Source organism: Streptomyces sp. B6B3 (assembly GCF_039871525.1).
Lineage (GTDB): Bacteria > Actinomycetota > Actinomycetes > Streptomycetales > Streptomycetaceae > Streptomyces.
The window spans coordinates 57,672-114,447 of record NZ_JBDPLU010000014.1; the positions used below are offsets into that span (position 1 = coordinate 57,672).

Here is a 56,776-nt window from a genome sequence, read left to right on the forward strand (position 1 = left end):
GGCGGTCATCGGCGAGCTCACCGATCTGGTGCGCGCGCACCCGTTCCGGGAGCAGCTGCACGGTCTGCTGATGACCGCGCTCCACCGGGCCGGCCGGCGGGCCGACGCGCTGGCGGCCTACCGCACCGCGCGGAAGGCCCTCGTCACGGAGCTGGGTCTCGAACCGGGTCCCGAACTGCGTGCGTTGGAGCAGCGCATCCTCACCGGCGAACCGGCGCGACCGGATGACACCGGAGCCGCGCAGGTGCCCCCGCCCGCCCAACTGCCCGTGAACGTACGAGGGTTCGTCGGCAGGGAGGCCGAGCTCGCGGAACTCGACCGGCTGCTGTCCGTGGCGGCACCGGCGGTGGTCTCGGCGGTGGCCGGAACGGCCGGGGTGGGCAAGACGGCCCTCGCGGTGCGGTGGGCCCACCGGGTGCGGGAGCGGTTCCCGGACGGCCAGCTGTACGTCGACCTGCGGGGTTACGGCCCCGACCAGCCGGTGTCGCCGGAGGACGCGCTGGCGGGATTCCTGCGCGCGCTGGGCGTGGACGGCGCGGCGGTGCCACCGGACCCCGCCGAACGCGCCGCGCGGTTCCGCACCCTGGTCGACCGGCGCCGGGTGCTGATCGTGCTGGACAACGCCCGGACGGTCGAGCAGGTGCGCCCCCTGCTGCCCGGCAGCTCGTCGTGCTTCGTGCTGGTGACCAGCCGGGACTCGCTGGCCGGGCTCGTCGCTCGGGAGGGCGCGCACCGCATCGGCCTCGACCTGCTGACGGTCCGGGACGCCCGCGGCCTGCTGCACGAGCTGCTCGGGGACCGAGTGGCCGCCGAACCCGAGGCGGCCGACCTGCTGATCGAGCGCTGCGCCCGGTTGCCCCTCGCGTTGCGCATCGCCGCCGAGCTGATCCGGTCGCAGCCCGCGCGCGCCATCGCCGAGTTGGCGGACGAACTCGCGCACCAGCGGGACGCGCTCGACCTGCTGGACATCGACAGCGACCCGCAGACGGCCGTGCGGTCGGTGTTCTCGTGGTCGTACCGGCGGCTCGACCCGGCCGTGGCCCGGATGTTCCGGCTCATCGGCGTGCACCCCGGGCACGACATGGACGCGTACACGGTGGCGGCCCTGGCCGGGAGCGGGCTGCGGGAGACCCGCCGGGCGCTGGACACCCTGCTGCGCGCGCACCTGATCGACCAGATCTCCGGCGGGCGGTACCAACCGCACGACCTGCTGCGCGCCTACGCCGCCGAACTCGCCTCGGACATCGACGGCGCGGGGGAGCGGGAGGCCGCGCTGGCCCGGCTGCTCCGCCACTACCTGTGCACCGCCTCGGCCGCGATGGACGCCGTCGCCCCGGACGACTACGTGCCCAGGCCGAGGGCACCGGAGTCGGGGTGCCCGACACCCGCCTTCCCGGCCTACGGCGACGCCTTCCGCTGGCTCGACGCCGAGCGGGCCAATCTGCTGGAGGTCACGCGGTACGGCGACGGGATGTTCGTGACCGACATGTCGCAGACGATATGGCGATATCTCGACGTCGGCGGGTACCACGACGAGGCGGCACTCCTGCACACCCGGGCGCTGGACGTCGCGCGAGAGCGGGCGGACACGCTCGCGGAGGCGCACGCACGGCGCGCTCTCGGCCTCGCGATGAACCGCATGGGCCGCAACGACGAGGTGATCGCTCATCTCACCTGGGCCCTGGCGGTCTACCAGCGGGCCGGTCAGGAACTGCTCCACGCCGCCACCCTGAGCGTCCTCGGGAACGTCTACTCGAAACGAGGAGACCTGCACGAGGCGGAACGGCACTTCGAACGCGCCCTGGCCCTGACCAGCCGGAGCGGAAACTGGCAGCTGACCGCCGTGTCCTCGACCAACCTCGCCCGTAACCTGCTGAGCCTGGGCCGCCACGAGGAGGCGCTGCGCCGCCTCGACGACGCCGTGACCCTCTCCCGGAGCAACGGCAGCAAGCCCCTCGAATGCAACGCGCTGTGCGTCCTCGCCGAGGTGTGCGCGCATCTGGGACGCGACGAGGAGGCGTTCGACCACGCGCGCCGGAGCCTGGCCCTCGCCCGCGAGACGCGCTACCGCGCGTCCGAAGGCGACGCGCTGCGCGTTCTCGGCCTGCTCCACCGGCAGCGGGGCGACGACGAACAGGCGATACGCCACCTCGACGAGGCGCTGGCGATCCTGCGGAACGTCAACGTCACGCTGTCGAGCGCGAAGTCGCTGAACGCGCTGGGCGCCGCCCACGCCTCCGCCGGCCGCCCGGCCGAGGCGATCCGCTGTTACGGCGACGCCCTGGCCATGGCGGCCAAGGCCGACCACCGCGTACAACTGGCCCACGCGCACGCGGGCATCGCCGAGACCCACGCGGCCCTCGGGGAGCACGAGCCGGCGCGAAGCCACTGGCAACAGGCGCTCCGGTCCTACGACGCACTCGACCTACCCGATCCGGCGGCCCGGGTACGGGCCCGACTGGCGGGCCTGCCGGCCGAACCGGAGAACCCGGACGCCGCTGCCCGCGGTTGAGTCCCGAGGCACCGCCGTTCGCCAGGCACGTGCGTGCCGGGCAATTGGTCTTGTGAATGAGGACAACTCGGACGCGTCACACGAGACTACGATCGGATCGCTGCCGTCGGGGGAGGGCGAGCGGGAGGGGTCCCAGGGAAGCCGCCCTAGCCTCGGACATCGGAGACGGCCGACACGGTCGGACGGGGAGGGCACATGCCTGACAACGGCGTCAGGGACCACAAGCCGCATTTTCCGGAGACGGACGGGGGACGGGAGTTCGTCGCCGCGTTGCGCGAGGCGGTGGTGCCGGGGGAGCGGAGGGCCGTGAGGCGCCGTGGTCGGGCGGTGCTACCGCCCGTCGCGTTGCTCACGGAGGGAGAGCAGTCGCGGGCCAGAGCGCGGCGGGTGCTGCGCTGGCTCGACGTGTGCCTGCATGCCGAGGCGGGGCCGCGGGCCGCGAAGCTGGTCCCGCACGCTCTGCTCACCGCCGACGAGCTGGCCGGGGACCGGTTGGTCACCGACCAGCTGGTGGCGCGGCTGGTGGAGGGCGTTCCGCCGCGGACCGGGCGCCTGCCCTTTCCGAACTACCTGCTGATGCGCGACGTCGCCGCGTGGTTACGCCGGCCGGACGGAGCGGATGCCGCGGGCGACAGGGCCCTGCGCGACCACTGCTACGCCCGGCTTCTCGAGCGTGACGGCCTCCGATCCGCCCTGTGGTGGGCCGGTGGCCGGGACGAGGCCGGTGGGGGCGGCGGCCTGGCGACCCTCTGGCATGTGGTCGGGCATCCGCTGTGCCAGGTTCTTCCCCGGTGGTGGTGGGCGCGGCGCCGCACCCGGCGGGTGGTGTGGTCCCGACGGCGCGGCTGGTACGCGCGGGCGCAGGGGCTGCCGCACGGCCGGACGTCCGTCGAGTTCTTCTCGAACGCCGTGACGCTGCGGGCCGATGACCTGGACAGGCTGCTGCTGCACGCGCTGTTCGACGATCTGACCCGGGCGACCCGGCCCACCCGGGTCTCGCCCTGGCGACGCCGGCGGGCCACCCGCTACACCCTGCTGCTCGAACTGCCGCCGGACGAGGGCCCCGACGGTCCTGTCCTGCGGTTCCTCGACGCCTACCGGGAGGCCGTCGGGGAGACGTCCTGCACGGCGACGCTGCTGCTCGCCGTCGGCCCGGCGGGAAGCGCGCCGCCCGGGGAGACCGTCAGCCCGCGGGAGGCGGCGCACCGGTTGGCCACGGACCACCATCACGCGCGCTCCGACGACGCGTCCCACCGGCCGTTACGGGTCCCGCTGCCGGCGAACGACGAGGCGTGGCCGGTGGACGGGTGGCGGCCCAGGGCCGTCGTGCCCCGACGATGGCGGACCGGGCCGAGCACCTCGGCGGTCGCCCAGGCCACGGTGGTCGCCGCCGCGCTGGTCGCCGGTGGACTCGTGGGCGTACCGCGGCTTCCCGTCAACGAGGACGATGCCTGCCTCGGCAGCTCTTCCGAGGCCGACGGGGTTCACTCGACCGTCCCCGAGGCCGCGTCCGTCAACCTGCCGGAGCAGTATGACGCCGCCGAGGCGGTGATCGAGGAGCAGAACGCGCGGGCAGCGGAGGCCGAGGGGCGCGGGGATCCGGTGCGCACGATCGTCTACGTCGGGGCCGCGGTGACCGCGGACGAGCCCGAGGACGAGCAGCGCTCCGACGGCGCCGTGCCCGAACTGCGCGGCATCGCCCTGGCCCAGCGCGAGGTCAACGACGGAGCGCGCGACGACGACGACAAGGTCTGGCTGCGGGTGGAGATCCTGGATGCCGGCAAGCGGTACGAGAACGCCGTCGGCGTCGCCAGGGGGATCGTCGCGGCGGCCAAGGACGATCCGGACATCGTGGGCGTCGTCGGCTTCCGGCAGAGTCGGACGGAAACCAAGGACGCGGTCGAGGTGCTCGGCGGGGCCGGCATCCCGGTGGTCGCCACCACCGCGACCGCGGACGAGATGGCGACCACCGACTACTACCACCAGCTCGCACCCTCCAGCAGCCGCGAGGCCGAGGTGGTCAGCGAGTTCGTGGGGTCGGGCGCCATCGTGGAGAACGGTGCCGGCGGATGCGTCCCGGCGGACGTCGCCATCGTGGTGCACGATCCGGAGGACCTGTACAGCAGGTCTCTGGCGGACCGATTCGTCGGCTACATCGAGGAGTCCGGCGGCACGCCCCACCGGCTCGGGCACACCCCGGACTCGGGTGACGACGAGGTGCCGGCACCGGCCGACCCGGACGTCACGATGGCGGACGACATCCTGGACCTGACCGAGTCGGTGTGCGAGCTGATCCAGGAGGAGCCGGGGAGCAACCCGGTCGTGTACTGGACGTCCCGGTCGCGGGAGTTCCAGGCATTCCTCGACGACTTCGGCGACAAGACGACCTGCGAGGGCACGCGCCTGACGGTGGTGGGCGGGAACGAGCTCACCAACGCCGCGATGTCGGGACAGTTCACCCTCCCGCCGTGGCTGCGCTTCTACTACACGGCCCGGTCGCTGCCGGTCGGGGACGACCGCAACAGCGACACGACCGCGGAGTTCCACGCGGCCTACGCCGAGGAGTTCGAGGAGGACGACGTCTGGCGCGACGACGGACACCAGGGGCTGGCGTACGACGCCGTGCAGGTGATGGCGATGGCCGTCAACGAGGCGAACCGTTCGACGGACGGAACCAACGTCAACCGGACCATGGTGCAGTCGAGCCTTTACTACGGCGTCGAGATCGAGGGGGCGAGCGGCCACCTCTCCTTTCCCGAGGGCGAGGCGTTCTCCGTCGACAAACCGTTGGCCGTCGTGCATCTCACCCAGGACGGCGCCGAGCCGGTCCTGGCCTGCGGGTGGACCGCGCGCAACACCGGCCGGCTCGTGGAGTGGGGCCCCGACGGCGAGTTCGACTGTCCGACGGACGGCTGACCGCCGGACCCGCCGCGTCGGCGTCGTCCGTGGGAGGGGTCCCAGCCGGCGGGCCTAGTGTCGGCGGGCACGGAGTCCATCGGGACATGGGGAGGGCACGTGCCTGACAACGGAGTCGGGGAGCACAGGCCGCGTTTTCCGGAGACGGACGGGGGGCGGGACTTCGTCGCCGCGTTCCGGGAGGCGGTGGTGCCGGGGGAGCGGAGGGCCGTGAAGCGCGGGGGTCGGGCGGTGTTACCGCTCGTCGCCTTGTTCACGGAGGGGGAGGAGCGGCGGGCGCGGGCGCGGCGGGTGTTGTGGTGGCTGGACGGGTGCCTGCATGTCGAGGCGGGGCCGCGGGCCGCGAAGCTGGTCCCGCACGCCGTGCTCACCGCCGACGAGCTGGCCGGGGACCGGCTGGTCACCGACCGGTTGGTGGCCCGGCTGGTGGAGGGCGTTCCGGCACGGACCGGGCGCCTGCGGGTGCCGAACTACCTGCTGATGCGCGACATCGCCGAGTGGCTGCGCCGGCCGGACGCCGGAGCCGGCCCGGCCGAGGACGCCACCGCGTTGCGCGACGCCTGCCACGAGGCCCTCCGCCGACGCGACCGGCTGCGCGGAGGGCTGTGGTGGCTGGGTGGGAGGGACGACGGCAGCCTCGGGGGCCTCTGGTACCTGGTCGCCCACCCGCTGTGCCAGGTCCTGCCGCGGTGGTGGTGGGCGCGGCGCTGCACCCGGCGCCTGGTGTGGTCCCGGCGGCGCGGTTGGTTCGCGCGGGCGCAGGGGCTGCCGCACGGCCGGATCGCCGTGGAGTTCTTCTCCAGCGTCGCGACGATGGGCGTGCACGATCTGGAGCGGTTGCTGCTGCACGCGTTGTTCGAGGATCTGCGGCGGGCGACCCGGCCGACGCGGGTCTCGCCCTGGCGACGCCGGCGGGCCACCCGCTACACGTTCCTGCTCGAACTGCCGGCGAACGACGGTCCCGACGGTCCGGTGCGGCGGTTCCTCGACGCCTACGGGGAGGCCGTCGAGCAGGCATCGTGCACCGCGACGCTGCTGGTCGCCGTCGGCCCGGCCGAATGCGTGCCCAAGGGCGTGCCCGGCAGCCTCCGGTCGGCGGCGCACCGGCTGGCCGCGGGCGCGGACCGTGGCGGCTCGGACGACGACACGTCCGGTCGGCCGCTGGTGGTGCCGCTGCCGGCGGACGCGGCGGCGTGGGCGGAGGAGGGCCGACGGGTGCGGCCCGTCGTCCCGAGGCGGTGGCGGACGGGCCCGGCCACCTCGGCGGCGGCGCAGCTCACCGGAGGCGCCGCGGCCCTGGGCCTGACCCTGGCGATCCTGGGCCCGCCCGTCTTCGAGGAGCACGACGCCTGCCTCGGCGGTTCGGCCACCGAACGGGCCGCCTCGGCCGTGGATCCGCCGGAGGCCCTGCCGCTGCTGGCGCAGTACCAGGAGGCGGTGGCCATGATCGAGGAGCAGAACGCGCGGGCCGACCAGGCGGCACGCGACGGCGAGACGGTGCGGACCGTCGCCTACGTGGGGACGCCCGTCAGTGACAGCTGGGACGTCGAACAGCAGCGCTCCGACGGGGCGGTGCCCGAACTGCGCGGCGTCGCGCTGGCCCAGCAGGAGCTGAACGACGAGGCGCGCAGCGACGACCAGAAGGTCTGGCTGCGCGTCGAGCTGTACGACGCGGGGGAACGCTACGAGCGGGCCGCCGAGGCGGCGGGGGAGATCGTGGCCGCCGCCGAGGCGCACCCCGAGGAACTCATCGGCGTGGTCGGCATCGCCCAGAGCCGTGACGTCACGCGGGAGGCTGTGGAGATACTGGACGCGGCGCAGATCCCGACCATCGTCACCAATGCCACGGCCGACGCGATGCAGGTGGGCCCGTACCTCCGGCAGATCGCGCCGCCCAGCAGCCGTGAGGCGGAGGTCGCCAGCCATTTCGTCAGCGAGGGGAACGTCGTCGAGGACGGGGCGGGCGGCTGTGCCCCGGCCGACACGGTGATCGTGATCCAGGATCCGACGGACCTGTACAGCGCGTCCGTCGGGAACGACTTCGCCGACGCGTTCGACGACGGAGGGGTCGCGCGCGGCGTCTGGTACACGCCGGAGCCGGCGGGCGGCGCGACGCCGACGCCGGACGAGGGCGTCACGGTGGAGAGCAGCATCCACGGCGTCGCCGAGTCGGTGTGCGCGCGGCTCCGGGAGGATCCGGAGGCCAGCACCGTCGTGTACTGGGCCGCCAGATCGCGGGAGTTCCAGGCGTTCCTCAACGACTTCGGGGACTCGACGGACTGCTCCGGCGAGACGCTGACGGTCGTCGGCGGCAACGAGCTGACGAACGCGGCGCTCTCGGGCCTGTACGAGCATCCCTCCTGGCTGCGGCTCTACCACGCGGCGCACGTGCTGCCCGTCGGCGAGTCGCTGAGCCACGTCGCGGAGGAGTTCAACGCGCACTACGCCGCCGTCTTCGGGACGGACGACGTGTGGCGCGACGACGGCCACCCCGCCCTGGCGTACGACACGATGCAGGTGATGGCCGAGGCCGCCAACCGGGCGTACGAGAGCTCGGGCGGGAAGAGCGTCAACCGGGCGAGCGTCCAGACCAGCCTGTTCGGCGGCATCGAGAAGGCCGGGGTCAGCGGCGACATCGAGTTCCTCTCCGGCGAACCGGTCTCGCTGGACAAGCCGATGGTCATCGTGCTGCACGGCGCGGACGGGCCGGAACCCGTCCTGGCCTGCGGCGCCTTCGCGCCGAACGCCGACAGCGTCGCGGAGTGGGGCCCCGACGAGGAGTTCGACTGCCCGGCGGACACGCCCTAACCGCGGCGCTCGCGGTAGGCGCCGGGCGGGAGGCCGTAGCGTTCGCGGAAGAGGCGGCTGAAATGGAAGGGGCTGACGAAGCCCGACGCCGCGGCGACGCGTTCCACCGGGAGGGCGGTCGCCTCCAGCAGCCGCGCGGCGTGCCGCAGCCGGGCGTCGCGCAGCACCCGCATCGGGGTGTGGCCGAGCTGCTCCGCGAACAGGTGGGCCAGCCGGGACGGGGACAACGCCACCTCGGCCGCGAGCGAGGCGACGGTGTGCGGCGCGCCCGGGTCGGCCGCGATGAGCGCGGCGACCCGGCGCACCCGGGGATCGACGCCGCCGCCCGAGGCCGCGGCGCCGGCGGTCGCCAGCAGCAGCACCTCCTCCACCCGGCCCAGCGTCAGCTCCCTGGCGGCCCAGCCGTGGGCCACCGCGACCCGGCCGGGCTCCGGGTCCCGATCCGGTTCGGGCGGCGCCCCGTCGCCGGTCCACCGCGCGTCGGCGTGCATCCGGCGGAACGCCGCCTCGACCCGGGCCCGCAGCGCCGGCGGCACCGGGGCGATCGCGTACAGCCCGTCACCCGCGCGGTGCGGCCGCAACCAGCCGCCCCAGTCCTGGCGCGCCTGGCAGTGCACCCACCAGAACGCCCAACGGGTCGCGCCCGCCGCCACCGCGTAGCGGTGCGGCACGCCGGGACCGAGCGCCACCAGGTCGCCGGCACCGGCCGACGTCTCGGTCTGTCCCTGCCCCACCTCGCCGCGCCCGGCCGTCGTCCAGGTGAAGAGCCAGCTGTCCGCCCCGCGCGGCCGGCGCACCGCGTAGCCGGGGCGCTCGTCGAAGAAGCCGACGGTGACGAGGCCGCCGGGTGGCGCCGGCACAGCAGTTTCCGGCAGGTCCTCAGCATCCACGGGCATCCTCACCACGCTCGCTCGGTCCTAGCGTCGAACCCATGACAGCCACGACGACGCAGATCCTGCCAGACGAGGACTATCGACGCTTCCAGGACGAGGGCTTCACCGTGGTCAGGGGCCTGTTCTCCCCGGCCGAGATCGACGAGATCCGCGCCGAGTTCGCGGCGCTCCGGGAGGCCGGCCCGATCCCCGGACACTTCGAGCCCCGCGCGACCGAGCACACCGGGACCGCGGATCCGTTGCACAGCTACCCGCGCGTCATGCACCCGCACGAGGTGAACGACCTGGCGCGCCGCTACCTGCTCGACGCGCGGCTGGCCGCGGTGCTGGAGCGGCTGCTGGGCGAGGAGGCGCTGGCGGCGCAGAGCATGTTCTACTTCAAGCCGCCGGGCGCCCGCGGCCAGGCGCTCCACCAGGACAACTTCTACCTGCGGGTGGAGCCGGGCACCTGCGTGGCCGCCTGGGTCGCCTGCGACGTGATCGACCGGGAGAACGGCGGGCTGGAGGTCGTGCCCGGCACGCACGCGATGGACCTCTTCTGTCCGGAGGAGGCGGACGAGGCGACGTCCTTCGCCCGCGAGTACGTGCCGCCGCCGCCGGGACTGGCCCCGGTGCCCGTCGACATGCGGCCGGGCGACGTGCTGTTCTTCAACGGCGAGCTGGTGCACGGCTCGGAGCCGAACCGCAGCGCCGACCGGTTCCGCCGCTCGTTCATCTGCCACTACGTGGGCCGGTCCACGGAGCGGATCGGCCACTGGTACCGCACGCTGGCGATGAACGGCGCCCGGGTCCACCTGCCGGAGAGCGAGGGCGCAGGCCCCTGCGGCACGGAGTTCGACACCGTCGGTCCGCACTAGGCCCTTGCCGGGTCGGGTCGGGCCGGGCCGCGAGTCGACCGCCGGACCGGCACCGGTCCGGCGGTCGACGTGCTGGCCGGTGCCGGAGTCACCCGGGAGGGCGCCCCGCTCAGTGGTTGCCCGGGCCGGCGCCCGCCGTGACCGCCGCCGGTGTTCCCGTCGATCCGTCCCTCGTCAGGGACGGGGACTACGGCACCGCGGCGGGCCTGAGGTGCGGGCGGGAACTGCTGCGGCTGCCGGATCCGCCGACCGCCGTCTTCACCTGCAACGACGGGCAGGCGCTGGGCGTGTACCGGGCGGCGGCCGAGGCGGGTCTGAACATTCCCCGGGACCTCAGCGTCGTGGGCTTCGACGACCTGCCGCCGACCCAGTGGACCGTCCCGCCGCTGACCACGGTCCACCAGCCGCTCACGGAGATGGCCGCGACCGCCGCGACCATGGTCATCTCGCTGGCCAAGGGGGAGTCACTCGCGCAGACCCGGGTGGAACTCGCCACCGAGCTCGTCATCCGCGACAGCACGGCGCCCCCTCGTTCCGGGGACGCGCTCAGGCGCCGCGGCGAACCATGACGGGCGGGCGCCGCCCGTCGTCGCGCCCACGGCCGGACGCACGCCGGGGCACGCGTCACCCGGCACGCGTCACCCGGTGAGCAGGACCGGAAGCTTGCGCATGTCGTCGAAGACCACCGTGTTCTCGCCGGCCAGCCATGCGGCCGGGGTCAGGCCGCCGGCGTAGCCGAACGAGCGCATGCCGGCGGCGCGCGCCGCCCGGACGCCGTACTGACTGTCCTCGACCACCACGCACCGCGCGGGCGCCACCCCCATCCGCTCCGCCGCGTGCAGGAAGAGGTCGGGCGCCGGCTTCCCGTGCGCCACCTCGCTGGCGCTGTAGATGCGTCCCTCGAACCGCTCGTACAGCCCGGTGCGGCCGAGGGTGCGCCGCATCTTGTCGTGCAGACCGCTGGAGGCGACGCAGGCCGGGATGGTGATGGCGTCCAGCGCCTCGGCGATCCCGTCGATCGCGATCAGCTCCGTGTCGATGGCCACGGCCAGCCGGGACCGGTACAGCTCGCCCCAACGGTCCGCGGCCGCCTCGCCGAGCTGCTCGGCGACCTGGGCGCGCACCGCGCGCTCCGACCGGCCGAGGAACCGGTCGACGATCTCGCCCTCGGTGAGCGGCCAGCCCAGCTCGGCGCCCAGGTCCAGACAGACCCGCAGCGCCAGCGGCTCGGTGTCCACCAGCACGCCGTCGCAGTCGAAGATCACCAAATCGATGGAATCAGCCACCCTGGCAGCCTAACCTGCCGGGATGACCGCATCGGGAACGGAACGTCCGCAGGCCGGTGGGCCCGGGGGATCCGGTGGACCCGGGGGACAGGTGCTCGTGCTCAGCGGTCCGCCGGGCGCGGGGAAGACCACGGTGGCCCGGCTGCTGGCCGACGAGTTGCTCCCGTCGCCCACCGTCCACCTGCACACCGACGACTTCTGGGCCGTCATCCGGCAGGGCGTGATCGCGCCGTTCCTGCCGGAGTCCAGGCGGCAGAACGAGACGGTCGTCGGCGTGCTCGCCCACGCCGCGGCCGCATACGCGGCGGGCGGCTACCGCGTGGTGGTGGACGGGGTGGTCGGCCCGTGGTTCGTCGACCCGTACCGCGCGGCGGCCCGCGCGGCCGGGGTGGCGCTGCACTACGCCGTGCTGCGCCCCGACGAGTCCACGACGCTCAGCCGGGGCACCACCCGGGCCGACCATCCGCTCACGGAGCCGGAGCCGATCAGGTTGATGTACGCGCAGTTCCGCGAGCTCGGAGCGTACGAGGGCCACGCCCTGGACACGTCGGCGCTCGCGCCGGCGGCCACCGCGGACCTCGTGCTGGCGACCCTGGCGGCGGGACGCCTCCGGCTGGACCCGCCGGCTCGGCCGCCCGCTCAGCCGCCGGAAGTCTGACCCGCGGTGAACCGCTCGACCCAGTACCTGGTGCGGTCCAGGTACGCCGTCTCGGAGGCGGCCCCGGTCGTGCCGTAGGCGCCGTCGAAGGTCCGGTAGCCGTGCCCGGCCGGCGGGTTCGCGGAGGCGGGTTCGATCATCGTGCCCTCGTGCCACTCGTTGAACGAGGTGATCGACACCCAGTCGGGCGGGCCGCCGTTCTCCGGCGCCAGCGCGCCCGACCACAGCCGGTCGTACGTCGCGCCGTCGTCGTGTTCCAGCTCCGGCGTGGTGTTCCCGGGGACCGCGCGGTCGTCGAGGTAGCTGGGGCTCACCGAGGGCGCCCAGACGCGGCCGTTGGCGCGGCACCAGTCGGCGATGCCCTTCCAGCCCGTCAGGTCGCCGAAGTTGGTGTAGTTGTACAGGCCGCCGAAGTGGGTGGCCTTCGACACGTCGGTGGTCTGGGTGAGCACCAGGTTGTCGGCGTTGACCGCGGCCAGCGGCGACCAGTCGGCGATCTGCAGGCTGTTGAAGACGTAGAACGCGGGGCGGTCGCCGCGTTCGGGATCGCGGAAGAAGCCCGGATGGGATCCGTACCGGTCGTTGAGGTACCGGATGTCGTCGACCGTGGAGGCGGCGGTGCGTCCGGAGTACGGCTCCAGGTGCCAGGCGACCCGGACGCCGTGCTGGGCGGCGACGTCCAGGAGCAGCGGCACCCGCTGGTCCTCGTAGCCGCCCTGGCCCCACCAGGTGGTGGCGATCACGCCGACGCCCGCCTGCCGGATCCAGACCATGTGCTGGGCGACCACGGCCTCGTCGCCCGCGTCGTATGGTCCGAGCGCGGGGTAGAAGTCGGCGCCGATGTCGTCGGGCGGCTGGTGCTCGCCCTGCTGCCAGTGCCGCCAGCTGCCGTGCACCGACGGACTGCCGTACCAGGGGTAGTAGAAGAAGTGCACGTTGGTGGAGGCGGGCGGCGGCTCCGCGGCGGTGGCGGTCCGGGTCGTCTGGAGCGCGGTGCCGCCGAGTCCGGCGGCGGTGGCGGCGCCCGCGCCGAGGGCGAGCAGACGGCGCCTGCTGAGGTCGGCGGCGTGCTGGGGGGACGGAAACGGGGTCACGAGGTCGCGTCCTTCCGCGTGGTGGGCGAGGTGGGGTCTCGTCCGGCGCCCAGAGAGTAGGGGCGGGTCGGCGTCTCGTCCAGAGGGGGCGCGCAACGATTCGACAGAAGAATGGAAATCTCTTATCTACTGCCGAAGAAAGCAGCGACGGGTGAGGGAAGAAGTCGCTAACCACCGTGCCGGTCGTTCGGTGGCGACCCGCGGGGAGATCGTTTTCGGCCAGGGGAATCCGGCCGGGCCCGGCGATGACCTGCCGGTCTATCCTAATCGCACGAGTGTTCGATGGCTGGTTTATGGTGGACCGGAACGACGGAAACCAGGGGGGCGGGCGTGACGGGAGGTGCGGGATGGCGGGCGCTGCTCCTGGTTTCGCGCACCTGCACGTGGCGTCCGGGTTCTCCGCCAGGTACGGGGCCTCGCACCCCGAGACGCTGGCCGAGCGCGCCGGCGAGCGGGGCATGGCGGCACTGGCGTTGACCGACCGGGACACCCTGGCCGGCGCCGTCCGGTTCAGCAGGGCGTGCGGGCGGGCCGGGGTGCGCCCGGTGTACGGGGTGGAGCTGGCCGTGGCGGAGCCGCCGACCGACACGGGCGCGGGGAGCGCTCCCGGCGGCGGGCGTCCCCGGCGGCGCCGGACACCGGTCAAGGGAGGCATCTTTGTCGACGAATCGGCATCTCGGGTGGTCTTCCTGGCCAGGGACGGCGCCGTCGGCTGGGCGGGACTGTGCCGGCTGGTCACCGCGGCCCACGCGGACGCCGAGCAGCCCCTGCTGCCGTGGGCCGAGGCCCGGGCACACGGCGAGGGACTGATCGTGCTGCTCGGCCCGGACGCGGAGGTCGGCCGGGCGCTCGCCGCCGGGCGTCCGGACCGCGCCGCCCGGCTGCTCGCCCCCTGGCGGGAGGCCTTCGGCGACGCACTGCGCCTGGAGGTCAGCGCCAGCGGCCCGACCCGCACCGCGGCGCGCACCCTCGGGCTCGCCGCCGAACTGGGCGTCCGGCCGGTGCTGAGCAACGCGGTGCGCTACGCCGATCCGGGACAGGGCCCGGTCGCCGACGTGCTGGACGCCGCCCGCCGGCTGGCCCCCATCGATCCGCGCCGCGGCCTGGACAACGGCGAGCGCTGGCTGAAGGGGCCCGACGCCATGGCCCAGGCGGCCCTGCGGATCGCCGAGGCGGCCGGCTACGGGCGGACCGTCGCCCACCGGCTGCTGACCCTCACCGAGGAGACGGCCGACGCCTGCCGGGTCGACCCCGAGGACGACCTGGGCATCGGGCGCGTGCACTTCCCGGAACCGCACCTGGTCGGCGCGGGCGCGCGCACCGCGGACCGGGTGCTGCGGTCCCGCTGCGCGGCGGGCATGATCGCCCGCCGCCTGGAACGGGACGAGACGCGCTGGCGGCGCCTGGAGGAGGAGCTGCGGGTCATCGAGCGGCTCGGCTTCGCCTCGTACTTCCTGACCGTCGCCCAGGTCGTCGAGGACCTGCGCGGGCTCGGCATCCGGGTCGCCGCCCGCGGCTCGGGCGCCGGTTCGTTCGTGAACCACCTGCTCGGCATCGCCCACGCCGACCCCGTCGAGCACGGTCTGCTGATGGAACGCTTCCTGTCCCCGCGCCGCGCGGTGCTGCCCGACATCGACATCGACGTGGAGTCGGCCCGCCGCCTGGAGGGGTACCGGGCCATCTTCGAGCGCTTCGGCGAACGGCGGGTGGCGACGGTCGCCATGCCCGAGACCTACCGGGTGCGGCACGCCGTCCGCGACGTCGGCCTCGCACTGGGCCTCGACCCGGCCGAGACCGGCCGGCTGGCCAAGGCGTTCCCGCACATCAGGGCGCGCGACGCCCGCGCGGCACTGGCCGAGCTGCCCGAACTCCGCGCGATCGACACCGAGGCGCACGGGCCGCGGATGTGGGACCTGGTGGAGGCGCTGGACGCGCTGCCGCGCGGGGTCGCCATGCACCCGTGCGGGGTGCTGCTCTCCGACGCCTCGCTCCGCGCCCGCACGCCCGTGGTGCCGACCAGCGGTGAGGGCTTCGCGATGTCGCAGTTCGACAAGGACGACGTGGAGGACCTCGGCCTGCTCAAACTCGACGTGCTGGGTGTCCGGATGCAGTCGGCGATGGCCCACGCCGTGGCGGAGATCGAACGCGCCACGGGCGAACACGTCGACCTCGACGCGTTTCCCTTGCCGGGGTCTTCGCAGGGTCCCCCGTCGGCCCCCGCCCCCGCCGGCAGGGGCCCGGACCGTGAGCCGAGGGCCGCCAGCTCCGCTGTCCCCCCGCGGGGAGGGCCCTCGGGCCCTGCGCCGGTTGTGCCCGGTGGGACGCTCGCCGGGCCCGGCGGTGAGCCGGTGGCGTCTCCGAGCGCGTCCGGTGGGGCGACCGCCGGCGCGGCTCGGGGCGGGACGTCGAGGGCGGCCGCGGGGGGCGGTTCTCCGCACACGCCGCGCCCGGTCGCTCCGACCGTGGCCGGCAAGGCATTTGTCGATGAGGAGACGTATCGGTTGATCCGGTCGTCCGAGACGCTCGGGTGCTTCCAGATCGAGTCGCCGGGGCAGCGGGATCTGATCGCCCGGCTCCAGCCGCGTGACTTCCACGATCTGGTCGTGGACATCAGCCTGTTCCGGCCGGGGCCGGTCGGTGCCGACATGGTGCGGCCCTTCATCGACGCCAGGAACGGCCGCCGGCAGCCCCGCTACCCGCACCCCGACCTGGTGCCGGCGCTGCGCGAGACGTACGGCGTGGTCATCTTCCACGAGCAGGTCATCCGGATCCTGGCCACCATGACGGGACAGGACCGGGCGCTGGCCGACGAGGCCAGGCGCGCGCTCTCGGACCGCGAGCGGCAGGGACGGGTGCGCGCCTGGTTCGCCGCGGAGGCGGAGAAGCGCGGCTACGCCCCCGAGGTGATCGGCCGGACCTGGGAGATCATCGAGGCCTTCGGCAGCTTCGGCTTCTGCAAGGCGCACGCCGTCGCCTTCGCCGTGCCGACCTACCAGTCGGCCTGGCTCAAGACCCACCATCCGGCCGCCTTCTACGCCGGGCTGCTCACCCACGACCCGGGGATGTACCCCAAGCGGCTGTTGCTGGCCGACGCCAGAAGGCGCGGGGTGCCGATCCTGCCGCTGGACGTGAACCGCTCCGACACGGTCTACAGAATCGAACTGGAGTCTGAATTCGGGGCGTGGGGCGTCCGGTTGGCGCTCGGCGAGGTGCACGGGGTCTCCGAGGCCGAGGCGGAACGGATCGCGGCGGGACGGCCGTACGCCTCCCTGCCCGACCTGCTCGACCGGGCCGCCCCCTCCCTGCCGATCGCCGAACGGCTGGCCAGGGTCGGCGCGCTGGACTCCTTCGGCGACAACCGCCGCGACCTGCTGCTGCACCTCGCGGAGCTGCACCGGCAGCGGCGGGGCAGCGGCGCGGGCGGCCGGCAGTTGCCCTTCGGCGCACCGGGAGACGCAGCGGGAGACGCGCCGGACGACGCGTCGGAGGAGGAGACCGGCCAGGCCGGGCAGCCGGGCCGGCTGCCGCCCGCCGGGCTGCCCGACCTGGACGCGGACGAGCGGCTCGGCGCCGAACTCGGCGTGCTGGGCATGGACGCCTCCCGCCACCTCATGGCCGACCACCGCGCGTTCCTCGACGAGCTGGGCGTGGTCTCGGCCCGCCGGCTGCGGGAGGCGGAACACGGCCAGACGGTCCTGGTGGCCGGGGCCAAGGCGGCCACCCAGACCCCGCCGATCAGGTCGGGTCGGCGCGTCATCTTCGCCACCCTGGACGACACCACGGGCCTGGTCGACCTGGCGTTCTTCGACGACAGCCACGCCGCCTGCGCGCACACCGTCTTCCACTCCTGGCTGCTGCTGGTGCGCGGCACCGTGCAGCGGCGCGGCCCGCGCGCGTTGAGCGTGGTCGGGCAGGCCGCCTGGGATCTCGCCGAACTCGCCGGGCTGCGCGAGACCGGCGGCCTCGACGCGGTCGCCGCCCGGCTCGCCGAACGCCCCGAGGGCGACCCCGACGCGGGCGAGAACGGCGGGGACGAGGGCGACGCGGACGAGAACGGCGCGGACGAGGGCGGCAGCGGAACGGAGAAGTCGACTGACCGTCATATCGAGATGTCCACCGGCTACACGCTCCACCCCTGGGCCGACCTCAGGCCCGCGGGCGACTCGCCCAAGAGCGTGGCCGAGGGCGTGCGCAAGCTGTGGCACGCGAGCCCGGGGAGCGCGGGATGACCGGCCGGGTGCCGCACCGGGTGCTCTACGTGCGCTTCCTCGGCCTCGCCGAACGGGCCGCCGGCGGGGCCGAGGAGGCCGAGGCCGTGGAGGCGGAGTACCGGGAACTGCTGCGGCTGCTGCACGACATCACCCCCGTGGTGCAGCCGTTGCCGCCCGACGCGGCGCTCGCCGACCTGCGCGGCACGCGGCGCTACTTCGGCCTGGACCCGGCGCCGCTGGCCCGGCTGTTCAGGGTCAGGGCGCTGGCCCTGCGCGGCGTCGACTGCGCCATCGGCGTCGCCGCCAACCCCCTGTTGGCCCGGATGGCCGCCGTGCGGCACGACGGCGGTCCCGGGGTCTCCGCGGGGCCCGGCGACCCGGACGACCTCGCCGGCATCGCGGACTTCCTGGGGACGCAGCCGCCCGAGGCGTTGCCGGGGGTGGGGCCTGCGACCGCCCGCGCCCTGCGCGCGTACGGCCTGGACACCGTCGCGCGGGTCGTCGCCACGCCGCCCGTCACGCTCCAGCGGATCCTCGGCGCGACCCGGGCCCGCCAGGTCCACGACCTGGCCAGGGGCATCGACCCGACGCCCGTGGTGTCCGGCGCGCCGCCCCGCTCGGCCAGCGCCGAGCACCGTTTCGACCGCGACGAGCTCGACGCCGACAGCCGGCGGCGGGTCCTGCTCACCCTCGCCGACGACCTCGGCTACCGGCTGCGCGGCGCGGGCCAGGCCCCCCGGGCGCTCACCCTCACCGTCCGCTACGCCGACCGGACCGCCACCACCCGCACCCGCGCGCTGGGCGAACCCACCGCCCACACGCCGGCGCTGGTGAGCACGGCCTACGCCCTGCACGACGCGCTCGGCCTGCAACGCGCCCGGGTCCGCGGGATCGCGCTGCGGGCCGAGGAGCTGACTGAGGCGGCCCGCGCTCCGCGGCAGCTCTCCCTGGAACCCGGGGACGACCGCCGCCGCCGCGCCGAGGCGGCCGCCGACCGGGCCCGGCGCCGCTTCGGTCACCGCGCGGCCGGACCCGCCGCGCAGCTGGGACCGCGCTGACGCGAAAGGCCCGGCCGGGCCCTCGGGTGGCGGGGGCGGTGGCCGGGCCGTTGGCGCCGCGGGCTGGCTGTGCGCCAGCCGCGGCCTAGTTGCGGATCAGCAGGACGACGATCGCGCTCACCAGGGAGAGGGCGACGGCGCCCAGTCCGTACTCCAGCCGGTGCGCGCGCAGCGGCGCCACGGGCAGCAGCCGGTCGGCGGCGTACCGGCCCGGTCCGGTCAGCGCGAGGGACGCGGCGCCGAGCCCGATCAGCATCGGGTACTCGAAGCCCTCGGGGGCGAAGAAGCCGCTGTCCCAGTGGACGGCGAAGACGGCGTTGATCATGGTGCCCAGGACCGCGGCCGCGGCCAGCGGGGTGAGCAGGCCGAGCATCAGGCCGAGGCCGCCGAACGTCTCGCACAGTCCGGCGATGAGGGCCATGGCCTCGCCCGAGGGATAGCCGAGGGCCTCGAAGCCCTGCCCTGTGGCGGTCAGGCCGGGACCGTCGAACCAGCCGAAGAGTTTCTGGCTGCCGTGCACGGCGATCGTCGCTCCGACGGCGATCCGGAGGAGGAGCAGGCCGAGGTCGTAGCCGTGCGCGGTGGGGGCGACGGCGGCGGGGGCCTGGGGGGCCAGGGTGGTGGTGGAAGGCATGCGGAACTCTCCTGTAAGGGGGTGTCCTGCGTGTCAGGGGGATGCGGCGGGGACCGTACGGACGTGGTGCGGACCGTACGTGACGGGCTGTTCGCGGTGTCGCGCGCATGGGCTGTGCGCGTGTCGTGCGGGTGGTGCGCGGTTCCTGATCGAACGTGAATCCCTCGCCGAGACGACCCTAGCGAAGGGTTCGAATTCGAACAACTGCGTACTATGAGGGAATGGCGAGGGTTCGGTGGCTGGACAAACAGGAGATGGCGGCATGGTTGGCGTTTCTGGAGGCGAGCCACCGGGTCCTGCGCTCGGTGGAACGGCAGTTGCGTGACGACTCGGGACTCTCGCACCAGCAGTACGAGATCCTCGTCAAGCTCGCCGATGTCGGCCCCGAGGGGATGCGGATGACCGAGCTGGCGGAGTCCCTCATCACCTCCAAGAGCGGCCTGACCTACCAGATCGGGCAGTTGGAGAAGCGCGGGCTGGTGACCAGGGACTCCTGCCCCACGGACGTCAGGGGCGTGACCGCGCGGCTGACCGAGGACGGCAGGAGCACGCTGGTCGGGGCGGCGCCCGGACATGTCGAGCGGGTGCGCGAGGCGATGATCGACGTCCTGGACCGGGACCAGCTGACCGCGCTCACCGACGCGCTGAGCAACGTCTCCACGCGGCTCCGCGGTCACTGAGTGCGCGTTCTCGGGCGGGGATGGCCGGCGCACGCCGGTCGCCCGCGGTTTTCGGCCACGGAGGCCCGGCGCTGCGGCAGAATCAGGTGGGTGAGGCTGACCATCGATCCCCGCTCGTCGACCGCGCCGTACGAGCAGTTGCGCGCCCAGATCGCCGGGCAGGCGCGTGCGGGGAAGCTCCCCGTCGGCTACCGGCTGCCGACCGTGCGGGCGCTCGCCGGCGAGCTGGGGCTCGCCGCGAACACCGTGGCCAAGGCGTACCGCGTGCTGGAGGCCGACGGGGTGGTGGAGACGCGGGGACGCAACGGCACGTTCGTCGCCGCCGCCGGGGACGCCGCCGCGCGGGAGGCAGCGGCGGCGGCACAGGCGTACGCCCAGCGCGTCCACCGGCTCGGCCTGGACCGCGCCGCGGCCCTGGCCGCCGTCGAGGACGCGCTTCGGGCGGTGTACCCGGAGTCGTGACGGCCGTCACCGGCGGGACGGCCGTCGTCGTCCGGACGGTCAGGCGCGCGCGCCCCCGCCCCACAGCCAGACGGTGGTGTCGCTGGGCAGCCGGCCCCCGTCCAGCCGATCACTGGCCAGCAGCACGCCCCAGTTCCTGGGCAGGCTGAACGGCTCCGCCGAAAGGTTCACGGCGCACCGCAGGTCGGGCCCGCGCTCGAACGCCAGCACGCCCTCGGGCGCGTCCAGCCAGCGCAGCGAGTCGCCGCGGAACGACGGCTGTTCCCGGCGCAGCCGCAGCGCCGCCCGGTACAGCTCCAGCGTGGAGCCCGGGGTGCCCGACTGCTGCTGCGCGGTCAGCTGCCGCCATTCGGCCGGCTGCGGCAGCCACGGCTTGCTGCCCCGCGGCCCGAAGCCGAACGGGGCCTCGACCCCCGACCAGGGGATCGGCACCCGGCAGCCGTCCCGGCCGCGCACCGTGTGGTTGGACCGCTCCCACGTCGGGTCCCGAAGGAGCTCCTGCGGGATGTCCTCCACCTCCCACAGGCCGAGCTCCTCGCCCTGGTAGAGGTACGCGCTGCCGGGCAGCGCGAGCATCAGCAACGCCGCCGCCCGGGCCCGGCGGGTGCCCAGCTCCCGGTCGCACGGTCCGCCGTCGAGATCGCGCTCCTGGGTGCGCGTCTCGCCGCGGCCGTACCGGGTGACGTGCCGGGGCACGTCGTGGTTGGACAGCACCCAGGTGGCGGGGGCGCCGACCGGGGCCAGCGCGGTGACGCTGCCGTCGATCACCTCGCGCAGCGCGCCCGGCTCCCAGGACGACTTCAGGAAGGCGAAGTTGAAGGCTGTGTGCAGCTCGTCGGGCCGCAGGTAGTTGGGCAGCCGGTCGGGCCGGACGTGTGCCTCGGCCACGAACACCCGGTCGTCCGCGTACGAGTCGGCGATCTTCCGCCAGGTCTGGTAGATCTCGTGCACCGCGTCCTGGTCCCAGTGCGGGTGGTCGTCGCGGTGCCGATCGGTGTCGAAGAGCAGGTCGTCGGCTATGCCGAGGTCGGGCAGGGCGGGATCCTTGGCGAGACCGTGGGCGACGTCGATACGGAAGCCGTCCACGCCACGGTCGAACCAGAAGCGCAGCACCGACTCGAACTCGGCCCGCACCTCCCGGCTGCTCCAGTTGAGATCGGGCTGTTCGGCGGCGAACAGGTGCAGGTACCACTGGCCCGGGTTGCCGTCGGGACCCGTGGTGCGCGTCCAGGCCCGGCCGCCGAACCGGCTGCGCCAGTCGTTCGGCGGCAGCATGCCGCCGGGCCCCTTGCCGTCGCGGAACACGAACCGCTCGCGCTCGGGGGAGCCGGGCGGCGCCGCCAACGCCTCGAGGAACCAGGGATGCTCGTTCGAGGTGTGGTTCGGCACGATGTCGAGGATGACCCGCATGTCGAGGGCGTGCGCCTCGGCGATCATCTCCTCGGCGTCGGACAGCGAACCGAAGGAGGGATCGATGCCGCGGTAGTCGGCCACGTCGTAGCCGCCGTCCGCCATCGGCGACGGGTACCACGGATTGATCCAGACGGCGTCGATGCCCAGTTCCTTGAGGTAGGGCAGGCGGGCCCGCAGTCCGGCGATGTCGCCGATGCCGTCGCCGTTGCCGTCGGCGAAGCTGCGGATGTAGACCTGGTAGATGACGGCGCTGCGCCACCAGGGCACGGTCGGGTTCTGGTCGGTGCGGGTGCGGGGCACGAATCTTCCACTCCTCTTGCGAGTTGACCCTGCGAGAAGATGCGCGGTCTCACGACGGATCACCGCGCACGTGTGCGGCGGCTCCCGTGCTGGTCACGGTGCTTCCGGGTCCCGGTTCCTTCGGGGTCGGGCCGTCCGGACCGAGCCGGTGGTTCCCCGGACCACGAGTCGGGTGGGCACCACCACGCGGGTCGGCTCCTCGCTCGTCCCGGACAGCGCGTCCAGGATCTGTTGGGCGAGCAGCTCCCCCTGATGCGTCACGGGTTGCGCGATGGTCGTGAGATCGAGCAGCTCGGCCGTCTCGTGGTCGTCAAACCCGATGACCGAGACATCGTCGGGGGCCCGCAGGCCCATGCGATGGAGCGTCCGCAGAGCACCGAACGCCATCTGGTCCGATTCCGCGAAGACCGCGGTCGGAGGGTCGGGCAGGCTCAGCAGCTTGGCCATGGCCGAGGCGCCCTCGTCGATGCCGAAGTTGCCCGGCGCCTCCAGGTCGGGCTCGTAGGAGATGCCGGCCTGCGCCAGCACCGAGCGGTACGCGTGCTGGCGGACGATCGGGGTGGTGAAACCGCGGGGGTCGCCGAGGGCCCCGGTGATCATGCCGATCCGCCGGTGCCCGAGGTTGATCAGATGGCGCACGGCGGTGCTGGCGCCCTCGGCGTTGTCGATGGAGACGTGCCAACAGCCGGGGATGCGGGTGCCGAGCACGGCGATCGGCACCTCCATCGAGACCAGGGCCTCCGCCTCGGGCTTGGACAGCGGGAGGTTGAGCACGATCAGCGCGTCCACCCGGCGGCGCAGCGGCATCCGGTCGAAGAAGCGCTCGTGCACCCGGGCGTCGCCGAGGTTGTAGAGCAGCAGGTCCAGATCGTTGGCCCGTAACACCGAGTCGATGCCGGCCACCACCTGGCTGTAGAACCACCGGTTGACGAACGGGAGGACCACGCCGACGGTGCCGGTGCGCCCCGAGGCCAGGTTCGAGGCGTGCGGTGAGATCGAGTACGACAGCTCCTCGGCGGCGCGTAACACGCGTTCGCGCGTCGCCTCCGAGACGTTCGGCAGTCCACGTAACGCGCGCGAGACGGTGGCGGTGGACACCTCCGCCAACCGCGCCACGTCGATGATGCTGACGGCCATGGCCCCCTCCGATCAACGTCCCGTTGACGGCTGTGCGCAGAACGTACTGCCGAGAGCGCGCCGGATGCAATCGTTTACATGAAAAGATCTTGACCATTCGTCAGATTGGTGCGCAGAGAGACCAGGATGACGAGAGAGTCGCAGGTGAACCGCTTGGCGTCGTGATGTAAACGTATGCATCGAATGATGACGGGAAGCGTTCGGTGGCCGACCGAGGGCGCCCGGTTCCGCGCCCGTTGCATTCGCGCCTCAGCAAACGGGTGACGCGCCCGGCGCGGGGCGGCCGGCCGGGTGGGCGGCGGCGCGGTGAACCGAATGGGTGATTCCTCCTTGGGGGTGGGGTTCTGATGGCACATGTCGGGCCTGGCCGGATGCGGAAGCACGGCGCGTACCGGGGTTTTTCGCGTGGAACGTGAATCCGCCGCGTTCGTCAACCCCGTTGCCGGGAAAGGTGAATCGTGGGGCCGGGATACCCACGGGTGCTCGTGTGGCGTTAGGGTTACCCTGCCCGGACCGGGTGCCCTCGTACGGGTGGGAGAGTCATGAAGCAGATAACAGCGCGCAGCAGGCCGCGGGTGCCGGCCGTCGACTGCGGAAGCAGCGCCAGCGGCGCGCGGCTGGAGCGCCATCTGAGCGTGCTCTCCGGCCCCGTCGTTCCGCACGAGGAGGCCGAGGAGGCGACCTCGCTCATGCGCGAGCTGACCGCGCGAGACGAGGCACGCACCCGGCGCAACCGTGGCGCGCGCGTCCACCTGCTGGCACCCCTGCGCCGCCTGCGCCGCTCGCTCTTCGGCGGACGCGGCTGACCGGGCCCGTCCGGAGCCCCGAAGGCCGTCCCCGCCCGTGGACACGGCGCGCCCACGAGGCGTGATCAATATCACTGATGCCTGACGTTTCGTCAGTCCTGACCGGTCGCCGAGCCGCACCCGGACGGCTCGGCGACCGCATGTGACGCATCCTCCGCTCCCGCCGCGCACCCCCACCCTCCCCGCCACCCGGTCCCGTCCCCGCGGCCCCGCCCAGGCCGCCTGCGCCCCACGTCACAGGCGTCTTCGGCGTGAGGGAGCCGGTTTCCGGCTCGAACGGCCTCGGCCGTCCGGGTGTTTCGGCACTCCGGCGTTCCCGTCGCGCTCCCGTCCCGCCTCGCTGGGTGCCGCGACCGGTCAGCGCCCGAGGGCCGACCGGGCCAGCAGCTCCGCCACCCGTTTGCGGTTGCGATGAGGACGGAGGGCCTGGCGCATGTCCCTGAGGGCGCGTTCCGCGTCACCCGAGCGCAGCCGCTCCCGCGCCACCAGGAAGCTCTCCCAGGCCGCGCACGCCTCGTCGAGGCGCCCGGTGCGCAGCAGCAGCTGACCGCACCTGGCCTGGGTCAGCGCGTGTCCGCGCACGTCGGAGGAGGCCCGCTCGGCCGCCGCCCGGCGCAGCGTGCCCAGCGCCCCGGCCAGGTCGCCGAGCGCGTCCAGCGCCGTCGAGGTCTGGAAGAGCAGCGCGGCCCGCGGATACCGGTCGAACGGCGCCGAGCCGCCGTCCGCGCGCTCCGCCGCCCGCTCCGCGCGGTTCAGCGCCGTGAGCGCCCCGCGCCGGTCGCCGCTCACCGCGAGCACCACCGCCAGCTGGGCCTGCACGTACGACTGGTGCGCGGCGGGCGCGCCGCGCACGCCGCAGGCCGCGGCGTCGGCCAGCTGGAGTGCCGACGGCAGGTGCCCCAGGCGCTGCGCCTGGGCGCTCATCGCGCGCAGCACCACGCTCCAGGACGTCCGGTCGCCGGACTCGCCGGCCAGCCAGTGGGCGTGCGTGTAGTAGCGCTGCGCCACGCCGTGCCGCTGGCCGTCCTCGTACATCCGGGCCAGCAGGAACGCCAGGCGGGACGCGGCCACCAGCAGCTCCCGGCGCAGCCGGGCCGGCTGGTGCGCCGACAGCAGGGGGGCGACGTCGTCGGCGAGATACGCGGCGAGCGCGCTGCGCGCGTGCCGGCCGCCGTGCGTGTCGATGGAGGCGGCGAAGAAGGCGACCGCGTCGTGCAGCGCCGTCGTGGCCGAGGTGCGGGAGCCGAGCGGCTCCTCCGGCTGGGGGAGGCGCGGCGCCCGCGGCACCACCGCCTCCGCCACCTGGTACGGGCGCTGCTGGAGCGGGGCCCGGCGGGTGGCGTCCGCGTCGGAGCGGCACAGCGCGACGAAGCGGCCCACCGGATCGACGGAGGCCGGCTCGTCGGGGCCGGCGGGGAAGCCCGCCGCCTCGGTGGTGATGGTCCGGCCGAGCCGCCGGGTCAGCGCCTCCGCGGCGAGCTGCGGGACGGGATGCCGGGGTCGGGTGCCGGCCAGCCAGTGCGCCACGGCGGTGCGGTCGTAGCGCAGGTCCGCGCCGATCTCGCCGCCCAGCGTGTTCACCGCCCTGGCCAGCGCCCCCTGGGTCCAGTCAGCCTCGTCCAGCAGCACCCGCAGTCGGTGGTTGGGGGCGCGCCGTTGTGTCATGGGTCCTTGTTCTCACGCCGGCGGACGGGTCGGCAGGGCGCACGGTGGCACGGCCTCCGGCCGGTGCGAGACGCCTTGCGTCCGGGCCACACGATCGGGTTGCTTTTCCGGCATTTGGTCACGCCCCGGAGGCAACGGCCGGGCGATGGATTGACCGTGACGACATGAACGATCCGTGCCTCTACGCCGCTGCCCGCCCGGCCGCTAAGCGCCTGCTCACCGCACTGGTGTACGGTGATGGATCGCGCCGGACCACCGGTCGCACCAGCCCGACGAGAGGGTCAAGCGCGCATGGCAGGCCGGACCGGGACCGAGACCGTGCCCGGCGCTGAGACGCCGTCGACGCCGTCGGGCGCCCCCCAACGTCTGCTCAGCGCGGCCGTCGAGGCGTTCGCGGAGCACGGCTTCCACGCCACCACGACGCGCGACATAGCGGGCCGCGCCGGCATGAGCCCGGCCGCGCTCTACATCCACTACCGCACGAAGGAAGAGCTGCTCTACCACATCAGCCGGCTCGGGCACGAGCGCTCCGTGCGGATCCTCACCGAGGCGTCCGCGCGCCCCGGCGGCGCGGCGGAGCGGCTGTCCGCGGCGATCGGCGCGTTCGTCCGGTGGCACGCCGACCGGCGCGCCACCGCCCGGGTGGTGCAGTACGAACTGGGGGCGCTCGCCGACGAGCACGCGACCGAGATCCGCGGGCTCCGGCGACGCTCCAGCGAGATCCTGCGGGCCATCCTGGCCGGCGGGGTGGCGGCGGGGGAGTTCCGGATCGACGACGTGCGCACCACGGCGCGCGCCATGCTCTCGCTGTGCGTGGACGTCGCCCGGTGGTTCGACCCGGCGGGGCCGGAGAGCTCCGAGCGCCTGGCCGCCCGCTATGCGGACCTCGCCCTCCGGATGGCCGGCGCGTCGCGCTGACGCGCCGGCCATCCGGAGGGCGAGGCGGGCGCCGCGGCCCGGCCGGCGCCCCGGACAGCTAGCCACGCACGGCCGGTGAACCGGTGACGACCCGCAGTTCGGGCCGTCCGGCGTGGCTCTCCGGGGCCGGCTGGTCCGGGCCCGTGGGCGCGCCGACGGGAGCCGTGGCCGACGAGGCCCCGGCGCTCGGCGTCCGGCCGTGCCGGATCGCGTGGCCCGCGTCGATTCCGTAGCCGAACGCGCGCAGGGCACCGGGCAGCGAACCGAGTATCCGCATCATGGCAGCCTCCTCCGAAGCTTCACCTATACTGATCTGTGAACCTGTCTACGAGACTACTACACAGATCTGTGAATGCAAGGGGGTGTGCGCGATGGCCGCCGCCAGGTCGCCCCGCACCGACGACCAGCTGACCCCGGGTGCCCGGCGCATCCTGGAGGTCGCCTCCGAGCTCTTCTACCAACGCGGCATCCACGCGGTGGGCGTCGACACCATCGCCGCCGAGTCCGGCGTGACCAAACGGACGCTCTACGACCGCTTCGGCTCCAAGGACGGCCTGCTGCTCGCCTATCTGGAGAGCAGGGACCGCCGATGGCGCGACCTGGTCGGCGCCCGCCTGGACGCGGTGCCTCCGGAGGACCGGGTCCGACGGGTCCTGGTGCCCTTCGAGGTGCTGCCCGAGTGGCTGGCGGCGTCCGAGCGGGGCTGCAGCTTCATCAACGCCTTCGCCGAGCTGCCCGAGCCCGACCATCCGGGGCGTCAGGTGGTGGTGGCCGAGAAGAAGTGGCTGCGGACGCTGTTCCACGAGCTGCTCGTCGAGGCCGGCGCCGCCCGCCCCGACGAGCTCGCCGTGCAACTGCTGACGCTGCACGAGGGAGCCATAGTCAGCAACGCCATCGCCGAGGAGCCGAGCGCCGCGCAGCTCGCCCACGCCGCCGCCCGAACCCTGGTGACCGCGGCGCTCGGCGACCCCCCGGGATAGCCAGCGGGCCGGCGGCGACGCCGTGTTGGGGAGGCGCGGTCACGGTGAGGTCCGGCCGGACCGGAGCGCGGCCCGCGCGGCCTCACCCCCGGCCGGGCGTCCTCACGCCGTGGCGACCAGCAGCAGCGCACCCAGCAGCGCGCTGAGCGCGATCAGCCCGGCCGCTCTCCGCACCGTGGACTCCTCCGCGGCGGGCGGCCGGCGGTCGTCCGCCAACGCCCGGATGCGCCGGTGCGCCAGTATCAGGAAGCCGACCCACAGCAGCGCCTGCAGCGCCACCGCGACCACCGCGGCCGACGGGACGCCGTCCTCCGAGACCACGAGCTTGCGCGCGGCCAGCACCACCACCAGCGTGAAGGTCAGCGTGGTGCGTCGCCACGCGAGCCGGGTGCGCTCCGGCTGGGCCCCGGGGTCCCGCGCGACGTTCATCCCCGGTCCCGGCGGTCCCGGCGTTCCCGGTGCGCCGGACGGTCCCGGCGCACCGGGCCCATCAGCCGGCACCGCCGAGCAGCACCGCGAGGATCACTATCACCGACGCCATCACCGTGCACACCGCGAGGGCCGCGGGGAAGCGGCTCTGCGGCAGGTCCTCGCCGCGCCGCATGGCCCGCTCCGAGAGCACCCAGTGGTTCACGGCGCGGATCGCGCACAGCGCGCCCGCCACCAGAAGCACGAGCGAGATGGTCGTGCGGGCACCCCAGCGCAGGTCCGTCAGGAACTGGTCCACCGCGATGCCGCCGGCCACCAGCGCCAGCGCGGTGCGCAGCCAGGCGAGGAAGGTGCGCTCGTTGGCCAGCGAGAAGCGGTAGTCGGGGGTGGCGCCCTCGGCGCGCACGCGACGCGGCGAGAACCACAGCCGCACCGCGTCCAACGCCTCTCGCATCATGCTGTCGAGCCTACGTCCCGCTCGACCGTTCGGCAGATTCAGGCCAGCTGACGTGCGTACGCCTCCGACAACTCGCCCAGCGAATCCCGCAGGTAGGAGGCCAGCAGGGTCTCCGCTCGCCGGGCGTCGCCCGCCCGCAAAGTGGCCAAAATCTCGTCGTTGCGCACCAGGTACGGCTCGTGGAAACCGCGGGTGTCCGGCATCACCTGGAAGACCAGGCGGAGCTCGGCGAGCACGCCGCGCATCAGCTCGTCGGTCCGCGGGCTGCCGGCCAACGCCACCAGCTCCCGGTGGAAGCGGATGTTCGCGGTCCCCAGCTCCCGCCACGCCTCCGACCGCCGCGCCCGGCGGCCCGCCGCGACGGCCGCCGCCAGGCCGTCCAGCGGATACGGCGGCGCGCCCAGCTCCCGCAGCACCGCGCATTCCACCAACCGGCGCACCCGGTAGAGGTCGACCAGGTCCTCGACGGTGACCACGCGCACGAAGACCCCGCGGTTCAGCTCGTGCACGAGCAGCCGCTCGTGGGTGAGCAGCCGGAACGCCTCGCGCAGCGTGTTCCGCGAGACGCCGAGCCCGCCGCCGATGGCCTCCTCGGACAGCCGGCTGCCGGGCGCGAAGAGGCCCTCGGCGATGCGGGTCCGCAGGATGTCCGCGACCCGCTCGGCGGTGCTGGTCCGCGCCAGCAGCACGCGGTCGCTCGCCAGCGTCGCCTCCGCGCCGCCCGGGCTTTCGGTGCCGCTCTCGGTGCTCCCCACGACCCGACAGTCAACCCCGGCCAACACCACCGGTCAACACGAGGATTGCCGAATCGTTCAACAATCCCTAGGGTGGGGTCGGACGTGAACCATGGTCCACCGCGTGGAATCTCTGGAGGGGGCACGCCATGACACTCGCCACGATCCCGCTCGACACCGCGGACCCCGGGCACCCGTCCGTCACCGGCGTGCGCGACGAGGAGCATCTGCGGCCATGACCTCAGCTGGGCCCGAGCGTCAGCTCATCGACCTCAACGCCGACCTCGGCGAGGGCTTCGGCCGCTGGCGGCTGACCGACGACGACGGTCTGCTGTCCGTCGTCACCAGCGCCAACGTGGCCTGCGGCTTCCACGCCGGCGATCCCGCGACGATGCGCCGGGTCTGCGAGCTCGCCGTCGAACGCGGCGTGACCATCGGCGCGCACGTCGGCTACCGGGACCTCGCCGGCTTCGGCCGCCGCGGCATGGACGTCCCGCCGGACGAGCTCGCCGCCGAGACCGCCTACCAGATCGGCGCGTTGACGGCCTTCGCCCGCGCCGCCGGGGGGCGGGTGGCGTACGTCAAACCGCACGGCGCGCTGTACAACCGCGCCGTGCGGGACGGCGAGCAGGCCCGCGCCGTGGTCGACGGGGTGCTCCTGGCCGGCGGCCGGCTGCCGGTGCTCGCGCTGCCCGACTCGCACGTGCTGGCGGCCGCCGCCGACGCCGGGCTGCCCACGGTGACGGAGGCGTTCGCCGACCGGGCCTACGCGGCGGACGGCACGCTGGTGCCGCGCCGGGAGGAGGGCGCGGTGCTCGTCGAGGCGGAGGCCGTGATGGCCCGGTCCGTGCGGATAGCGACGAACGGGGAGGTGGTCGCCCGGGACGGCACCACGATCCCGGTCCGCGTGCGCTCCCTGTGCCTGCACGGGGACACCCCGGGGGCCCTCGCGCTGGCCGGCCGGGTGCGCGCCGCGCTGGAGGTGGCCGGCGTCGGCCTGGCGGCGTTCGCGTGACCGGCCCCGGGGCGCGGGACCGGCGGACCGTGCGATGGCCGGGCCCCGCCGGCCGGGGCGTCGTGCGGCTCGTGGGGGAGCACGCGTTGCTGGTCGAGTTCGGCTCGGGCGAGGACGCGCTGGCCCTGCACGCCGAGCTGGGCCGCCGCCGGGCGGCCGGCGCGTTCGCCGCGCGGGACATCGTGCCCGCGGCCCGCACCGTGCTGCTCGACGGCGTGCCCGACCCCGAACGGCTGGCCGCCGAGCTCGCCGACTGGCCGCTGCCCCCGCTCACCGCCGGCGCCGGCCCTCTGGTCGAGATCCCGGTGCGCTACGACGGCCCCGATCTGGCGGACGTCGCCGCGCTCTGGGGCGTCACGCCGGAGCGGGCCGCGCGGATCCACGCCGAGCCCGAGTACCGGGTGGCGTTCTGCGGGTTCAGCCCCGGCTTCGGCTATCTCACCGGCCTCGCCGACCGCTACGCCGTGCCGCGCAGGGCCACGCCGCGCACCCGGGTGCCCGCCGGCTCGGTCGCGCTGGCCGGCCCGTACGCCGGCGTCTATCCGAGCGCCTCGCCGGGCGGCTGGCAGCTGATCGGCAGCACCGACGCCCGGTTCTGGGATCCGGCCAGGGACCCCGCCGCGCTGCTCGCGCCCGGCACCCGGGTCCGTTTCCTACCGGATCCCCGGGCCGACCCCGGCCCGGCCCCGGAGCCCGTCGGATGACCGACCGGGCCGTCGCCGTGACCCGGTGCGGCGCGCTGACCACCGTGCAGGACCTCGGCCGCGCCGGGCTCGCCCACCTCGGCGTGCCGCGTTCCGGGGCCCTCGACCTGCCCGCCCACCGGTTGGCGAACCGGCTGGTCGGCAACCCGCCGGGGGCCGCCACCCTGGAGACCACGCTGACCGGCTGCGCGCTGCGCCCCCGCTGCCCGGTGACGGTCGCGGTGACCGGCGCGCCGAGCCCGGTGACCGTGGACGGCCGCCCCGCGCCCTGGGGCGCGGCGGTGCGGGTGCCGGCCGGCGCGGAGCTCGTCGTCGGTCCCGCCACCGCGGGAGTGCGCGGCTACCTCGCCGTCGGCGGCGGCGTCGCGGTCCCGCCCGTGCTCGGCAGCCGCGCCACCGACCTGCTCTCCGGGCTCGGCCCGCCGCCGCTGGCCGACGGCCAGGTGCTGCCGCTGGGCCCGCCCGGCGCCCCGCCGCCCGCCGCCGACGCGGTGCCGCACCCCGCGCCGCCCGCCGTGCTGTCGCTGCGGCTGCGCCCCGGCCCGCGTGACGACTGGTTCCCGGCGGACGCCCTCGACCTGCTGGCGCGCGGCGACTACCAGGTGGCCTCCGCCAGCAACCGGGTCGGGCTGCGCACCGCGGGCCCGCCGCTGCGCCGCGCCCCGCACGCCGAGGGCGCCGAACTGCCCAGCGAGGGCATGGTGCTGGGCGCGGTGCAGCTGCCGCCCGACGGGCGGCCCGTGGTCTTCCTGGCCGACCACCCGACCACCGGCGGCTATCCGGTGATCGGGGTGGTGCCGGAGGCCGACCTGGCCGCCGCCGCCCAGGCGGCCCCCGGCACCCCGGTGCGCTTCCTGCCGCGCGGCGCGCCGCGGCGCTGACCGCCGGGACGGTTGACGCGGCAGGCGCGGGCGCCGAAGATCGACGCGACCTACGCACCGGGGAGGGCGCGCCACCATGGCCTACGACGCCGACGCCATCGTGATCGGGGCCGGCCTCGCCGGCCTGGCCGCCACCGCCGAACTGGCCGACGCCGGGCGCCGGGTGATCCTGCTCGACCAGGAGCCCGAGGCGTCCCTGGGCGGCCAGGCGCACTGGTCGTTCGGCGGCCTGTTCCTCGTCGGCTCGCCTGAGCAGCGCCGGCTGCGGGTCCGCGACGACCGCGAGCTCGCCTGGCAGGACTGGCTCGGCACGGCCGGCTTCGACCGGGCCGAGGACCACTGGCCGCGCCGCTGGGCCGAGGCGTACGTGGACTTCGCCGCTGGCGAGAAGCGGTCCTGGCTGCGGGGCCTCGGCGTCCGCTTCTTCCCCGTGGTCGGCTGGGCCGAGCGCGGCGGCTACGCCGCGACCGGGCACGGCAACTCCGTGCCCCGGTTCCATATCGTCTGGGGCACCGGGCCCGCGCTCGTCGAGGCGTTCGCCCGCCGGGTGCGGGAGGCGGTCGAGCGCGGCCTGGTCGAGCTGCGGTTCCGGCACCGGGTCACCGGCCTGACCGCCACCGGGGGCGCCGTGGACACCGTCACCGGGGAGCTGCTGGCGCCCAGCGCGGCCCGCCGCGGCACCGCGAGCAACCGCCAGGTCACCGGCGCGTTCGAGCTGCGCGCCCAGGCCGTGCTCGTCACCTCGGGCGGCATCGGCGGCAACCACGACCTGGTGCGGGAGCACTGGCCGGAGCGGCTCGGCACGCCGCCGCGGCGGATGCTGTCCGGCGTGCCCGCGCACGTGGACGGCGAGATGCTCGGCGTCGCCGAACGGGCCGGCGCCCGGCTCATCAACCGCGACCGGATGTGGCACTACACCGAGGGCATCGCCAACTGGGATCCGGTCTGGTCCCGGCACGGCATCCGGATCCTGCCGGGCCCCTCCTCGCTGTGGCTGGACGCGACAGGAGAGCGGCTGCCGGTGCCGCTCTTCCCCGGCTTCGACACCCTCGGCACCCTGGAGCACATCGTCCGCACCGGGCACGAGCACACCTGGTTCGTGCTCAGCCACCGGATCATCGAGAAGGAGTTCGCGCTCTCCGGCTCCGAGCAGAACCCCGACCTCACCGGACGCAGCGTGCGCAAGCTGCTCGGCCGGGTGCGCTCCGGCGCCCCGGGCCCGGTCCAGGCGTTCCTCGACCACGGCGTCGACTTCGTGGTGGAACGCGAGCTGTCCGCCCTGGCCCGCGGCATGAACGAGCTGACCGGCGAGCCGCTGATCGACGCGGACCAGCTGCGCCGCGAGGTCGAGGCCAGGGACCGGGAGATCGGCCACCGTTTCACCAAGGACCTCCAGGTCACCGCGATCCGGGGCGCCCGGGGCTATCTCGGCGACCGGCTGATCCGGGTCGCCGCCCCGCACCGTCTCCTCGATCCGGCCGCGGGTCCGCTGATCGCCGTGCGGCTCAGCGTCCTCACCCGGAAGACGCTGGGCGGCCTGGAGACCGACCTGGCCGGGCGGGTGCTCGCCGGGGACGGCGCCGAGCCGCTGCCCGGCGTCTACGCGGCGGGCGAGGCGGCGGGCTTCGGCGGCGGCGGCATGCACGGCTACCGGTCCCTGGAGGGCACCTTCCTCGGCGGCTGCCTGTTCTCCGGCCGCGCGGCGGGCCGCGCGGCGGCCCGCGCCGTGTCCTGACCACCGGCCGGCGGCCGGGGGGAACCGGATCCCGCTCCGCCCCGTCGATGGAGACGAACGGCGGTACGGGCGGCGGTACGGGGGAGAGGAAGGGCCGATGGCTCGGCGGGGGAACAGCCCGAGGGAAACGGTGGGGTCGGTGGGGTCGGTGGGCCTGAGGGACACCAGGCGAACGCCGCGGGGGGTGGCGCGCCGGCGGCGCGCGCTGACCGTGGTGCTGTCGCTGGTGGTCGTCCAGCTGGTCGCGCTGGCCTGGCCGGCGTACGCCTGCGGCTGCGGCGGCATGGTGGTCGACGAGCGGGACGAGCTGTACGTCGAGCAGGAGACCTCGGCGATCAGGTGGGACGGTGAGACCGAGGAGATCGTCATGAGCCTGACCGTCGGCGGCGACGCCGCGGAGGCCGCCTGGATCATGCCGGTGCCCCACCGCGCCGAGGTCGAGCTCGGCGACGAACAGCTCTTCGACGACCTGTGGAGCGCGACCCGTCCGGAACAGCGGGACCGCCACTACTTCTGGCCCCGGGAGGGCGACTGGCCGCGGTCCGACGGCGGCGACGGGGCCGGCGCGGCCGCGCCGGAGGACGGGGCGGTGGGCGCGGCGCCGCCGGTCGACGTGGTCAGCCGGGACCGGCTCGGCCCGTTCGACGTGGCCCGGCTCACCGCCACCGACCCCGACGCCCTGGAGACCTGGCTCTCCGACCACGGCTTCGCGCTGCCCGACGATCTGGCGCGGGAGCTCCGGCCGTACGTCGAGCGGGAGTGGGAGTACGTCGCGGTCCGGCTCGCGCCGGCGGAGGACGGCGCCGAGGACGTGGTGCTCGGCGGCACGCTCGACCCGCTGCGCCTCAGCTTCGCCTCCGACGAGCTCGTCTACCCGATGCGGCTGTCCCGCCTGGCCGACGTGGACCAGTCGTTGAAGCTCTACGTCCTCGCGCCGCACCGGATGGAGCCGTCGAGCGCCATCGGCGGCGCGGAGCCCCGGGTCAGCTACGCGGCCCGGTTCGCGCCCGAGGAACTGCCGGCCGGCCCGGCCCGCGAGCTGGCGGGCGACGGCGCCTTCGTCACCGTGCTGGAGCAGGAGTTCCCGCGCCCCGAGGCGATCGACGGCGACCATGTGCTGCGGCCGGCCGCCGAGGACACCGAGTACGTCCCGGTGGAGTACACGGACCGGCTGCTCACCTGGGGCGGCGTGCCGGCCTGGCTGGTCACGGTGACCGGCGGCCTGGTGCTGGTCGCCGTGACGGCCTGGCAGGCCACCCGCCGGCTGGTCAGGCGCCGCCACCACCTCGCGCTTCTCGGCGTCCATCCGGGCCGCTGATCCGGCCCACCACGCGCCGGCGAGCCCCTGGCCCGTTTCCGCCGCCCGGGTGACGTGGCCCGATCGGGGTACTGGCAGCTGTCCGGAGGACCGAGGAATCGGGGAGAGCGGCGAAGACTCCTCGTCTTCCGTCTCCACTGACGCAGCTTGGTACCTGACGGGCGGGAGTGCACCGTGACCACCGGATCCGTGGCCGAGAGGGCCGAGGGAACGCCGCTGAAGCGGGCGCTCACCACGCCGCTGCTGTTCCTCTTCATCCTGGGCGACACCCTGGGCGCGGGGGTGTACGTGCTGGTGGGGCAGGTCGCGGGCGAGGCGGGTGGGGCCGTGTGGGCGCCGCTGCTGGTCGCGCTCGGGCTCGCGTTGCTGACGGCCGGCTCGTACGCGGAGTTGGCGACGAAGTACCCACGGGCCGGCGGGGCGGCGCACTACACGAAGCTGGCCTTCGGCTCCTTCCCCGCCCTCGTCGTCGGCTTCTGCATGCTGGCGGCCGGCATCGTCTCGGTCGCCGCCCTGGCCCGTGGGTTCGCCGGTGACTACCTGACGGCCTTCGTGACGCCGCCGGTCGCCCTGGTGGCACTCCTGTTCCTGGGCGCGTTGGCCCTGCTGAACCTCAGGGGCATCTCCGAGTCGATGCGGGCGAACGTGGTGGCCACGGTGATCGAGCTCACCGGCCTCCTCCTGATCGTCGGGCTCGGCATCTGGGTGGCGCTGCGCGGCGACGGGCACTACACGGATCTGGCGGAGCTCGGCACGCCGGAGCACGGCGCGGCCATGGCGGTCGTCAACGGCGCGGTGCTCGCCTTCTATTCGTTCGTGGGCTTCGAGACCTCGGTGAATCTCGCCGAGGAGACCCGGGACCCCCGCCGGTCCTATCCCCGCGCGCTGTTCGGGGCGCTGGGGCTCGTCGGGGTGGTCTACGTGCTGGTGGGCGTCGCCGCGAGCATCTCGGTGCCGACGGAGCGACTGGCCGCGTCGAGTGGACCCCTGCTGGAGGTCGTCGAGACGGCGGGCGGCGTCCCCGACCAGCTGTTCAGCGCGATCGCCCTGGTGGCCGTGGCGAACGGCGCCCTGCTCACGGGCATCATGTCCTCGCGCCTGGCGTACGGCATGGCGCGCGACCGGCTGCTGCCCTCGGTGCTGGCCCGGGTGCTGCCGGGACGGCGCACCCCGTGGGTGGCGATCGTCTCGACCACGGCGCTGTCGATACTGCTCGCTCTGACGGGTGACGTGGTCACCCTCGCCTCGACCCTGGTGCTGCTGTTGCTCATCGTCTTCTCGGCGGTGAACTGCGCGGTCCTGGCGCTGCGGCGGGAGCGCGGCGGGGCCGAGCACTTCCGGGTGCCGAGCGTCGTGCCCGTGCTGGGGGTGCTGTCGTGCGTGCTGCTCGCCACGCGGATCGAGGCCGAGGTGTGGCTGCGCGGACTCGTGGTCCTGGGCATCGCCCTCCTGCTGGCCCTCGCCGCGGAATCCCGCCGGTCCCGCGACGGCTGACCGGCGCCCGACATGCTGCGGCGCCGGGGCTCGTCGCCCCGGCGCCGCGGCATGCGGTGGCCCGCAGGCCGGAGGACTAGCCGGTGCCCTCCCGCTCGTCCGCGCGCTGCCGCGCGTCCTCCGGGGTGACGCCGTTGCCGGGGGCGATCGAGATCTCGAAGTCGCCGTCGTACCGCTGGTGACCCTGGATGACCGCCATCTCCATGACCTCGTCGCCCTTCTCGCCGCGCAGGATCAGCGGGTCGCGGCGGAGGTCCCGCATGAAGGCGAAACACATCCCGATCATCACCAGGGTGAACGGCACCGCCGCCAGGATGGTCAGGTTCTGTAGACCGTCGAGCGCGGTACTCTCCTCCCCCTCCTTGCCGCTGCTGGCACCGACCGCCAGCATGATCGCGGCCACCGCGCCGGTCAGCGCGCCCCAGAAGATGACGACGAGACGGTCCGGCTCCAGCGTGCCGCGCTGCGAGAGCGTGCCCATCACGATGGACGCCGCGTCGGCGCCGGACACGAAGAAGATCCCGACGAGGACCATCACGATGAGCGCGGTGAAGCTCGCCACGGGGTACTCCCGCAGCACCGCGAACAGCTGGCCCTCGGTGGTGCCCTCCTCGGTGAGGTTCACCCCCTGTTCCTGCTGGCGCATGGCCGTGCCGCCGAAGACGGCGAACCACACCAGGCTGACCGCGCTCGGCACCAGGATCACGCCGCCGACGAACTGCCGGATGGTCCGGCCCCGGCTGATCCGGGCGATGAACATCCCGACGAACGGCGTCCAGGAGATCCACCAGGCCCAGTAGAAGACGGTCCAGTCGCCCAGCCACGCGCCGACGTCCTCGCCCGTGCTGGCCTCCGTGCGGGCGGCCATGCCCGGCAGGTCGCTGAGGAAGGAGCCGAGCGACGTCGGGATCAGGTCCAGGATCACCACGGTGGGGCCGGCGATGAAGACGAAGACCACCAGGGCCGCGGCCAGCACCATGTTGATGTTGGACAGCCACTGGATGCCCTTGGCCACCCCCGAGACGGCCGAGAGCACGAACGCGAGCGTCAGGCCGGCGATGACCAGCACCAGCAGGCCGGTGCCCACGTCCTCCATCCAGTCGAGCTCCTCTATGCCGCTGCCGATCTGCAGCGCGCCCAGGCCCAGCGACGCGGCCGAGCCGAAGAGGGTGGCGAAGATCGCCAGAATGTCGATGACCCGGCCGGTCGCGCCGTTGGCCTGTTTCTCGCCGATCAGCGGCGTGAAGACCGCGCTTATGGTCTGCCGCCGGCCGCGTCGGAACGCGCTGTAGGCGATCGCCATGCCGACCACCGCGTAGATCGCCCACGGGTGCAGCGTCCAGTGGAAGAGCGAGGTCGCCATCGCCGTGGACATGGCCTCGCCGGAGTCCTGCGGGTTCGTGCCGGGCGGCGGGTTGGTGAAATGCCAGAGCGGCTCGCTCACGCCCCAGAACATCAGGCCGATGCCCATGCCCGCGCTGAACATCATCGCCACCCAGGAGACCGTACGGAACTCCGGTTCCTCGCCCTCCTTGCCCAGCGTGATCCGGCCGTACCTGCTGGCCGCCAGCCACAGGGCGAAGACCACGAACGCCGAGGCCGCGAGCACGAACGCCCATCCGGCGTTGTGAATCACGTCCGTGAGCAGGTTCCCCGAGAACTCGGCAAGCCCGTCGGAGGCCGTCGCGCCCCAGATCACGAAGGCGAGTGTCAGTACGGCGGTGACCCCGAAGACCACCACGTCCGTCCGACCGCTGAGTGTCGCCCGCGGTGACATCAGGCCTGGTGAGCCGTCCTTCGCCGCTGGCTGTTTGTCGCCTGGCACGCTGTCCACCTATCTGTCTTCACGATTCATGTGCGGAGCGGCTACCCGACATCTCTTCACACATGCGTACCGATTTCTGTTTCCTGAGTGTGGAGAAGCCCACCCCGGCCAGCACGCATTCCGTTGTATCTTCCCGGTCACGTTGCTATCTGAATTAGGTAAAGAACGCGCCGGAAACGGGGTCTCCGCGCGGTTCCCGGTGCTCGTCCCGAACTACCGGGAACCGCGCGGAGCAGGTTACGCCGGGTTCCAGGTGAAGGTGGCCACAGCGCCGGCGGGCAGGGTGTAGCCGAGCGAGACGCCCTCGTCCGTGATCGAGAAGTCCTGGGCGGTTCCGGAGGCGTTCACCACGTACGCGACCCGGGTGCCGTCCGGGTTCTCGAAGACGACGTTCTGCACGCCGCCGGAGCCCTGGCTGGTGGAGCCGACGCGGACCGCGCCGGGGTCGACGAACTTCGTCAGATGCCCGAGCACGTAGTACTCGGCGCCGCGGGTCACGGTGCCGTCGGAGGCGATCTCCACCACACCGTTGCACCGGTCGTCGCAGTGGCCCTGGTGCGGGCCGCCGTTCTCGTCGAGCGCGAGGTTCCAGGTCAGCACGGTCTCGTCGCCGGAGCGCAGGTTCCGCACCACGAGGTTCTCGGCCTGCCACCTGAGGCTGTCGCTGAAGGTCTGACTCGGCGAGGCGCTGTCGGTGCCCGAGCACTCGGTGAAGAAGACCCGCTCGCCCGCGTCCCGCAGCTGCGCCTCGGCCTCGGGGCTGCCCCCGTAGCAGTGGAACGCGCCGCCGAGCACCCGGTCGAGGTCCGCGGTGGCGGCGAGCACCTCCAGGGGGTACTCGGGGTGGTCCCAGTTGTGGTCGTAGGCGAGGAGGTTGGTCGGCAGGTTCGCCGCGGTCAGCGCCGCGTCCAGCACCCGGAGGAACTCGGCCTGCTCCGCCGCGGACATGCCCATCGACGGGTAGCTGGTCTCGAAGAGCGGCTCGTTCTGCACCGTGAGGTCGGTCAGCTCCACGCCCTCGCCCGCGTACGCCTGGACGGCCCGGACCAGGTAGTCGGCGTAGTCCTGGTAGTTCTCCTGGCGCAGGGTCCCGCCGTTGAGCGAGCCGCTGGTCTTCATCCAGGCCGGCGGGGACCAGGGGCTGCCCATCAGCCGGATGTCGGGGTTGATCGCCAGCGCCTGCCGGAGCACCGGGATGATCTCCTGGCGGTCCCGGTCGATGCCGAACTGTCCCGAGGTGTCCTCGTAGGTGTAGAAGTCGCCGGCGTTGAAGTCGGTGCTGCCCAGCGGCTGCCGCAGGTAGTTCAGGCCGATGCCGGCGTCGCCGGTGCCGAACAGCGACTCCAGCAGCGCGTCCCGGTCCGCCTGCGGCAGCTCGCCGATCAGGTGCGCGGACGCCTCGGTGACCGAGGCGCCGGCGCCGGTGAACGGTTGCTCGCGTTGGCCGGCGTCGACCCGGATGTCGACCGACTGCGGCGCGCCGTCGAAGGACACCTCGCCGGCCGGGGCCAGGGCGCTGCCGCCGTCCGACGTGGTGATCCACACCTGGGCGGTGGTCGGGGCACCCTGCGCGGTGCCGGTCGTGCCAACGAGGCCGACGCCGGTGCCCAGTAGCGCGAGCACGCCGGTGGCGACGGCGACGCGGCGTCCGCCGGGAAACCGCCGCAGAATTGTAGTGCTCATGACAATCTCTCTTCTCTCGTTCTCCGTTTTCTTCTTTCTTCTCTCGGGTCTCCCCGGCGCCTCAGCGAGGCGCCGTCGTGCTGTCGTCCCCTCCGGTGATCAGAACGTCGACGGTCAGCCGCAGGTCGCGGCTGGACCGCCCGATCCTCAGCCGGTATTGGCCCGGCGGCGTGCGCCAGCCGCCGGCCTCCGGGTCCCAGACCCGGAACGCCCGGGTCGGCACCACGACCGGCACGTCGGCGGTGGCGCCGGCCTGCACGTCCGCCCCGGCGAACCCGGCCAGCGTCCGCACCGGCCGGTCGCCGCCCTCGGGCGGCGTCTCCAGGTACACCTGCACGGTCTCCCGCCCGGCCCGGGGCCCGGTGTTGCGCAGCCGCACGGTCAGCCGCAGCGCCTCGTCCGGCGGGCGCCGCGCCGCCTCGGTGGTGACGGACTCGTACGCCCAACTCGTCCAGCCCAGGCCGTGCCCGAACGGGAACGCCGGCGTCCGCCCCGCGCGGTCCCAGGCGCGGTGTCCGATGTGGCGTCCCTCGGCGTAGTCCACGACGCCGTCCACCGGCCGGGCGTGCGGCACGGGCACGTCCTCGGCGCGGGCGGGCAGCGTGCAGGGCAGCCGGCCGGTCGGCTCGGTGCGGCCGAGCAGCACGTCGGCGAGCGCGTGTCCCGCCTCCTGGCCCGGCAGCCAGGCCCACAGCAGCGCCGGCACCTCGTTCGCCCACGGCAGCGGCACCGGCGCCCCCGCGTTGACCACCACGACGGTGCGGCGGTTGGCCGCCACCACCCGGCGGACCAACTCGACCTGGCGGCCCGGCAGCTCCAGGCCGACCCGGTCCCAACCCTCCGACTCGACCTCCTCGTTGGTGCCGACCACCACCACGGCGACGTCGGCCCGGGCGGCCGCGGCCACCGCTTCGGCGATCTCCTCCTCGACGGAGGGTCCGGGCCGCCGGTGGCGCAGGTGGGCGGTGACGAACCGGCCGTACCCGTCGGCGTCCACCACCGTGAGCTCCGCCTCGACCCGCACCCGGCGCGGCCGGTCGGCCACGTCGAACGCGGCGGTCGTGGTGGGCGGATGGTCGTGCACGGACTCCAGGATCAGCTCCACACCACGGTCGTCGTCGCCGGTCGCGAGCACCTCGCCGTCCACCCGCACCAGGAAGCGGCCGACGGCCCCGACCTCCAGCCGGTGGGTGCCGGGCTCGGCCAGGGTCAGCACGGTGCGCAGCAGCACCCGGTGGGTGCCGGCGGGGAAGTCGCGGTGGCCGCCCCAGTCACCGGTGGCCCGCACCGCGCCGCCCAGCCGGGCCCCGGCGGCGTCCAGGTAGTCGGCGCGCACGCCCGGTCGGTGCCGGTCCTCGGGGTCGCCGGTCAGCCCGGCCGCGACGAACGGAGCGTGCCGGCGGGCGTCGCCGCCGCGGTGCACGCTCAGCCCGACGCCCTCGGGCAGCGCCGCGCGCAGCCCCGCCACGAACCCCACCGTGCGGATCGCGGGCACGAACGCGCTGCCGCCGCCCTGGAGATACGGGGACACGGCGTTCGGCCCGACCAGCGCCACGCTTCGCAGGCCGGCGCCGGCCGGGTCCAACGGCAGCAGCCCGTCCGCGTCGCGGAGCAGCACCATCCCACGGGCGGCGGCCCGCCGCAGCAGCGCGAACTCCGCCTCCCGCGGCGCCGCGGCCTCGGCCGCGACCCGGGCCTCGGCGTTCGCCGCGGGCGACGGCGGCGGCGCCTCGTCCGGCGCCCACGGCGCGGTGAGCCGGCCCACCCGCCGCGCCAGCCGGAGCAGGCGCAGCACCTTGTCGTCCACCAGCGCCTCCGGCACCGCGCCGGCGCGCACGGCGGCCACCAGCCGGTCGCCCCAGGGCCCGACCGGGCCCGGCATCACCAGGTCGAGCCCGCCGACGGCCGAGGCCGCGGTCGAGCGGGTGGCGGCCCAGTCGCTCACCACCGGACCCGCGAAGCCCCATTCGCCCTTCAGCACGCCGCGCAGCAGCCCGGCGTGCTCGGTCATCGGCGCGGCCTCCGTGCCGTCGTCCACTCCCGAGTAGGCGGCCATGACGAGCCACGCGTCGGCCTCCGCCAGCACCGCCTCGAAGGGCGCGAGGTAGACCTCGCGCAGGGTGCGCTCGTCCACCCGGGAGCGGTAGCGGGTTCGGTCGGTCTCGGACTCGTTGGCCACGAAATGCTTCGGGCAGCCCGCCACGCCGGCGGCCTGGAGGCCGCGCACCACGGCGGCCGCGAGCGCGCCGGTGAGCAGCGGGTCCTCGGCGAGGTACTCGAAGTGCCGGCCGGCGACCGGGGTGCGCTGGAGGTTGACCAGCGGGGCCAGCACCCCGTCCACGCCCTTGCGGCGGGCCTCCACGGCGAACAGCGCGCCCAGCCGCTCCGCCAACTCCGGGTCCCAGGTGGCGCCCACGGCGGCCGGCGCCGGCGCGAGCAGCCCGGTGGCGCCCCGTTCCCCGCCCGTGCCCCGCACGCCCTGCGGCCCGTCCGACAGCGTCACGGGATGCAGCCCGAGCCGCGGTTCGGCGGGCAGCGCCCAGGTGCTGGCCCCGGTCAGCAGCCGCACCCGTGCCTCCAGCGGCAGGGCGCGCACCCGCCGGACCAGCTCGGCCTCGTCCGGAGCGGCGCCCGAGGCGACGGCCGCGGTGCCGTCCAGAGTGCCGTCCCCGGCGGTGGTCGACGGCGGGCTGGAGAGGGAGGTCATGCCGGGAGTCTAGGGCACCTACTGACCACTTAGTAAGTGCCCCTCCGGAAGATTCTCGCCGGCCCCTCAGCGTTCCCGGACGGGGCCCGTAGACTCCTCCCGGTGAGAGGGAAAAGCACGCAGCACACCGGGGAGCGGCGGCGCGAGGAGATCCTGCGCATCGCGATGGAGACGTTCGCGACGCGCGGGTACCACAACGCCTCACTGGCCGAGATCGCCGAGCGTGCCGGCCTCACCCAGGCCGGCGTGCTGCACTACTTCCGCTCCAAGGCGGGGCTGCTCACCGGCGTGTTGGAGCTCAGGGACCTCTCCGACCGGCAGGAGCTGGGCGCCGAGCGGGCCCACGGGCTGGACTTCCTGCGCCACCTGGTGGACACGGTCCGGCGGAACGCCACCCGCGAGGGCATCGTGCGGCTGTACGCGGTGCTCTCGGCGGAGAGCGTCACCGAGGGGCATCCGGCCCAGGCGTACTTCCGCGACCGGTACGACGGCCTGCGCGCCATGGTGGTCGAGGCGCTCCGGGAGGCCCGCGACCGCGGCCAGGTGCGCGCCGACCTGGACGTGGAGACCGCCGCGACCACCATCATCGCGATCATGGACGGCCTCCAGGTGCAGTGGCTGCTCGCCCCGGACGCGGTGGACATGGCCGCCGCCACCCAGCAGGCGATCGACGCCCTGCTGGGCATCGCCACCGAACGCGCCTGATCCGGACCGGTCCTCAGCCGTCCCGCGCCGCTCCTGCGCCGGGCATCCGGTCCGCGCGGTCCGCGCGGTCCGCGGACTCCAGCCGGGTCACCAGGCGGTCCAGGAGCCCCGCGAGCAGCTCGTCGTCGCCGCCTCCCGGCAGCAACTCCCAGCTGGCGCGCACCCGCTCGTCCAGCCGGCGGCACAGCTCCAGCCCGCGAGGGGTGAGGAAGCCCAGGATCCGGCGCCGGTCCAGCGGGTCGACCCGGCGGTGCACGACGCCGTCGTCCACCAGCTGGTCCACCAGCCGGGTCAGCGTCGGCGGCGGCAGCAGCGCCCACTCCGCTATCGCCGTCATGCCGTGGCCCTCCCCGTCGGAGAGCAGGCACATCACCCGCCACGCCTCGACCGAGCAGCCGGACTCCTCCAGCACCGCGCGCAGCCGGCGCGCGGACAGCCGTTCGGCCCGGGTCAGCAGCCCGGCCACGTCCGTGGGCGGGCCCCCGGACCCGGGAGCCGCGACGGCCTCCCGGCGCTGCTCAGGCGGTACGAACTCGCGCATCTCGCTCCCCGGACCTGTCTCGGCCGACGGCCCCATCCTACGGTCCGCCATCATGGGGCGGTGACGCACAGGGATGACGCTCGGCCACCGGGGCCCCTCGCCCCGGAGCCCGGGACGCTGGGCGTCGCGCTGGTGGTTCCCCGGCAGGGCCCGGCCGGCATCTTCGGGCCCGCCTGCGAACTGTGCGCGCGGCTGGCCACCGACGAGGTGAACCAGGCGGGCGGCGTGCTCGGCCGCGAACTGCGCCTGGTCACCGTGGACGGCGGGGCGCGCCCGGCCCGGGTGGCGGCCGAGGTCGAGGCGCTGGTCTCGGCCGGCATCGTGCACGGCGTCACCGGCTGGCACATCTCCTCGGTCCGGCAGGCGCTGGCCCCGCTGGTCGCCCACCGGGTGCCGTACGTCTACACCGCGCTCTACGAGGGCGGCGAGGACTCCGCCGGCGTCTTCCTCACCAGCGAGACGCCGGACGGCCAGCTGCGTCCTGCCATGCGGCTGCTGGCGGCCGAGCGCCGGGTGCGGCGCTGGTACGTGGTGGGCAACGACTACGTCTGGCCCCGGCGCACGGCCCGCGCCGCATACGCCTACGCGAGGGAGACCGGCGGCGGCATCTGCGGCGAGAGCTACCTCCCGCTGGGCACCCACGACTTCGCCGCCGCGCTGACCCGCATCGAACGGCGGGCCGCCGACGCCGTGCTGATGCTGCTGGTGGGCAGCGACGCGGTGCGCTTCAACCGGGCCTTCGCGGCCGCCGGACTCGACCAGCGCTGCCTGCGGCTGAGCACGCTGATGGACGAGAACATGCTGGCCGCCAGCGGCCCCGACGCCACCCGCGGACTGGCCGCCACGGGTGGCTTCTTCGACGCCCTGGCGACCGCCGACACCCTCGACTTCCACGGCCGCTACGCCGCCAGGTTCGGCCTGAACTCCCCGGCGCCCAGCGCGTTGGGGGAGTCCTGCTACGAGGGCGTGCTGCTGCTCGCCGCGCTGATCACCCGGGCCAGGTCCTGGCAGGTGCCGGCGATCGAGGGGGCCGCGGAACAGGTCAGCTACGAGGGCGCGCGCGGCCTGCTGCGGCTGAACCGCCGTCACGTCAGGCAGCGGATCTACCTCGCGGAGGCCGAGGGACTGGACTTCTCGGTGACCGCCGACCTCGACGCCTGGAGCGGCCCGGGACCGTGATACTTCCGAACGGAAGTATTAATGGGCGCGAAACGCCGGAGAAACAGCTCCCTCTGAAGCTGTGGCATGTCCTCGTCGGGCAACGCCGGCCCGGCCACCCCGCTCAAGGAGGTTCCGACATGCCCAGAGCCCGGGTAGATCGGTTGATCGCCTGTCTGATTGCGTTCGCCGCAGCGATCGCCCTGACCGCTTGCGGGGCCAGGACCGGTGAGCAGCCGTCGGGTGACGCCGCGGAGGTGGACACCTCGGGCGACACCATCAAGGTGGGCCTGCTCAACTCGCTCTCCGGCACCATGGCCATCAGCGAGGTCACCGTGCGCGACGCGCTGATGCTGGCCATCGACGAGATCAACGCCGACGGCGGCGTGCTGGGCAAGCAGATCGAGCCGATCAGCGAGGACGGCGCGTCCGACTGGCCGACGTTCGCCGAGAAGTCGGAGAAGCTCATCCAGGAGGACCAGGTCGCGGCGGTCTTCGGCTGCTGGACCTCGGCCAGCCGCAAGGCGGTGCTGCCGGTCTTCGAGCAGAACCGCTCGCTGCTCTTCTACCCGGTGCAGTACGAGGGGCTCGAACAGTCGCCGTACATCTTCTACACCGGCGCCACCACCAACCAGCAGATCGTCCCGGCCCTGGACTACCTGCGCGAAGAGGGCGCCCGCTCGCTCTACCTGGTGGGCAGCGACTACGTCTTCCCGCGCACCGCCAACCGGATCATCAGGGAGTACGCGTCCGCCCACGACATGGAGATCGTCGGCGAGGACTACGCGCCGCTCGGCTCCACCGAGTTCGGCACCATCGCCAACAAGGTGGAGTCCTCGGGCGCCGACGCGGTGTTCAACACGCTCAACGGCGACAGCAACGTCTCGTTCTTCAAGGAGTACGACTCCTCGGGACTCACCGCCGAGACCATGCCGGTGATGTCCGTGTCCATCGCGGAGGAGGAGGTCAGGTCCATCGGCGCGGAGTTCCTGGAGGGCCAGCTGACCTCCTGGAACTACTACCAGACCACCGAGGGCGCGGCCAACGACCGCTTCGTCAGCGCCTACCAGGACCGGTACGGCGCCGACCGGCCCACCTCCGACCCGATGGAGGCCGCCTACACCTCGGTCTACCTCTGGAAGGAGATGGTCGAGGCGGCCGGCTCCTTCGAGGTGGCGGACGTCAAGGCCGCCGCCGCCGAGGGCGGCATCACCTTCGAGGCGCCCGAGGGCCTGGTCACGGTGGACGGCGAGACCCAGCACCTCTTCAAGACCGCCCGGATCGGCCGGATCGGCGCGGACGGTCAGATCACCGAGGTGTGGAGCTCCGGGGAACCGATCGAGCCCGACCCGTACCTGCACGGGTACGACTGGGCCGGGGAACTGGCCTGAGGCCCCGCCATGACCGTTCTGATCAGCCAGTCCTTCACCGGCATCAGCATCGGCGCGGTGCTGCTGCTCATCGCGCTCGGCCTGTCCCTGACCTTCGGGCAGATGGGCGTGATCAACATGGCGCACGGCGAGTTCATCATGGCCGGCGCCTACACCGTCTACCTGCTCCAGGGCCCGATCGGCTCGGCGGGCGTCTCGCTGCTCGTTGCCCTGCCGGTGGCGTTCCTGGTCGCCGGCGCCATGGGCGTGCTGCTGGAGTGGCTGCTCATCCGCCGCCTGTACGCCCGGCCGTTGGACACCCTGTTGGTCACCTGGGGCGTCTCGCTGATGCTGCAGCAGCTGGCCCGCGACCTGTTCGGCGCGCCCAACGTGCAGACCCGGACGCCGGAATGGCTCTCCGGGCACCTCACCCTGGTCGGCGGCGCCGACCCGTTGACCCTGGCGCACCGCCGGCTGTTCATCCTGGCGCTGGCGGTCGCCGCCGTGGTCGCCCTGACGGTGACCCTGCGCCGTAGCCCGCTCGGTCGCCGGATCCGGGCCGTGGTGCAGCACCGCGAGCTGGCCGAGGCGTCCGGCATCGCCACCGCCCGGGTGGACCGGCTGACGTTCTTTCTCGGCTCGGGCCTCGCCGGCCTGGCGGGCGTGGCCCTCACGCTGGTCGGGCCGATCGGCCCGACCATGGGCACCAACGTCATCATCGACGCCTTCCTGGTCGTCGTCGTGGGCGGCATCGGCCAGCTGCGCGGCGCGGTCATCGCGGCGTTCGGGCTCGGGGTGCTCCAGTCGGTGGTCGAGTACCAGACCACGGTGAGCATCGCCCGGGTGACCGTGCTGGTCGCCATCGTCGTCTTCCTGCAGTGGCGCCCCCAGGGCGTCTACACCCTGCGCACCCGGAGCCTCGCATGACCGATCCCCTCCTGGCACCGCCCGACCGGCGCCCGGGCCTCGCCCGCTGGGCGGCCCCCGCCGGCTACGCGCTGGCGGCGCTGGCCCTGTTCGCGCTCGCCCCCGCCCTGCTCAGCGACTTCCGGCTGGGCCAGCTCTCCCGCTACCTCTGCTTCGCCATCGTGGCCGTCGGCATCGCGCTCGCCTGGGGGCGCGGCGGCATGCTGACACTGGGCCAGGGGCTTTTCTTCGGCCTCGGCGGCTACGCCATGGCGATGCACCTCAAGCTCGCCGACGCCGGGGCAGGACAGCTCCCCGACTTCATGCTGCTCTACGGCTCCACCGACGAACTGCCGTGGTGGTGGGAGCCGTTCCGCTCGCCGATCGTCACGCTGGTCGCGATACCGCTGCTGCCGATGGCCGTCGCGGCGCTGATCGGCTACGCCGTGTTCCGGCGGCGGGTGCGCGGCGCGTACTTCGCCATCCTCAGCCAGGCGCTGGCCGCCGCCTTCGCGATCCTGCTGATCGGCTCCCAGGCCACCACCGGCGGCACCAACGGCCTGACCAACTTCCAGGGCTTCTTCGGCTTCTCGCTCTACGATCCGGTCAACCGGCGCATGGTGTACTTCATCATCGCCGGCACCCTGCTGGCGTTGCTGCTGCTCACCCGCCAGCTGTTCCGGAGCCGGTACGGGGAGCTGCTGGTCGCGGTGCGCGACTCCGAGGAGCGGGTCAGGTTCCTCGGCTACGATCCGGCGCTGGTCAAGCTCGTCGCCTACACGGCGTCGGCCGGCATGGCCGGCATCGCGGGCGCGCTGTTCGTGCCGGCGGTCGGCATCATCTCCCCGGCGCTCGTCGGCATCGTGCCGTCCATCCAGTTCGTCATCGGCGCGGCCATCGGCGGCCGGGCCAGCCTGGCCGGCGCCGCGCTCGGCGCCATCGCCGTGGCCTGGGCGCAGACCACCCTCTCCGAGGAGTTCCCGGCCGCCTGGACCTACTTCCAGGCCGGCCTCTTCATCGTGGTGGTCGCCTTCCTGCCCGGCGGCCTGGCGTCCCTGGGCCGGCTGCTGCCGCGCCGCCGACGGCCCCCGACGGGGGAGCGGACCACCGACGACGCGACCGAACGGGCGGTGCTGACGGCATGAACACCCCATCGACCGACACCCCGTCGACCGACACCCCGACCGCCGAGGCCCCGGCACCGGAGGCAGCCGCGGTCCCCGCGGCCGCGCCCGGCGGCCGGCCGCTGAAGGGCCTGGAGATCACCGACCTCGTCGTCGGCTTCGACGGCTTCCGGGCGGTGGACCGGGTGAGCCTCCGCGTCGGCCCCGGCGACCTGCGGTTCCTCATCGGCCCCAACGGAGCGGGCAAGACGACGCTCGTCGACGCCGTCACCGGGCTGGTCCCGGCCGACGGGTCGGTCCGCTTCGGCGGCCACGAGCTGCTGGGCCGGCCGGTGCACCGCATCGTCCGGCTCGGCATCGGCCGCACCTTCCAGACCGCCACCGTGTTCGAGAACCTCACCGTGCTGCAGAACCTCGACATCGCCGCCGGCGCGGGACGGCCGGCCCGCACCCTGCTGCGTCGGCGCCGGGGCGTCCCCGAGGCGGTGCTGGAGGCGCTCGCCACGATCGGCCTCGCCGACCAGCGCGACCGGCCGGCGGGCGCCCTGGCACACGGCCAGAAACAGTGGCTGGAGATCGGCATGCTGCTGGTCCAGGACGTCCAGCTGCTGCTGCTCGACGAGCCCGTCGCCGGGATGAGCCACGCCGAACGGGAGGCCACCGGCGCGCTGCTGCGGCGGGTGGCCAGCGAGCGCACGGTCGTGGTGATCGAGCACGACATGGACTTCATGCGGACCTTCGCCAGCAGCGTCACCGTGCTGCACGCCGGCCGGGTCCTCAGCGAGGGCACGGTCGCCGAGGTGCAGGCGGACCCACGGGTCCAGGAGGTGTACCTCGGGCATCCGGCGCGGCCGGGCGGCGAGGGAGCCGGGCCCGATTCGGGCGGTGCCGGCTCGGGCGGTGCCGATTCGGGGAGTGAGGAGGCGTGATGCTGCGGATCGAGTCGCTGACCGCGGGGTACGACCGCAGCACCGTGCTGCACGACGTGTCGCTGACCGTGCCGGCCGACGGGGTGGCCACCGTGCTGGGCCACAACGGCGCCGGCAAGTCCACCCTGCTGCGCGCCGCCCTGGGCCTGCTGCGGCCGCGCGCCGGCAGGGTGCTCCTCGACGGCGAGGACGTCACCCGGCTGCCGGCCCACCAGCGGATCAGGCGCGGCATGGCCTACGTGCCGCAGGGCCAGCAGAGCTTCCCGCGGCTGACCACGCTGGAGAACCTCCGGCTCGTCGCCGACGCCCATCCGGGCGGCCGGTCGGCCATGGCCGAGGCGCTCGACCGGTTCCCGGCGCTGCGCGAGGTGGCGGACCGCCCCGCCGGACTGCTCTCCGGCGGGCAGCGCCAGCAGCTCGCCATCGCCCGGGCGCTGGTCACCCGGCCCCGCCTGCTGCTGCTCGACGAGCCCACCGAGGGAATCCAGCCCTCCGTGGTCGCGGAGATCCAGCGGACGATCCTGGAGCTGGCGGCCCGCGGCGGCCTGTCGGTGCTGCTGGTGGAGCAGCACGTCGGCTTCGCGCTGGAGGCGGCCGAGCGCTACTACGTGCTGGAGGCCGGCCGGGTCACCTCCTCGGGAGCCGGCGACGAGCGGGCGGAACGGACGGTGCGCGAGGCGCTCAGCGTGTGATCCGAGACGGACATCGGTCGTACCATCGAAAAAAGCGGGGCATAGTGGTCATGACGTCCTTCGGAGCGCGAAATGGGCGAACCAGCACCGGTCCCGGCCGCCGTGTCGCCGCCGACGGACTGGCCGGCACCACCGGGTGGCTGCCTGGAGGCCAACCGGATGGGCACCTTCGACTGGGACCTGGACAGCGGTCGGATGCATCTGGACGACGGGGCGCTCGGCGTCTTCGACCTGCGGCCCGACGAGTTCGACGGCCGGCCCGCCGGTCTCGCGGCGCGCGTCCCCGACCCCGAGGCCGGCCGGCTGGACACGCTGGTCAACCAGGCGCTGCGGGACGGCAGCGGTGGCTACGGCGCGTACTTCCGGATCCGGCGTCGGGACGGCGTTCCGCAGTGGACGCACACCCAGGGTCACATCCGGCGGGACGCGGAAGGCCGCCCGCACCGCATCTTCGGCGTGGTCAGGGACGCCACGGCCGAGCTCGGTCACGCGGCCCAGCGGCAGGCCACCGACGAGGAGCGGGCCCGGGACACCCGGCTGGTCGAGGAGATCACCAGCGTTCTCGCGCACACCCGGACGGTGCAGGACGTCAGGGACGCGCTGGCCGGCCCGCACAGCATGCGCCAGCTCGGCGCGTCGGCCATCGTGCTGGGCCTGATCGAGGCCGGCCGCGTGCAGATCGCCTTCCGGGCCCCGGACGGTCCGGTGATCCGCGAACTGGAGTCGACCCCGCTCGACGACGACCTGCCGCTGAACGAGGCCGTCCGCGCCCAGACGCCGCGCTACGTGCGGAGCCGGGAGGAGTTCGCGACCCGGTTTCCGCGGCTGTGGCGGCACTTCGCGCCGATGGGCATCGCCTCGGCGGCGTACCTCCCGCTGACCGCCCAGGGCCAGCCGCTGGGCGCCCTCGGCCTGCTGTTCGGCGAGGAGCGCCACTTCCCGGTCGAGGAGCACAACCTGCTCGTCGCCCTCGCCAGCGGCATCGCCCAGGGCCTGCAGCGGGCGATTCTCTTCGAACAGGAGCACGACCTCGCGGAGAACCTCCAGCAGGCCATGCTGCCGCGCACCATCCCGCAGGTGCCCGGCACGCGGATCGCGGTCCGGTACCGCTCGGCCGGCGTCAGCCGCGACATCGGCGGCGACTGGTACGACGTGATCCCGCTGCCCGGCGGCCGGGTGGCTGCGGTGATCGGCGACGTCGAGGGGCACGACACGCATGCCACCGCCGTGATGGGCCAGCTCCGGATCGTGCTGCGCGCCTACGCCGCGGAGGGGCATCCGGCGGCCACCGTGATGGCCCGGGCGTCCGCGTTCCTCGGCGATCTGGACACGGAGCGCTTCGCCACCTGCCTGTACGCGGAGCACGATCCCGCCACGGGATGGCTGCGGTTGGTCAGGGCGGGACATCTGGCGCCGCTGCTGCGGCGCGCCGACGCGACTGTCACGACGCTGCCGGTGACCGGCGGCGTGCCGCTCGGCATCGCCACCCCGCCGTCCGCCGAGACGCCGGTCAACGACCTCCAGCTGCGGCGCGGCGAGACCCTGCTGATGTGCACCGACGGGCTCGTGGAACGGCGCGGCAGCGATCTCGACGAGGGCATCGCCGAGGTGCTCAGGGCGCTCCGCACCGGGCCCACGGACCTGGAGCGGCTCGCCGACTGGGTCAGCGAGGCCGGCGCCGCCGCCCTGGACGAGGACGACATGGCCCTGGTCCTCCTCCGCCGAACGTAGCTCCTGCCGGGCCGCGCGACCCCACGGCGCGCGCCGGCCGTGGGCCGGTCCGGTCCGTCCGCGCGGGCCCCGCGGCCCGGGGTCAGGCCGGCACGGCTGCGGCACGGAGTGCCGTGGGTGGCCGCCCCCGGGGTGGGGCCGGCTGGGAAGGACGGGTTCAGCCGATCTCGGCCCAGACGGTGCAGCCGGCGCGGCGGTCCGCGGTGATGACGCCCCACGAGTCGGCGAGGGCGTCCACGAGGACCAGGCCGCGGCCGTTCTCCGCGTCCGTGCTCTGCGCCGGGTGCGGGGACTCGCAGGTGCCCAGCGCCTCGTCCAGGCCCAGGCCCTCGTCGGCCACCTCGATGCGCAGCCGCCCACCGCTGGCCTCGATGCGGCAGACGATCTGGCCACTGTCGGTGTGCAGCACGGCGTTCGTGAAGAGCTCGGACAGCACCAGGCGCGCCGTGTCGCACAGCGGCTCGGACAACCCCCACAACCGCAGCCAGCGGACCACGATGCGCCGGGCGACAGCCACGGAGTCGGCGCGAGCCGGAAGCGTGAAGCGTTCGCCCGGGGGGTTGGCGGCCGAGCGGGTCGGACGGGGGAGCGGGAGTGGCGTCGTGCCGTGAAGAGAAGACACGGGCTGTTCCGCCTTCCGTGCTGCCGAAGCGGTCGTGATCCGGGTCACCCGCTTACTATGCGCATCGTTGTGCGCAGAGCGCAAGGGGAGTTCTGCAATTTGCATTTAGCCAAGAGACATCTGCCGCTGGCACTGCGTGTATGGCACACTTCTGCCAGGTTCGGCGGAACCAAGCCCAGCCACGCCATGAGGGAGGCGCCGTGGCCGAAGCGCGACCAGGGCCGACCGTCGGGCAGATCGTCCTCGGCCTGCGGCTGAGGGATCTGCGCGAACGGGCCGGCTGCTCCTTCGCCGACGCCGCGGCCGTGCTCAGCGTCAACACGACCACCGTGCGGCGCATGGAGAAGGCGGAGGTCGGTCTCCGGCCGCTCTACGTCAAGGCGCTGCTGGAGCGCTACGACGTGGCCAAGGAGGAGATCGACTCCTTCCTCTCCCTCGTGGACGAGGCCAACCGGCCCGGCTGGTGGCACCGGTTCCGCGACGTGCTGCCCGACTGGTTCAGCCTCTACGTGAGCCTGGAGGGTGAGGCCAGCCTCATCCGCGCCTACGAACCCCACTGCGTCCCCGGTCTGCTGCAGACCGAGGACTACGCGCGCGTGCTGCTGCGGACCGGCTTCCCCGGAGCCACCGAGGAGGAGCTGGACCGCCGCGTCGCGTTGCGCATGGAGCGGCAGGAACTGCTCACCCGGCCACAGGCGCCCCTGCTGTGGGCCGTGGTCGAGGAGCACGTGCTGCGCCGCCGGGTCGGCAACGCCTCGGTGATGCGAGGCCAGATCGACCGCCTGGTCGAAGCGACGTCCATGCCCAATGTCACGTTGCAGATCATGCCGTTCAACGCCGGACCGCATCCCGGCATGTTCGGGCCGTTCCAGCTCTTCCGTTTCGACATCCCGGAGCTGCCCGACATCGTCTATGCCGAGAGCCTCACCGGCGCCGTCTACCTCGAGGAACGCCCCGACACCGCGGCGTACCGCGAGGTGCTCGACCGCATGAGCGCCCAGGCCGCACCGGTCCAGGACACCGGGGCCTTCCTCGGTGAGATTCGCAAGGAGCTCTGACCACCATGGATCATGACAAACGCGGCACGCCGCGCCCCATCTACAACGGAATGCCGGCCCGGGACCTCGGCAGCGAGGGCTGGCACAAGCCTTGGAGCGGGACCAACGGAGGTAACTGCATCGAGGCGATGAAGCTCGCCGACGGCCGGGTGGCGCTGCGCCAGTCCACCGACCCGGACGGTCCGGCACTGATCTACTCACCCCACGAGATAGCGAGTTTCATCCAGGGCGCGAAGCGCGGCGAGGCCGACTTCCTCCTCGCCTGACCCGAGACACACGTCAGCACGTCTGCATCACGGCGCGGTGGTCAACGCCGCGCCGTCGTCGTGTCGTCGACCGTCCCGCCCACCGAAGCGCCGGCCGGGCCGCCGCCCGGTTCAGCGCCGCTGCGCAGCCGCGTCTCGCGGATGAACAGCGTCAGCAGCAGCGCCGCCAGTGCCGCCGGCGCCGCGCACAGGAAGATCTCGGCGACCCCCCGCCCGTAGGCGGTCTCGATCACGACGCGCGACGCCTCCGGCAGCAGCCGCGGGTCTGGTATCCCGCCGCTCCCCGCCGCCGGCCCGAGCGCGTCCCCCGCGTGCTGCGAGACCCGGGCGGCCAGCACCGCGCCGAGCACGGCCACGCCGAGCGCGCCCCCGAAGGACCGGAAGAACGCGACCACCGAACTGGTCGCGCCCAGGTCCCGCGCGCCCACCCGGTTCTGCGCCACCAGCACCAGGTTCTGCAGCAGCATGCCGACGCCGAGGCCCATCAGCGCCATGAACACCGCCACCCAGGCGTACGGCGTGTCGTGCCGCACGGTGCCGAGCAGCACGAGCCCGAGGGTGGTCAGCGTCCCGCCGGCCACCAGCCAGTACTTCCAGCGTCCGGTCCGGGTGATCAGCAGCCCCGAGACCGTGGAGGACAGCGACATGCCGCCGATCAGCGGGATGGTCATCACCCCTGACAGCGTCGGACTCCGGCCGTCCGCCAGCTGGAAGAACTGGCTGAAGAACACCGTCCCGCTGAACATGGCGATGCCGACGAAGAGGGACGCGAACGAGGCGAGGGCGATCGTTGGGTCCCGGAACAGCCGCAGCGGGATGATCGGCTCGCTGGCCCGCGTCTCGGCGACCACGAAGGCCAGCCCGAGCAGCACCGCGCCGCCCGTCATCGCGGCCGTCTGCCAGGACAGCCACGGGTACCGGTCGCCGGCCAGGGTCACCCAGACGAGAAGCAGCGACACCGCCGCGCTGACCAGCAGCGCGCCCAGCCAGTCGATCCGCACCGCGCGCCGGGTGACCGGCAGCCGCAGCGTCCGCTGCAGCACCACGAGCGCGACCACGGAGAACGGCACCCCGGCGAAGAAGCACCAGCGCCAACCCAGGCCCGGCGTGTCGGTGATCAGGCCGCCGATCAGCGGGCCGCTGACGGTGGCGGCGGCGAAGGTGGCCCCCAGGTAGCCGTTGTACCGGCCGCGCTCCCGGGGCGCGATCATGGCGGCCATGATGATCTGCGCGAGGCCGGCCAGTCCGCCGACGCCGATGCCCTGCACCGCGCGGACGGTGATCAGCATGCCCGGGCTCTGCGCCAGCCCGGCCACCACGGAGCCGGCGGCGTAGAGCACCAGCGCGCACTGGATCAGCAGCTTCTTGCTGAACAGGTCGGCCAGCTTGCCCCACAGCGGCATCGAGGCGGTCATCGCCAGCAGGGTCGCCGTGATCACCCAGGTGTACGCGGACTGGCCGCCGCCGAGGTCGGCGATGATCCGGGGCAGCGCGTTGGTGACGATGGTCGAGGACAGGACGGCCGCGAACATGCCCAGCAGCAGCCCGGAGAGCGCCCGCATGATCTCGGCGTGACTCATCGGACGGTCCACGGGTTCCCCTATCGAACGACTCTTCGCAGGCGACCCTAGAACATGTTGCTTAATACACGTAAATGAATTGACGAAAGCTTTGTCCGGCGCGACGGCTCGGCATATGCCACGGGCATTCCGCGGGGCACGAGAACGCCCCGGCCGTGTCCACCGCGACCGGGGCGCCTCGGGAGAAGGCGAACGGGCTAGCGGCCGCGTTCCTCCAGCAGTTCCTCGAACAGCTCCGACCACTGGTCGCGGATCGCCTCGGGGGAGTAGGACTGCACGGTCATCAGCGCCGCGTCGCCCATCTCCGCCCGGAGTCCCTCGTCGGCCATCAGCCGGGACATGGCGCGTGCCAGTCCGTCGATGTCCTCCGCCGGCACCAGCAGCCCGTCCTTGCCGTCGGTGAGGACGTCGGCGGGTCCGGTGGGGCAGTCGAAGCTGACCACCGGCAGGGCGTGCGACATGGCCTCGATCATCACCATCGGCAGGCCCTCGAAGCGGGAGCTCAGCACGTACATCGACGCCTTGGCCAGCTCGTCGTCGAGCTTGTCCGTCAACCCCATCAGGAAGATGTGGTTGTACATGTGGTACTCGTCGATCAGGCCGCGCAGCTGGGCGCGCCGCTCGCCGGAGCCGAAGATCCGCAGCTGCCAGTCCGGATGCTCCTCCACCGCCTTGGCCCAGGCGGGGATCAGCATGTCGAACCCCTTCTGCCCCCGGAACCGGCCGGCCGCTACCGCGATCCTGCTGGAGCAGGTGGACATCTTCTGCTTCAGGGTGTGCACGGCGTTGGGCACCCGGACGACCCGGGCGCCGGGCGCGAAGGCCTCGTAGTCCTCGCGGTCCCGGTGGGTGAGCACGGCCACCGCCTCGCACCGCGGGTACAGCTCGGCGATCGCCGCCCGCACGTCCTTGCGGTGCGTGTAGAGGTTCATGTGCTCCTGGGCGACCCGGATCACCCCCTCGGTCGCGAAGAGGGCCGCGAGGATGTTGAGCGCCGGCCGGGTGGTGACGAGGATCCCGTCCTTCAGCTCCCGCAGCCAGTCGATCGTCTCGACCTCTATGCGCCGGTCGAAGTTGCTGTGCCCGAACTCGCCCTCGGGGATGTGCTGGGGCGGCTGGCCCGTCAGCTCGGCGGAGCGCCGGGCCCGGCGGCGGGCGATCGGACCGCGGGGGAGGGGCTGCTTGGCGCCCCCGTCGCGCTGGTCGGTCAGCGCCCACACCTTGACGCGGGGGTCATAGGGGAAACGCGGCTCGTCCACGCGCCGCAGCACGCTCACGACCTCGACCTCGTGCCCCGCCTGCACCATGGCACTGGCCTGGGTGAACACGGTACGGATCGTGCCGCCGGTGCCGTACGCGTGCATGATCAGATAGCGGATCTTCATCGAATCCGTCGCACCTTCAAGCCTTCTGCGGGAGACACTCGACCGACAGGTTGTCGTGAAGCGTGTAGTACGGCCTCACCATGACGGTCTGCTTCTGGGTGGTGACCGGCTGGGCCGGGAACACCATGATCTTCTTCTTCCCCTCGATGTCGTCCAACAGCCGGCCGACGCGCAGCCGAGGCGCCTTCGCGTCGGACGCCCTGGTCATGTACAGATCCCACTGGGCCGGCACCGAGGCCTGCTCGGGAACCAGGTCCTCGACGGGAAGGGAGACGTCGAAGCCGGGTCCCTCAAGCTCGGCCGGATAGCTCAGCCGCAGCGCGTGGTCGTCGCGGAGCACCAGCAGCAGGCTCCAGTCGGCCTGGCCGGCCGGCTCAGCCTCCGCGCCGTGCAGATGGCCGACCAGTCGCAGGCGGCCGTCCCGCGGCCACACCTGGGC

General features: G+C 73.8%; 48 protein-coding genes (2 of these 48 only partly in view). 29 read left to right on the top strand and 19 right to left on the bottom strand.

Annotated features, from left to right (window positions below):
* The 3 genes from ABGB06_RS25855 to ABGB06_RS25865 all read left to right on the top strand — a co-directional run.
* Positions 1-2,512, top strand: the 3' portion of a protein-coding gene (locus ABGB06_RS25855; RefSeq protein WP_347593483.1) for a BTAD domain-containing putative transcriptional regulator. It extends 536 nt beyond the left edge of the window; only the last 2,512 of its 3,048 coding nucleotides appear in the window; its start codon lies off the left edge, out of view; it ends in the stop codon at positions 2,510-2,512.
* 195 nt (positions 2,513-2,707) lie between these two features.
* Entirely contained in the window at positions 2,708-5,428 is a 2,721-nt protein-coding gene (locus ABGB06_RS25860) for a hypothetical protein (protein ID WP_347593485.1), read from the top strand.
* Positions 5,429-5,527: 99 nt separating this feature from the next.
* Positions 5,528-8,236, top strand: a complete 2,709-nt coding sequence (locus tag ABGB06_RS25865) for a hypothetical protein (RefSeq protein ID WP_347593487.1) — start codon at positions 5,528-5,530, stop codon at positions 8,234-8,236.
* Here ABGB06_RS25865 and ABGB06_RS25870 read toward each other — a convergent pair.
* Positions 8,233-9,132 (bottom strand): helix-turn-helix domain-containing protein, encoded by a 900-nt coding sequence (locus tag ABGB06_RS25870; protein ID WP_347593490.1) that lies wholly within the window; start codon positions 9,130-9,132, stop codon positions 8,233-8,235. The two genes, ABGB06_RS25865 and ABGB06_RS25870, sit on opposite strands and share 4 nt — an antisense overlap.
* A gap of 35 nt (positions 9,133-9,167) precedes the next feature.
* Here ABGB06_RS25870 and ABGB06_RS25875 point away from each other — a divergent pair, with 35 nt between their 5' ends.
* Entirely contained in the window at positions 9,168-9,986 is an 819-nt protein-coding gene (locus ABGB06_RS25875; RefSeq protein ID WP_347593492.1) for a phytanoyl-CoA dioxygenase family protein, read from the top strand.
* On the top strand, positions 9,950-10,555 hold the full coding sequence (locus ABGB06_RS25880; RefSeq protein WP_347593802.1) for a substrate-binding domain-containing protein: 606 nt from the start codon (positions 9,950-9,952) through the stop codon (positions 10,553-10,555). Before ABGB06_RS25875 ends, ABGB06_RS25880 begins: the two co-directional genes overlap by 37 nt.
* A gap of 69 nt (positions 10,556-10,624) precedes the next feature.
* On the opposite strand, the gene ABGB06_RS25885 is transcribed toward ABGB06_RS25880, so the two are convergent.
* A complete protein-coding gene (locus tag ABGB06_RS25885; RefSeq protein ID WP_347593494.1) occupies positions 10,625-11,272 on the bottom strand; it encodes an HAD family hydrolase in 648 nt (215 codons plus the stop codon).
* 22 nt (positions 11,273-11,294) lie between these two features.
* Here ABGB06_RS25885 and ABGB06_RS25890 point away from each other — a divergent pair, with 22 nt between their 5' ends.
* Positions 11,295-11,930 carry an AAA family ATPase gene (locus ABGB06_RS25890; protein WP_347593496.1) on the top strand — a complete coding sequence of 212 codons (636 nt, stop codon included), beginning with the start codon at positions 11,295-11,297 and terminating at the stop codon, positions 11,928-11,930.
* Here ABGB06_RS25890 and ABGB06_RS25895 read toward each other — a convergent pair.
* The gene (locus ABGB06_RS25895; protein WP_347593499.1) at positions 11,912-13,024 is read right to left on the bottom strand and encodes a glycoside hydrolase family 99 protein; all 1,113 of its coding nucleotides are present in this window, start codon (positions 13,022-13,024) and stop codon (positions 11,912-11,914) included. The genes ABGB06_RS25890 and ABGB06_RS25895 overlap by 19 nt on opposite strands.
* Before the next feature lie 347 nt (positions 13,025-13,371).
* Here ABGB06_RS25895 and ABGB06_RS25900 point away from each other — a divergent pair, with 347 nt between their 5' ends.
* Both ABGB06_RS25900 and ABGB06_RS25905 read left to right on the top strand, forming a co-directional pair.
* The gene (locus ABGB06_RS25900; RefSeq protein WP_347593501.1) at positions 13,372-17,253 is read left to right on the top strand and encodes a PHP domain-containing protein; all 3,882 of its coding nucleotides are present in this window, start codon (positions 13,372-13,374) and stop codon (positions 17,251-17,253) included.
* A complete protein-coding gene (locus ABGB06_RS25905) occupies positions 17,250-18,293 on the top strand; it encodes a hypothetical protein (protein WP_347593503.1) in 1,044 nt (347 codons plus the stop codon). The genes ABGB06_RS25900 and ABGB06_RS25905 overlap by 4 nt, the downstream gene beginning before the upstream one ends.
* A gap of 85 nt (positions 18,294-18,378) precedes the next feature.
* Here ABGB06_RS25905 and ABGB06_RS25910 read toward each other — a convergent pair whose 3' ends face one another.
* Positions 18,379-18,927, bottom strand: coding sequence for a DoxX family protein (locus tag ABGB06_RS25910; protein ID WP_347593505.1), 549 nt, complete (start codon positions 18,925-18,927; stop codon positions 18,379-18,381).
* Positions 18,928-19,148: 221 nt separating this feature from the next.
* On the opposite strand from ABGB06_RS25910, the gene ABGB06_RS25915 reads away from it, so the two are divergent.
* Positions 19,149-19,607: a MarR family transcriptional regulator gene (locus ABGB06_RS25915; protein WP_347593508.1), complete on the top strand. Its 459-nt coding sequence runs from the start codon at positions 19,149-19,151 to the stop codon at positions 19,605-19,607.
* An 81-nt stretch (positions 19,608-19,688) separates the two neighbouring features.
* Positions 19,689-20,069 carry a GntR family transcriptional regulator gene (locus ABGB06_RS25920; RefSeq protein WP_347593804.1) on the top strand — a complete coding sequence of 127 codons (381 nt, stop codon included), beginning with the start codon at positions 19,689-19,691 and terminating at the stop codon, positions 20,067-20,069.
* A gap of 39 nt (positions 20,070-20,108) precedes the next feature.
* Here ABGB06_RS25920 and ABGB06_RS25925 read toward each other — a convergent pair whose 3' ends face one another.
* Together ABGB06_RS25925 and ABGB06_RS25930 are read right to left on the bottom strand one after the other, a co-directional pair.
* The gene (locus ABGB06_RS25925) at positions 20,109-21,782 is read right to left on the bottom strand and encodes a glycoside hydrolase family 13 protein (protein WP_347593510.1); all 1,674 of its coding nucleotides are present in this window, start codon (positions 21,780-21,782) and stop codon (positions 20,109-20,111) included.
* Between the two features lie 93 nt (positions 21,783-21,875).
* Positions 21,876-22,919 (bottom strand): LacI family DNA-binding transcriptional regulator, encoded by a 1,044-nt coding sequence (locus ABGB06_RS25930; RefSeq protein ID WP_347593513.1) that lies wholly within the window; start codon positions 22,917-22,919, stop codon positions 21,876-21,878.
* A 542-nt stretch (positions 22,920-23,461) separates the two neighbouring features.
* Here ABGB06_RS25930 and ABGB06_RS25935 point away from each other — a divergent pair.
* Positions 23,462-23,725: a hypothetical protein gene (locus ABGB06_RS25935; protein ID WP_347593515.1), complete on the top strand. Its 264-nt coding sequence runs from the start codon at positions 23,462-23,464 to the stop codon at positions 23,723-23,725.
* Positions 23,726-24,082: 357 nt separating this feature from the next.
* On the opposite strand, the gene ABGB06_RS25940 is transcribed toward ABGB06_RS25935, so the two are convergent.
* Complete coding sequence (locus tag ABGB06_RS25940) at positions 24,083-25,390, bottom strand: hypothetical protein (protein ID WP_347593518.1); 1,308 nt, start codon at positions 25,388-25,390, stop codon at positions 24,083-24,085.
* A 291-nt stretch (positions 25,391-25,681) separates the two neighbouring features.
* On the opposite strand from ABGB06_RS25940, the gene ABGB06_RS25945 reads away from it, so the two are divergent.
* Positions 25,682-26,308, top strand: a complete 627-nt coding sequence (locus ABGB06_RS25945; protein ID WP_347593520.1) for a TetR/AcrR family transcriptional regulator — start codon at positions 25,682-25,684, stop codon at positions 26,306-26,308.
* Between the two features lie 58 nt (positions 26,309-26,366).
* Here the strand turns inward: ABGB06_RS25945 and ABGB06_RS25950 are convergent, their stop codons facing one another.
* The gene (locus ABGB06_RS25950) at positions 26,367-26,588 is read right to left on the bottom strand and encodes a hypothetical protein (protein WP_347593523.1); all 222 of its coding nucleotides are present in this window, start codon (positions 26,586-26,588) and stop codon (positions 26,367-26,369) included.
* Positions 26,589-26,679: 91 nt separating this feature from the next.
* On the opposite strand from ABGB06_RS25950, the gene ABGB06_RS25955 reads away from it, so the two are divergent.
* A complete protein-coding gene (locus ABGB06_RS25955; protein ID WP_347593526.1) occupies positions 26,680-27,288 on the top strand; it encodes a helix-turn-helix domain-containing protein in 609 nt (202 codons plus the stop codon).
* Positions 27,289-27,390: 102 nt separating this feature from the next.
* On the opposite strand, the gene ABGB06_RS25960 is transcribed toward ABGB06_RS25955, so the two are convergent.
* From ABGB06_RS25960 to ABGB06_RS25970, 3 genes are all read right to left on the bottom strand, one after another.
* A complete protein-coding gene (locus ABGB06_RS25960; protein ID WP_347593528.1) occupies positions 27,391-27,717 on the bottom strand; it encodes a DUF202 domain-containing protein in 327 nt (108 codons plus the stop codon).
* 61 nt (positions 27,718-27,778) lie between these two features.
* A complete protein-coding gene (locus tag ABGB06_RS25965) occupies positions 27,779-28,171 on the bottom strand; it encodes a DUF202 domain-containing protein (RefSeq protein ID WP_347593806.1) in 393 nt (130 codons plus the stop codon).
* Between the two features lie 41 nt (positions 28,172-28,212).
* Positions 28,213-28,929 (bottom strand): GntR family transcriptional regulator, encoded by a 717-nt coding sequence (locus ABGB06_RS25970; RefSeq protein ID WP_347593531.1) that lies wholly within the window; start codon positions 28,927-28,929, stop codon positions 28,213-28,215.
* Positions 28,930-29,143: 214 nt separating this feature from the next.
* Between ABGB06_RS25970 and ABGB06_RS25975 the strand changes: the two genes are divergently transcribed.
* The 6 genes from ABGB06_RS25975 (at position 29,144) to ABGB06_RS26000 (ending at position 36,055) form a co-directional block, all read left to right on the top strand.
* A complete protein-coding gene (locus tag ABGB06_RS25975; RefSeq protein WP_347593534.1) occupies positions 29,144-29,923 on the top strand; it encodes a 5-oxoprolinase subunit PxpA in 780 nt (259 codons plus the stop codon).
* Between the two features lie 29 nt (positions 29,924-29,952).
* On the top strand, positions 29,953-30,627 hold the full coding sequence (locus ABGB06_RS25980) for an allophanate hydrolase subunit 1 (protein ID WP_347593537.1): 675 nt from the start codon (positions 29,953-29,955) through the stop codon (positions 30,625-30,627).
* Entirely contained in the window at positions 30,624-31,508 is an 885-nt protein-coding gene (locus tag ABGB06_RS25985) for a biotin-dependent carboxyltransferase family protein (protein ID WP_347593539.1), read from the top strand. Before ABGB06_RS25980 ends, ABGB06_RS25985 begins: the two co-directional genes overlap by 4 nt.
* A gap of 76 nt (positions 31,509-31,584) precedes the next feature.
* Positions 31,585-33,243, top strand: a complete 1,659-nt coding sequence (locus ABGB06_RS25990; protein ID WP_347593542.1) for an FAD-binding dehydrogenase — start codon at positions 31,585-31,587, stop codon at positions 33,241-33,243.
* A gap of 184 nt (positions 33,244-33,427) precedes the next feature.
* A complete protein-coding gene (locus ABGB06_RS25995) occupies positions 33,428-34,561 on the top strand; it encodes a DUF2330 domain-containing protein (protein WP_347593544.1) in 1,134 nt (377 codons plus the stop codon).
* 174 nt (positions 34,562-34,735) lie between these two features.
* The gene (locus tag ABGB06_RS26000; RefSeq protein WP_347593546.1) at positions 34,736-36,055 is read left to right on the top strand and encodes an APC family permease; all 1,320 of its coding nucleotides are present in this window, start codon (positions 34,736-34,738) and stop codon (positions 36,053-36,055) included.
* 76 nt (positions 36,056-36,131) lie between these two features.
* On the opposite strand, the gene ABGB06_RS26005 is transcribed toward ABGB06_RS26000, so the two are convergent.
* The 3 genes from ABGB06_RS26005 to ABGB06_RS26015 all read right to left on the bottom strand — a co-directional run bounded on the left by ABGB06_RS26005 (position 36,132) and on the right by ABGB06_RS26015 (position 42,270).
* Complete coding sequence (locus ABGB06_RS26005; RefSeq protein WP_347593548.1) at positions 36,132-37,832, bottom strand: BCCT family transporter; 1,701 nt, start codon at positions 37,830-37,832, stop codon at positions 36,132-36,134.
* A 285-nt stretch (positions 37,833-38,117) separates the two neighbouring features.
* Positions 38,118-39,563, bottom strand: coding sequence for a glycoside hydrolase family 30 beta sandwich domain-containing protein (locus tag ABGB06_RS26010; protein ID WP_347593551.1), 1,446 nt, complete (start codon positions 39,561-39,563; stop codon positions 38,118-38,120).
* A gap of 61 nt (positions 39,564-39,624) precedes the next feature.
* A complete protein-coding gene (locus tag ABGB06_RS26015) occupies positions 39,625-42,270 on the bottom strand; it encodes a glycoside hydrolase family 3 C-terminal domain-containing protein (RefSeq protein WP_347593554.1) in 2,646 nt (881 codons plus the stop codon).
* A 159-nt stretch (positions 42,271-42,429) separates the two neighbouring features.
* Here ABGB06_RS26015 and ABGB06_RS26020 point away from each other — a divergent pair, with 159 nt between their 5' ends.
* Complete coding sequence (locus tag ABGB06_RS26020) at positions 42,430-42,975, top strand: TetR family transcriptional regulator (RefSeq protein ID WP_347593808.1); 546 nt, start codon at positions 42,430-42,432, stop codon at positions 42,973-42,975.
* Positions 42,976-42,988: 13 nt separating this feature from the next.
* On the opposite strand, the gene ABGB06_RS26025 is transcribed toward ABGB06_RS26020, so the two are convergent.
* Complete coding sequence (locus tag ABGB06_RS26025; RefSeq protein ID WP_347593556.1) at positions 42,989-43,516, bottom strand: MarR family winged helix-turn-helix transcriptional regulator; 528 nt, start codon at positions 43,514-43,516, stop codon at positions 42,989-42,991.
* 60 nt (positions 43,517-43,576) lie between these two features.
* Between ABGB06_RS26025 and ABGB06_RS26030 the strand changes: the two genes are divergently transcribed.
* The 7 genes from ABGB06_RS26030 to ABGB06_RS26060 all read left to right on the top strand — a co-directional run bounded on the left by ABGB06_RS26030 (position 43,577) and on the right by ABGB06_RS26060 (position 51,426).
* On the top strand, positions 43,577-44,695 hold the full coding sequence (locus ABGB06_RS26030) for a substrate-binding domain-containing protein (RefSeq protein ID WP_347593558.1): 1,119 nt from the start codon (positions 43,577-43,579) through the stop codon (positions 44,693-44,695).
* A gap of 119 nt (positions 44,696-44,814) precedes the next feature.
* The gene (gene urtA, locus ABGB06_RS26035; protein ID WP_347593560.1) at positions 44,815-46,065 is read left to right on the top strand and encodes an urea ABC transporter substrate-binding protein; all 1,251 of its coding nucleotides are present in this window, start codon (positions 44,815-44,817) and stop codon (positions 46,063-46,065) included.
* Between the two features lie 9 nt (positions 46,066-46,074).
* Entirely contained in the window at positions 46,075-46,971 is an 897-nt protein-coding gene (gene urtB / locus ABGB06_RS26040) for an urea ABC transporter permease subunit UrtB (RefSeq protein WP_347593563.1), read from the top strand.
* Positions 46,968-48,095: an urea ABC transporter permease subunit UrtC gene (gene urtC / locus ABGB06_RS26045; RefSeq protein WP_347593566.1), complete on the top strand. Its 1,128-nt coding sequence runs from the start codon at positions 46,968-46,970 to the stop codon at positions 48,093-48,095. The genes urtB and urtC overlap by 4 nt, the downstream gene beginning before the upstream one ends.
* Positions 48,092-49,003, top strand: a complete 912-nt coding sequence (gene urtD, locus ABGB06_RS26050) for an urea ABC transporter ATP-binding protein UrtD (RefSeq protein ID WP_347593568.1) — start codon at positions 48,092-48,094, stop codon at positions 49,001-49,003. Before urtC ends, urtD begins: the two co-directional genes overlap by 4 nt.
* Positions 49,003-49,695: an urea ABC transporter ATP-binding subunit UrtE gene (urtE, locus tag ABGB06_RS26055; protein WP_347593571.1), complete on the top strand. Its 693-nt coding sequence runs from the start codon at positions 49,003-49,005 to the stop codon at positions 49,693-49,695. The genes urtD and urtE overlap by 1 nt, the downstream gene beginning before the upstream one ends.
* A gap of 72 nt (positions 49,696-49,767) precedes the next feature.
* Complete coding sequence (locus ABGB06_RS26060) at positions 49,768-51,426, top strand: SpoIIE family protein phosphatase (protein ID WP_347593573.1); 1,659 nt, start codon at positions 49,768-49,770, stop codon at positions 51,424-51,426.
* A gap of 157 nt (positions 51,427-51,583) precedes the next feature.
* On the opposite strand, the gene ABGB06_RS26065 is transcribed toward ABGB06_RS26060, so the two are convergent.
* On the bottom strand, positions 51,584-52,153 hold the full coding sequence (locus ABGB06_RS26065) for an ATP-binding protein (RefSeq protein ID WP_347593575.1): 570 nt from the start codon (positions 52,151-52,153) through the stop codon (positions 51,584-51,586).
* 95 nt (positions 52,154-52,248) lie between these two features.
* Here ABGB06_RS26065 and ABGB06_RS26070 point away from each other — a divergent pair, with 95 nt between their 5' ends.
* The gene (locus ABGB06_RS26070; RefSeq protein WP_347593578.1) at positions 52,249-53,106 is read left to right on the top strand and encodes a helix-turn-helix transcriptional regulator; all 858 of its coding nucleotides are present in this window, start codon (positions 52,249-52,251) and stop codon (positions 53,104-53,106) included.
* A 5-nt stretch (positions 53,107-53,111) separates the two neighbouring features.
* Positions 53,112-53,372, top strand: coding sequence for a DUF397 domain-containing protein (locus tag ABGB06_RS26075; protein WP_347593580.1), 261 nt, complete (start codon positions 53,112-53,114; stop codon positions 53,370-53,372).
* Between the two features lie 41 nt (positions 53,373-53,413).
* On the opposite strand, the gene ABGB06_RS26080 is transcribed toward ABGB06_RS26075, so the two are convergent.
* The 3 genes from ABGB06_RS26080 to ABGB06_RS26090 form a co-directional block, all read right to left on the bottom strand.
* Positions 53,414-54,952 carry an MDR family MFS transporter gene (locus ABGB06_RS26080; RefSeq protein WP_347593582.1) on the bottom strand — a complete coding sequence of 513 codons (1,539 nt, stop codon included), beginning with the start codon at positions 54,950-54,952 and terminating at the stop codon, positions 53,414-53,416.
* 197 nt (positions 54,953-55,149) lie between these two features.
* Entirely contained in the window at positions 55,150-56,337 is a 1,188-nt protein-coding gene (locus ABGB06_RS26085) for a glycosyltransferase family 4 protein (RefSeq protein ID WP_347593585.1), read from the bottom strand.
* A gap of 16 nt (positions 56,338-56,353) precedes the next feature.
* On the bottom strand, positions 56,354-56,776 hold the 3' portion of the coding sequence (locus tag ABGB06_RS26090) for a hypothetical protein (protein WP_347593587.1). The gene runs 21 nt beyond the window's last position; 423 of the gene's 444 nt are visible here — the last part of the coding sequence; the start codon falls outside the window, past its right edge — the gene reads right to left on this strand; its stop codon occupies positions 56,354-56,356.

Excerpts from the sequence above, each read along its gene's own strand:
- ABGB06_RS25860 (WP_347593485.1), top strand. The coding sequence starts at position 2,708 with ATGCCTGACAACGGCGTCAGGGACCACAAGCCGCATTTTCCGGAGACG.
- ABGB06_RS25870 (WP_347593490.1), bottom strand. The coding sequence starts at position 9,132 with ATGCCCGTGGATGCTGAGGACCTGCCGGAAACTGCTGTGCCGGCGCCA.
- ABGB06_RS25875 (WP_347593492.1), top strand. The coding sequence starts at position 9,168 with ATGACAGCCACGACGACGCAGATCCTGCCAGACGAGGACTATCGACGC.
- ABGB06_RS25890 (WP_347593496.1), top strand. The coding sequence starts at position 11,295 with ATGACCGCATCGGGAACGGAACGTCCGCAGGCCGGTGGGCCCGGGGGA.
- ABGB06_RS25900 (WP_347593501.1), top strand. The coding sequence starts at position 13,372 with ATGGCGGGCGCTGCTCCTGGTTTCGCGCACCTGCACGTGGCGTCCGGG.
- ABGB06_RS25905 (WP_347593503.1), top strand. The coding sequence starts at position 17,250 with ATGACCGGCCGGGTGCCGCACCGGGTGCTCTACGTGCGCTTCCTCGGC.
- ABGB06_RS25910 (WP_347593505.1), bottom strand. The coding sequence starts at position 18,927 with ATGCCTTCCACCACCACCCTGGCCCCCCAGGCCCCCGCCGCCGTCGCC.
- ABGB06_RS25915 (WP_347593508.1), top strand. The coding sequence starts at position 19,149 with ATGGCGAGGGTTCGGTGGCTGGACAAACAGGAGATGGCGGCATGGTTG.
- ABGB06_RS25930 (WP_347593513.1), bottom strand. The coding sequence starts at position 22,919 with ATGGCCGTCAGCATCATCGACGTGGCGCGGTTGGCGGAGGTGTCCACC.
- ABGB06_RS25935 (WP_347593515.1), top strand. The coding sequence starts at position 23,462 with ATGAAGCAGATAACAGCGCGCAGCAGGCCGCGGGTGCCGGCCGTCGAC.
- ABGB06_RS25940 (WP_347593518.1), bottom strand. The coding sequence starts at position 25,390 with ATGACACAACGGCGCGCCCCCAACCACCGACTGCGGGTGCTGCTGGAC.
- ABGB06_RS25945 (WP_347593520.1), top strand. The coding sequence starts at position 25,682 with ATGGCAGGCCGGACCGGGACCGAGACCGTGCCCGGCGCTGAGACGCCG.
- ABGB06_RS25950 (WP_347593523.1), bottom strand. The coding sequence starts at position 26,588 with ATGATGCGGATACTCGGTTCGCTGCCCGGTGCCCTGCGCGCGTTCGGC.
- ABGB06_RS25955 (WP_347593526.1), top strand. The coding sequence starts at position 26,680 with ATGGCCGCCGCCAGGTCGCCCCGCACCGACGACCAGCTGACCCCGGGT.
- ABGB06_RS25960 (WP_347593528.1), bottom strand. The coding sequence starts at position 27,717 with ATGAACGTCGCGCGGGACCCCGGGGCCCAGCCGGAGCGCACCCGGCTC.
- ABGB06_RS25965 (WP_347593806.1), bottom strand. The coding sequence starts at position 28,171 with ATGCGAGAGGCGTTGGACGCGGTGCGGCTGTGGTTCTCGCCGCGTCGC.
- ABGB06_RS25975 (WP_347593534.1), top strand. The coding sequence starts at position 29,144 with ATGACCTCAGCTGGGCCCGAGCGTCAGCTCATCGACCTCAACGCCGAC.
- ABGB06_RS25985 (WP_347593539.1), top strand. The coding sequence starts at position 30,624 with ATGACCGACCGGGCCGTCGCCGTGACCCGGTGCGGCGCGCTGACCACC.
- ABGB06_RS25990 (WP_347593542.1), top strand. The coding sequence starts at position 31,585 with ATGGCCTACGACGCCGACGCCATCGTGATCGGGGCCGGCCTCGCCGGC.
- ABGB06_RS26005 (WP_347593548.1), bottom strand. The coding sequence starts at position 37,832 with ATGTCACCGCGGGCGACACTCAGCGGTCGGACGGACGTGGTGGTCTTC.
- ABGB06_RS26010 (WP_347593551.1), bottom strand. The coding sequence starts at position 39,563 with ATGAGCACTACAATTCTGCGGCGGTTTCCCGGCGGACGCCGCGTCGCC.
- ABGB06_RS26015 (WP_347593554.1), bottom strand. The coding sequence starts at position 42,270 with ATGACCTCCCTCTCCAGCCCGCCGTCGACCACCGCCGGGGACGGCACT.
- ABGB06_RS26025 (WP_347593556.1), bottom strand. The coding sequence starts at position 43,516 with ATGCGCGAGTTCGTACCGCCTGAGCAGCGCCGGGAGGCCGTCGCGGCT.
- urtA (WP_347593560.1), top strand. The coding sequence starts at position 44,815 with ATGCCCAGAGCCCGGGTAGATCGGTTGATCGCCTGTCTGATTGCGTTC.
- urtB (WP_347593563.1), top strand. The coding sequence starts at position 46,075 with ATGACCGTTCTGATCAGCCAGTCCTTCACCGGCATCAGCATCGGCGCG.
- urtC (WP_347593566.1), top strand. The coding sequence starts at position 46,968 with ATGACCGATCCCCTCCTGGCACCGCCCGACCGGCGCCCGGGCCTCGCC.
- urtD (WP_347593568.1), top strand. The coding sequence starts at position 48,092 with ATGAACACCCCATCGACCGACACCCCGTCGACCGACACCCCGACCGCC.
- urtE (WP_347593571.1), top strand. The coding sequence starts at position 49,003 with ATGCTGCGGATCGAGTCGCTGACCGCGGGGTACGACCGCAGCACCGTG.
- ABGB06_RS26060 (WP_347593573.1), top strand. The coding sequence starts at position 49,768 with ATGGGCGAACCAGCACCGGTCCCGGCCGCCGTGTCGCCGCCGACGGAC.
- ABGB06_RS26065 (WP_347593575.1), bottom strand. The coding sequence starts at position 52,153 with ATGCAAATTGCAGAACTCCCCTTGCGCTCTGCGCACAACGATGCGCAT.
- ABGB06_RS26075 (WP_347593580.1), top strand. The coding sequence starts at position 53,112 with ATGGATCATGACAAACGCGGCACGCCGCGCCCCATCTACAACGGAATG.
- ABGB06_RS26080 (WP_347593582.1), bottom strand. The coding sequence starts at position 54,952 with ATGAGTCACGCCGAGATCATGCGGGCGCTCTCCGGGCTGCTGCTGGGC.
- ABGB06_RS26085 (WP_347593585.1), bottom strand. The coding sequence starts at position 56,337 with ATGAAGATCCGCTATCTGATCATGCACGCGTACGGCACCGGCGGCACG.